49 protein-coding genes (1 of these 49 running past the window's edge) are annotated in these 57671 nt (G+C 70.8%); 18 read left to right on the top strand and 31 right to left on the bottom strand.

What is annotated here, in order from left to right; all coding sequences use genetic code 11:
- The 15 genes from QSK31_RS07175 to QSK31_RS07105 all read right to left on the bottom strand — a co-directional run.
- Nucleotides 1–130, bottom strand: partial view of a polysaccharide deacetylase family protein gene (locus QSK31_RS07175; protein WP_285682128.1) — the start only. Its footprint begins 572 nt before the window's first position; the window shows 130 of its 702 coding nt (coding positions 1–130); it begins with the start codon at nt 128–130; the stop codon falls past the left edge of the window.
- Nucleotides 120–1682: a murein biosynthesis integral membrane protein MurJ gene (gene murJ / locus QSK31_RS07170; protein ID WP_285682126.1), complete on the bottom strand. Its 1563-nt coding sequence runs from the start codon at nt 1680–1682 to the stop codon at nt 120–122. The genes QSK31_RS07175 and murJ overlap by 11 nt, the downstream gene beginning before the upstream one ends.
- Entirely contained in the window at nt 1679–3103 is a 1425-nt protein-coding gene (locus QSK31_RS07165; RefSeq protein ID WP_285682124.1) for an O-antigen ligase family protein, read from the bottom strand. The genes murJ and QSK31_RS07165 overlap by 4 nt, the downstream gene beginning before the upstream one ends.
- 2 nt (nt 3104–3105) lie before the next feature.
- On the bottom strand, nt 3106–4398 hold the full coding sequence (locus QSK31_RS07160; RefSeq protein ID WP_285682122.1) for a sugar transferase: 1293 nt from the start codon (nt 4396–4398) through the stop codon (nt 3106–3108).
- Nucleotides 4399–4618: 220 nt separating this feature from the next.
- Nucleotides 4619–5182 (bottom strand): GNAT family N-acetyltransferase, encoded by a 564-nt coding sequence (locus QSK31_RS07155; protein WP_285682120.1) that lies wholly within the window; start codon nt 5180–5182, stop codon nt 4619–4621.
- A gap of 10 nt (nt 5183–5192) precedes the next feature.
- The gene (locus QSK31_RS07150) at nt 5193–6614 is read right to left on the bottom strand and encodes a serine/threonine-protein kinase (protein WP_285682119.1); all 1422 of its coding nucleotides are present in this window, start codon (nt 6612–6614) and stop codon (nt 5193–5195) included.
- A 54-nt stretch (nt 6615–6668) separates the two neighbouring features.
- The gene (locus tag QSK31_RS07145) at nt 6669–7706 is read right to left on the bottom strand and encodes a hypothetical protein (protein ID WP_285682118.1); all 1038 of its coding nucleotides are present in this window, start codon (nt 7704–7706) and stop codon (nt 6669–6671) included.
- Between the two features lie 221 nt (nt 7707–7927).
- The gene (locus QSK31_RS07140; RefSeq protein WP_285682116.1) at nt 7928–8245 is read right to left on the bottom strand and encodes a DUF3349 domain-containing protein; all 318 of its coding nucleotides are present in this window, start codon (nt 8243–8245) and stop codon (nt 7928–7930) included.
- 13 nt (nt 8246–8258) lie between these two features.
- Entirely contained in the window at nt 8259–8570 is a 312-nt protein-coding gene (locus QSK31_RS07135) for a hypothetical protein (RefSeq protein WP_285682115.1), read from the bottom strand.
- A gap of 2 nt (nt 8571–8572) precedes the next feature.
- On the bottom strand, nt 8573–9790 hold the full coding sequence (locus QSK31_RS07130) for an inorganic phosphate transporter (protein WP_285682113.1): 1218 nt from the start codon (nt 9788–9790) through the stop codon (nt 8573–8575).
- Between the two features lie 21 nt (nt 9791–9811).
- Nucleotides 9812–10429, bottom strand: coding sequence for a hypothetical protein (locus QSK31_RS07125; RefSeq protein WP_285682112.1), 618 nt, complete (start codon nt 10427–10429; stop codon nt 9812–9814).
- Nucleotides 10426–11256 (bottom strand): carbohydrate ABC transporter permease, encoded by an 831-nt coding sequence (locus tag QSK31_RS07120; RefSeq protein ID WP_285682110.1) that lies wholly within the window; start codon nt 11254–11256, stop codon nt 10426–10428. The genes QSK31_RS07125 and QSK31_RS07120 overlap by 4 nt, the downstream gene beginning before the upstream one ends.
- Nucleotides 11256–12218, bottom strand: a complete 963-nt coding sequence (locus tag QSK31_RS07115; RefSeq protein ID WP_285682109.1) for a carbohydrate ABC transporter permease — start codon at nt 12216–12218, stop codon at nt 11256–11258. The genes QSK31_RS07120 and QSK31_RS07115 overlap by 1 nt, the downstream gene beginning before the upstream one ends.
- Nucleotides 12219–12221: 3 nt before the next feature.
- Nucleotides 12222–13505 (bottom strand): ABC transporter substrate-binding protein, encoded by a 1284-nt coding sequence (locus tag QSK31_RS07110; RefSeq protein ID WP_285682107.1) that lies wholly within the window; start codon nt 13503–13505, stop codon nt 12222–12224.
- A gap of 30 nt (nt 13506–13535) precedes the next feature.
- A complete protein-coding gene (locus QSK31_RS07105; protein WP_285682105.1) occupies nt 13536–14516 on the bottom strand; it encodes a LacI family DNA-binding transcriptional regulator in 981 nt (326 codons plus the stop codon).
- Nucleotides 14517–14749: 233 nt separating this feature from the next.
- Here QSK31_RS07105 and QSK31_RS07100 point away from each other — a divergent pair, with 233 nt between their 5' ends.
- The 5 genes from QSK31_RS07100 to QSK31_RS07080 are packed head-to-tail and all read left to right on the top strand — an operon-like array spanning nt 14750 to nt 21439.
- Nucleotides 14750–16168 carry a Gfo/Idh/MocA family protein gene (locus tag QSK31_RS07100; RefSeq protein ID WP_285682103.1) on the top strand — a complete coding sequence of 473 codons (1419 nt, stop codon included), beginning with the start codon at nt 14750–14752 and terminating at the stop codon, nt 16166–16168.
- Nucleotides 16169–16171: 3 nt separating this feature from the next.
- A complete protein-coding gene (uxaC, locus tag QSK31_RS07095; protein WP_285682101.1) occupies nt 16172–17596 on the top strand; it encodes a glucuronate isomerase in 1425 nt (474 codons plus the stop codon).
- The gene (locus tag QSK31_RS07090) at nt 17593–18873 is read left to right on the top strand and encodes an enolase C-terminal domain-like protein (protein ID WP_285682100.1); all 1281 of its coding nucleotides are present in this window, start codon (nt 17593–17595) and stop codon (nt 18871–18873) included. The genes uxaC and QSK31_RS07090 overlap by 4 nt, the downstream gene beginning before the upstream one ends.
- The gene (locus QSK31_RS07085; RefSeq protein WP_285682098.1) at nt 18864–20291 is read left to right on the top strand and encodes a mannitol dehydrogenase family protein; all 1428 of its coding nucleotides are present in this window, start codon (nt 18864–18866) and stop codon (nt 20289–20291) included. The genes QSK31_RS07090 and QSK31_RS07085 overlap by 10 nt, the downstream gene beginning before the upstream one ends.
- A complete protein-coding gene (locus QSK31_RS07080; RefSeq protein WP_285682097.1) occupies nt 20288–21439 on the top strand; it encodes a Gfo/Idh/MocA family protein in 1152 nt (383 codons plus the stop codon). Before QSK31_RS07085 ends, QSK31_RS07080 begins: the two co-directional genes overlap by 4 nt.
- A 33-nt stretch (nt 21440–21472) precedes the next feature.
- Here the strand turns inward: QSK31_RS07080 and QSK31_RS07075 are convergent, their stop codons facing one another.
- Entirely contained in the window at nt 21473–21877 is a 405-nt protein-coding gene (locus tag QSK31_RS07075) for a DUF805 domain-containing protein (RefSeq protein WP_285682095.1), read from the bottom strand.
- Nucleotides 21878–21978: 101 nt separating this feature from the next.
- On the opposite strand from QSK31_RS07075, the gene QSK31_RS07070 reads away from it, so the two are divergent.
- Nucleotides 21979–22740: a DUF6807 domain-containing protein gene (locus QSK31_RS07070; protein WP_285682094.1), complete on the top strand. Its 762-nt coding sequence runs from the start codon at nt 21979–21981 to the stop codon at nt 22738–22740.
- A 54-nt stretch (nt 22741–22794) separates the two neighbouring features.
- Here the strand turns inward: QSK31_RS07070 and QSK31_RS07065 are convergent, their stop codons facing one another.
- The 5 genes from QSK31_RS07065 to QSK31_RS07045 form a co-directional block, all read right to left on the bottom strand.
- Complete coding sequence (locus tag QSK31_RS07065; protein WP_285682092.1) at nt 22795–23937, bottom strand: radical SAM protein; 1143 nt, start codon at nt 23935–23937, stop codon at nt 22795–22797.
- Nucleotides 23938–23980: 43 nt separating this feature from the next.
- A complete protein-coding gene (locus QSK31_RS07060) occupies nt 23981–27037 on the bottom strand; it encodes a bifunctional [glutamine synthetase] adenylyltransferase/[glutamine synthetase]-adenylyl-L-tyrosine phosphorylase (RefSeq protein WP_285682090.1) in 3057 nt (1018 codons plus the stop codon).
- 1 nt (nt 27038) lies between these two features.
- The gene (locus tag QSK31_RS07055; protein ID WP_285682089.1) at nt 27039–27830 is read right to left on the bottom strand and encodes a type 1 glutamine amidotransferase; all 792 of its coding nucleotides are present in this window, start codon (nt 27828–27830) and stop codon (nt 27039–27041) included.
- Between the two features lie 267 nt (nt 27831–28097).
- Nucleotides 28098–28523 (bottom strand): DUF350 domain-containing protein, encoded by a 426-nt coding sequence (locus tag QSK31_RS07050; protein WP_285682088.1) that lies wholly within the window; start codon nt 28521–28523, stop codon nt 28098–28100.
- Nucleotides 28524–28602: 79 nt separating this feature from the next.
- On the bottom strand, nt 28603–29955 hold the full coding sequence (locus QSK31_RS07045) for a glutamine synthetase family protein (protein WP_285682087.1): 1353 nt from the start codon (nt 29953–29955) through the stop codon (nt 28603–28605).
- 156 nt (nt 29956–30111) lie between these two features.
- On the opposite strand from QSK31_RS07045, the gene QSK31_RS07040 reads away from it, so the two are divergent.
- The 3 genes from QSK31_RS07040 to QSK31_RS07030 all read left to right on the top strand — a co-directional run bounded on the left by QSK31_RS07040 (nt 30112) and on the right by QSK31_RS07030 (nt 33276).
- A complete protein-coding gene (locus tag QSK31_RS07040; protein ID WP_285682085.1) occupies nt 30112–31839 on the top strand; it encodes an NAD+ synthase in 1728 nt (575 codons plus the stop codon).
- Nucleotides 31840–31940: 101 nt separating this feature from the next.
- Nucleotides 31941–32774, top strand: a complete 834-nt coding sequence (gene panB, locus QSK31_RS07035; protein WP_285682084.1) for a 3-methyl-2-oxobutanoate hydroxymethyltransferase — start codon at nt 31941–31943, stop codon at nt 32772–32774.
- Between the two features lie 106 nt (nt 32775–32880).
- On the top strand, nt 32881–33276 hold the full coding sequence (locus QSK31_RS07030) for a VOC family protein (protein ID WP_285682081.1): 396 nt from the start codon (nt 32881–32883) through the stop codon (nt 33274–33276).
- A gap of 11 nt (nt 33277–33287) precedes the next feature.
- Here QSK31_RS07030 and QSK31_RS07025 read toward each other — a convergent pair whose 3' ends face one another.
- From QSK31_RS07025 to QSK31_RS07015, 3 genes are all read right to left on the bottom strand, one after another.
- Nucleotides 33288–34901 (bottom strand): RNB domain-containing ribonuclease, encoded by a 1614-nt coding sequence (locus QSK31_RS07025; protein ID WP_285682080.1) that lies wholly within the window; start codon nt 34899–34901, stop codon nt 33288–33290.
- A gap of 333 nt (nt 34902–35234) precedes the next feature.
- Nucleotides 35235–36560: a hypothetical protein gene (locus QSK31_RS07020; RefSeq protein ID WP_285682079.1), complete on the bottom strand. Its 1326-nt coding sequence runs from the start codon at nt 36558–36560 to the stop codon at nt 35235–35237.
- A gap of 728 nt (nt 36561–37288) precedes the next feature.
- The gene (locus QSK31_RS07015; protein WP_285682078.1) at nt 37289–38302 is read right to left on the bottom strand and encodes an aspartate-semialdehyde dehydrogenase; all 1014 of its coding nucleotides are present in this window, start codon (nt 38300–38302) and stop codon (nt 37289–37291) included.
- 102 nt (nt 38303–38404) lie between these two features.
- Here QSK31_RS07015 and QSK31_RS07010 point away from each other — a divergent pair, with 102 nt between their 5' ends.
- Complete coding sequence (locus QSK31_RS07010; protein WP_285682077.1) at nt 38405–39202, top strand: class I SAM-dependent methyltransferase; 798 nt, start codon at nt 38405–38407, stop codon at nt 39200–39202.
- Between the two features lie 51 nt (nt 39203–39253).
- Here QSK31_RS07010 and QSK31_RS07005 read toward each other — a convergent pair whose 3' ends face one another.
- The 5 genes from QSK31_RS07005 to QSK31_RS48775 form a co-directional block, all read right to left on the bottom strand.
- Nucleotides 39254–39847 (bottom strand): M15 family metallopeptidase, encoded by a 594-nt coding sequence (locus tag QSK31_RS07005; RefSeq protein WP_285682076.1) that lies wholly within the window; start codon nt 39845–39847, stop codon nt 39254–39256.
- Between the two features lie 49 nt (nt 39848–39896).
- Complete coding sequence (locus QSK31_RS07000; RefSeq protein WP_285682075.1) at nt 39897–40805, bottom strand: serine/threonine dehydratase; 909 nt, start codon at nt 40803–40805, stop codon at nt 39897–39899.
- Between the two features lie 71 nt (nt 40806–40876).
- Entirely contained in the window at nt 40877–41944 is a 1068-nt protein-coding gene (locus tag QSK31_RS06995) for a type I glyceraldehyde-3-phosphate dehydrogenase (RefSeq protein ID WP_285682073.1), read from the bottom strand.
- A gap of 243 nt (nt 41945–42187) precedes the next feature.
- Nucleotides 42188–42655 (bottom strand): aminoacyl-tRNA deacylase, encoded by a 468-nt coding sequence (locus tag QSK31_RS06990; protein ID WP_285682072.1) that lies wholly within the window; start codon nt 42653–42655, stop codon nt 42188–42190.
- Between the two features lie 278 nt (nt 42656–42933).
- Nucleotides 42934–44358: an EGFR-like transmembrane domain-containing protein gene (locus QSK31_RS48775; protein WP_352244380.1), complete on the bottom strand. Its 1425-nt coding sequence runs from the start codon at nt 44356–44358 to the stop codon at nt 42934–42936.
- A gap of 278 nt (nt 44359–44636) precedes the next feature.
- Between QSK31_RS48775 and QSK31_RS06980 the strand changes: the two genes are divergently transcribed.
- The 8 genes from QSK31_RS06980 (at nt 44637) to QSK31_RS06945 (ending at nt 56185) form a co-directional block, all read left to right on the top strand.
- A complete protein-coding gene (locus QSK31_RS06980) occupies nt 44637–45977 on the top strand; it encodes a ferredoxin reductase family protein (RefSeq protein WP_285682071.1) in 1341 nt (446 codons plus the stop codon).
- Between the two features lie 129 nt (nt 45978–46106).
- Complete coding sequence (locus QSK31_RS06975) at nt 46107–47612, top strand: GMC family oxidoreductase (RefSeq protein WP_285682070.1); 1506 nt, start codon at nt 46107–46109, stop codon at nt 47610–47612.
- Nucleotides 47605–48678, top strand: coding sequence for a quaternary amine ABC transporter ATP-binding protein (locus QSK31_RS06970; RefSeq protein WP_502872915.1), 1074 nt, complete (start codon nt 47605–47607; stop codon nt 48676–48678). Before QSK31_RS06975 ends, QSK31_RS06970 begins: the two co-directional genes overlap by 8 nt.
- Nucleotides 48679–48683: 5 nt before the next feature.
- A complete protein-coding gene (locus QSK31_RS06965; protein WP_285682680.1) occupies nt 48684–50615 on the top strand; it encodes an ABC transporter permease in 1932 nt (643 codons plus the stop codon).
- Entirely contained in the window at nt 50612–51571 is a 960-nt protein-coding gene (locus QSK31_RS06960) for an ABC transporter substrate-binding protein (RefSeq protein WP_285682067.1), read from the top strand. The genes QSK31_RS06965 and QSK31_RS06960 overlap by 4 nt, the downstream gene beginning before the upstream one ends.
- Nucleotides 51520–53928: a GcvT family protein gene (locus QSK31_RS06955; protein WP_285682065.1), complete on the top strand. Its 2409-nt coding sequence runs from the start codon at nt 51520–51522 to the stop codon at nt 53926–53928. The genes QSK31_RS06960 and QSK31_RS06955 overlap by 52 nt, the downstream gene beginning before the upstream one ends.
- 11 nt (nt 53929–53939) lie before the next feature.
- Entirely contained in the window at nt 53940–55073 is a 1134-nt protein-coding gene (gene solA / locus QSK31_RS06950; RefSeq protein ID WP_285682064.1) for an N-methyl-L-tryptophan oxidase, read from the top strand.
- Nucleotides 55074–55078: 5 nt separating this feature from the next.
- Nucleotides 55079–56185, top strand: a complete 1107-nt coding sequence (locus QSK31_RS06945; RefSeq protein WP_285682062.1) for an aromatic ring-hydroxylating oxygenase subunit alpha — start codon at nt 55079–55081, stop codon at nt 56183–56185.
- A 9-nt stretch (nt 56186–56194) separates the two neighbouring features.
- Here the strand turns inward: QSK31_RS06945 and QSK31_RS06940 are convergent, their stop codons facing one another.
- Both QSK31_RS06940 and QSK31_RS06935 read right to left on the bottom strand, forming a co-directional pair.
- A complete protein-coding gene (locus tag QSK31_RS06940) occupies nt 56195–56515 on the bottom strand; it encodes a hypothetical protein (protein ID WP_285682061.1) in 321 nt (106 codons plus the stop codon).
- A partial coding sequence (locus QSK31_RS06935) for a hypothetical protein (protein WP_285682059.1) occupies nt 56512–57671 on the bottom strand: 1160 nt, incomplete at its 5' end. The genes QSK31_RS06940 and QSK31_RS06935, both read right to left, overlap by 4 nt.

Below are 57671 nucleotides of genomic sequence, written 5' to 3'. Positions count from 1 at the left end.
GCCGCCGCAGCCAGCGCAACTGCCGCTCGAACCGGCGTGGATCCACGGTGACCTGGTAGGGGTCTTCGGTGTACGGCTCGACCGAGTGGTACATCAGCACGAGCGGCATCGGGTTCAGATCAGCGTCCACGTCGGATCCTCCTGAAGAGCTGGGTGGCCTCGTCGACCCCGGCCAGCCGGGCCAGCCCGGCGAACACGGTCAGCACCACCACGCCACCGGCCACGACCTTGATCGGCGCGGCCTGGCCGGACAGCGCGCCGTCGATGAGCCGGCCGGCCACTCCCGCCCCGCCCGCGGCGACCGCGAGGCGCAGCAGGGTAGGCACCATCACCCGTGGTGACGGGGCGAACGAGCGCAGGCCGAGCAGGAGCAGGACCGCGGCGGTGCTGATGCCGAGTCCGTTGGCGGCGGCGATGCCGTACGCGCCGAACGACCGCACCCCGATCGCGGCCACCACGCCGGTCACCACCAGCCCGGCGCCCATCGCCACGGCCGGGTACCAGGTGCGGTCCTCGCCCGCGTAGAACGGCCGGGACAGCGCGGTGACCAGCACGTGGCCGAGCAGGCCGAGGGCGTACACCCGCATGATCCCGGCGGTGGCCGCGGTGTCGGCGGCGGTGAACTCGCCGTGATCGAGCAGCACGTGCACGATGTCCGGGGCGAACACCACCAGGTAGGCGGTGGCCACGAAGATCAGGGCGCTGACCGTACGCAGATCGGCCTCGAGCCGCCGGCGAGCCTCCCCCGCCTCCCCCGCGGCCATCTTGCGGGCCAGCGTCGGGAAGGTGACCGTGCAGATCAGCAGCGCCACCAGCATCGGGATCTGGGCGACCTTCTGCGCGTAGTTCAGGTGCGAGATGGTGCCCTCGGCCAGCGTCGAGCCGAGGAACCGTTCGACGAACACCTGCGCCTGCCGCAGCAGCGTGTAGAGCGTGATCGGCACGAACGCGGCCAGCGCCACGGTGGCCGCGCCGGAACGCCACTCCCGGGGGATCCCGACGTGCCGCAGGAAGCTCGGCAGCTGCACCAGCACCATCAGGACGCTGCCGATCGCGACCCCGGCGGCGGCACTGACGATGCCCAGTGACCCGTGCAGCGTCCACATCAAGGTCAAGATCCCGATGTTGTACGCCAGGTGGATCGCGGCCGGGGCGCCGAAGATGTGGCTGGCCCGCAGCGCCGCGCTGAGGTACCCGGTGAGCCCGAAGGTGAGCACGGTGATCGAGGTCAGCCGGGTGCACGTGACGGCCAGCGCCGGGTCGGCCAGACCGGGCGCGATCAGGTGCACCAGCCAGGGCGCGCCGAGGAACGTGGCGCCGGAGAGCACGACCAGCACGGCCACGATCCGTGGCATGGTCGCGCCCACCACGCGCCGGGTGAACGCGCGGGGGTCGCCGCCGTCCGCCTCGGCCACCGCCCGGCTGAACAGCGGGATCATCAGCAGCGACATGCCGCCCTCGACGACCACGGCGAACGCGGTCTCCGGCACCGTCCAGGCGACCAGGAAGGCGTCGGTGCCGCCGTCCGCGCCGAAGAACCGGGCCAGGAGCAGGTCACGGACGAAGCCGAGCAGCGAGCCGGACAACGTCACGACCAGCGTGATCATGGTCGCCCGGACCAGGGTCTTCTGAATCGGGGTCTTCCGGATCGGGGTCTTCCGGATCGGCGTGCCGGCGGTCATGCGGTCTCCCCGTCAGGTGGGCGCGGGACGATGACGCCGCGGCGCACCACGATCCCGAGCAGGGTGGCCATCAGCACGGTGCTGGGTCCGGCGCCGATGTCGCCGTACATCCAGTCGATCAGCGTCCAGACCATCAGGGCCGGCGCGGCGAGGTCGAGGAAGCGCTCCTCGGTCGCCGGCAGCGTGCGCGGCCGGGTGCGGCGGACCGCGCCGGCGGCCATCGTGACGAGCAGGCCGCCGAAGGCGAGGATGCCGACGGCGCCCTGTTCGCTGAGCACCATGAGGTACTGGTTGTGCGGCGACATCAGCGCCTGCCGGGTCACGCCGGACGTGGGGTCGCCGACGTCGCTGCCGGCCGACAGTTCCACGCTGGAGTAACTGTCCCGGTAGGCGACGAAGTCCTTCATGCCGACGCCGACCACCGGGTGGTCGGCCCAGATCCCGCGGGCGGCGGCCCACAGCGCGTACCGGTCGCGGACCGACTGGTCGGGTGAGCTGCTCACCGAGGTGATGCTGAGCAGGCGCTGGTCGAGCCGGCCGGACGACGGGTCGGCGCTGGTGCCGCCGGCCGACCACAGCAGAATGGCGACCCCGAGGGCCGCCATCGCGCAGAGGAACGCCGCGAGACGCCAGTGTGCCACGAAGAGCAGCACCAGGACCGCGACGACGGTGGCGATCCAGGCGCCGCGGCTGAGCGTGAAACCCAGTGCCAGCACCAGAAAACCGCTGACCGCGAACAGGCCGGCGCGGGGACGGCTGTGCGTCGCCAGCGCGAGGGCCAGGGTGATCACGAGGCCGTAGCCGAGGAGCGCGGCGAGCGCCATGATCTGCTCGGCGCCGAACGTGCCGACCGCGCGGACGAAGTCGCCGCCGTACGAGGCGCCGGTGCCGGTCAGATACTGGTAGACGCCGAACGCGCCCTCGAACACCGTGACCGCGATGATCGCCCCGGCCACCAGCAGCACGTCGAGGCGGTCGCGCAGGGACATCGCGACCGCCACCGGCACCAGGACGAAGATCTCGGCGTACCGGATGAAGCCGACCGCGGAGACGAGGACGTCCGAGGCGATCACGGTGGCCAGCGCGAACGAGGACAGCGCCGCGGCGAACGGCAGCCAGCCCCGGCGGCTGATCGTCCGGTCGCCGCCGATCAGCCGGATCGTCAGCACCGCGACCAGCAGGCCGGCGACCAGGTCGGCGACGGTGATCCGGCCGTCGCCGGTGAGGTTGGAGATGTTCGCGGGCAGGCAGACCACGACGATGCCGGCGACGATCAGGATGCTCGGGCGATTCCGCACCGCCGTGGCCGCGGCGAACAGGACGGCGAGGGGGCTCAACGCGAGCTGCGCGAGGGGATTGTCGCCGCGCGGCCGCTTCCCCGAGCGAGGAGGCGCGGCGAGAAGGTCGTCGAGAGTGGTCATGATCAGACCCTGTGGATGCTGAGCATCGAGCCGACCGTACGCATAATGATCTTGATGTCGAGGCCCACCGACCAGTGCTCGATGTAGTGGTTGTCGAACCGGACCCGCTCCTCGATCGAGGTGTCGCCGCGCAGCCCGTGGATCTGCGCCCAGCCGGTGATGCCGGTCGGCACGCGATGCCGGTCGGCGTACCCGGTGTAGGTGCGCCGGAACTGGTCGACGAAGAACTGCCGCTCCGGCCGCGGGCCGACCAGCGACATGTCGCCGCGCAGCACGTTGACCAGCTGGGGCAGTTCGTCCAGCGAGCTGAACCGCAGCACCTTGCCCACCGGGCCGAGCCGCATGTCGTGGTTGATGTTCCACTTGACCTGCGACTCCAGGTCGGACGCCGGGGTCAGCGAGCGGAACTTGAAGATCGTGAAGAGCTTGCCGTCGCGGCCGACCCGTTCCTGGCGGAACAGCACGCCGTGCTTCCCGGACTCCCAGAGGGTGGCCAGCGCGCAGAGCAGGAAGACCGGCGCCAGCAGCACCAGGCCGGCCAGCGCGCCGACCACGTCGATCAGCCGCTTGATCGCCCAGCTCCGCATCTGGGCCGGCTCCGGGCGCAGCCGGGCGAGCGGGATGCCGCGGACGTACTCGGTCCGTCCACACCCGACGGCCAGCTCGAACAGCCGGGGCACGACGTGCACGGTCACCCCGTAGCGGCGGCAGCGGCGCAACGTCTGCACCAGGTCGGCGTCGGGGATCGCCGGGAACGCGACGATCAGGTGCAGCGGCTTGTACCGGGCGACCGCGCGTTCCAGGTCGGCGGCCGGGGCGAGCACCGGCAGGGTGGGCTGGGTCAGGGCCGGCGGGCCGACGAAGCCGACCGGGGAGATGCCGTACGCGCGGTCGTCCCGCAGCGCGTCGGCCACCCGGACGGCGAAGTCGCCGCTGCCGACGACGATCGCGGCGCGGCCCGGCCGGCGCCGGCGACGCAGGCGGATCAGGCGGTAGCCGAGGACGCGGGCGGCCACCACGGCGGCGAACAGGGCCGGGCCCCAGACCAGCGGGCCGGGCGAGAGGTTCAGCAGCGCGCCGGCGGCGACCAGGACGACGGCGGAGGTCAGGATGCGGGGCAGATCGTCGAGGACGGAGTGGGTCATCCGGGAGCGGTACAGGCCGGCCACCGCGAGGGCGAGGACCATCGCGTACGGCGCGACGGCGCCGGTCACGAAGGCGATCGCGGCGGCGGCGAGGCCGTCGAGCAGGATCAGGAAAGCGGCTTCACCAGCCCCGGCCGCGGCGGCTCTCACCGGCACGACCGGGACGGGTAAGGGGATCGAGGGGCATTCGGTCAACGCCGGGGCGCGGTCGGCGGTCTTGCGACCCCACCGGACCACGGAAGCGAATTGATACACGGTTTCCCCCGTTCGCGATGGCTTCGCCAATGAGGTTCGCAGCCGTACGGGGGGCTTCCACAGTCACAAATGTCAGGTGAAAAGTGAGCGCGTTTCGCGTTCACTGTGACATCTGTCAGATCGCATTCCGCCATTCGTCCAGGGTCAGCGCATATTCGACGTCGCCCAGTTCGTCACCCGGAATCTTGTCCGGCCAATCCGCGTGAAAGGTACGCAGGTAGCGGAGACCCGCCTTCTCCATCACCCGGCGGGACGCGGTGTGCACGGCCATCGTCTCGGCGAAGACCCGCTTCACGCCCAGGTCGGTGAAGGCCTTCGCGATCAACGCGCGGGTGCCCTCGGTGGCGTACCCCTTGCCCCAGACGTCGCGCCGGAACCGGTAGCCGATCTCGGCGCCGTCCGAGGCCGCACGCCTGCGCCCCGGCCGCAGATGGAACCAGCCGACGAACGCTCCGGTGGCCCGCTCCTCGACCGCCCAGTAGCCGAAGCCGCCCGGCCGCGAGTACCAGGACAGCATGTACGGCAGGACGTCGTCCTCGATCTCCCGCTCGCCGGTGGCGCGGCCGCCGTTGAGGTGGAACATCACCTCCGGGTCGCTGTCCAGGTCGACCAGCGCGGCAACGTCGCCGGCCTCGAACTCGCGCAGGCGGAGCCGCTCGGTCTCCAGGAGTACGCCCATGCGCATGACTCTAGGAGATCCCGAACACGGAGGCCTTGACCTCGCCCCGGCCCGAGTTGGCGATGCAGTGCACGAGCGTGTCGGTGGTGCCGGTGAACTGCATCGGCCAGGCGCTGACCTCCCAGCCCTTGACCTGGCTCCGGTCCTTCGCCCGGGCCTCCATGGCGGCGCGGGTGCAGGCCTTCCCGACCACGGGACTGGTCTTGATCAAGTCGGTCTGGTTGCCGTCCAGCGCGCCGGGCGGCGGGTCGATCGCAAGGAACGTCTCCCAGTAGTGCTCCTGGGTGCACTGCGCCCGCCTCGGCATCTCGGCCCGGCCACTCAGCCCCACCAGGCCTCCCCAGCACATCTCCTCGGACGGGCACCAGCCCTGGTCGCACTTGACGAAGTGGGCGGGCACCCGCGGTCCGGCAGCGGCCGCCGGGCCGGTGGCCGGGCTGTCACCGGGATCTTTCAGCTGCCAGACGGCGACCCCGGCGATCAGGACGGCGATCACTGCCACGCTCACCGCGACGATCAGCGGCCAGGGTCGCTTCTTCGGCGCTGCGGTGAAGGAGCCGGGCCAGGGCGTGTGCGCGCTCGGCGAAGGCGCGGCCGGGACGACCGCTTGTTTCTGTGCGCCGGCCGCGGACGATCGGGCCGCCTCGGCCATGGTCGACGCGGACGGCCAGCGCTGCCCCGGATCGACCGCCAGCGCCCGGCCGACCACGGCCGCCACGGCCGGGGGCACGTCGCCGGGGAGCGGCGGGGGCGGCGCCTGGACCCGTTGCAGGGCCACGGCGTACGCGTTGTCGCCCATGAACGGGCGGCGGCCGGCCAGCATCTCGTACGCCGCGACACCCAGCGCGTACAGGTCCGAGAGCGGCGTGGCCGGCTGGCCCATCACCTGCTCGGGCGAGAGGTAGGTCGGCGTGCCGAGCACCGCGCCGGACACCGTCAGCCCGGTGCTGTCCCCGGCCCGGGAGATGCCGAAGTCGGTGAGCACCACGTCGCCGTTGCGCCGGACCAGCAGGTTGGCCGGCTTCACGTCCCGGTGCACGATGCCCGCGTCGTGCACGGCCTGGAGCGCCTCGGCGGCCTGGGCGACCATCCGCATCGCCTCCGGCGGCGCGATCCGGCCGGCCCGGGTCACCGCCTGCGCCAGCGACTCGCCGTCGATGAACTCCATGACCAGGAAGGTCACGCCGGCGTCCTGGCCGTAGTCGTGGATGTTGGCCACACCGGGGTGGCGGACCCCGGCCATCGCCTGCGCCTCGGCCACGAACCGGCGGGCGAAGCCGGCCTGGGCGGCCACCTCGGGCAGCATCGCCTTCACCGCGACCGTCCGGCCCAGCACCTCGTCGGTCGCCCGCCAGACCTCGCCCATGCCACCGGCGCCGACGTGGCCGTCGAGCCGGTAACGCCCACTCAGTCGCATTCCGGGCTGCAGCACCTGATCCCCCTGAAGAGCCGACGCGACATCATGCCACGCGGCTCCTCGACGGAACTAGCGAGTGGTTTCCGCCGCCAGACCCGCCCGGACCAGGTAGGAGATCCGCTCGTAGCGGTTCAGCGCCACCGCGGCGAGGGCGAACGCCAGCAGCGGGGTCAGCGCCAGGATCGTCCACTGGACGCCCGCCAGGTAGATCGGCGAGTTGAACTGCTGGCTGGAGAACATGTAGCCGGCGAAGCCCTCGGACACCAGGACCGCCATCGCGACCACCGGCATGGCCAGCGCGACCATCCGGCGGCGCACCGGCCCGCCCTGCATCCACCAGGCCATGAGGAGCAGCACCGCGGCCGGGAGGTAGAGCAGCACCGCCCAGCGGAAGATGAACTGGCCGTCCATGTTCACGCCGTACTCGAAACCGCCGATGAAGGAGCCCTGGTCGACGCGCCCGTCGAGGATGTAGCCCGCGACCAGCATCGCCACGGCGGTGGCGAACAGCGCCAGGCCCCGCGGCCTCCGTGCCGGTCCGCCCGGCACCAGCGCCACCGACGCCGCGGCGACCACCAGAACGCCGATCACCAGCCACGCCGACAACAGCATCTGGCTGGGCGACGACTCGTACCGGGAACCGACCGTGACGACCTCGAGGGCGGCGGCGGCCGGCGCGGCGACGGCGGTGACCCGGCGCAGGCCGATCAGCGCGGCGACCGTGACGACCAGCCAGGCCGCGGGGTGCAGGAACCAGAACGGCGTCCCGATCGCCTCGTCCAGGCCGGGCCCGCCGGGCAGGACGATCAGCATGACACGACGCACGAAGCCGCCCAGCAGGGCGATCGCGCCGAAGATCTGGATCGCGCGCAGCGCCCGCCGCCAGTCGTCGTCCCGCAGCGAGCCGCGCAGGCTCGGCCGGTCGCGCAGGCGCACCCGGATCGCCCCGCCCAGCAGGTCGGCCCGCTCGCGCAGGCCCGGGCGGCGGCTGCCCGGCTCGGCGCCGGCCATCAGCACTCCCACCATCTCCTCCTCGTACTCCCGGCGGTACGCGACCGGATATGCGGCCAGCAGGCGGCGGTAACGTCCCTCGAGTTCCGGATGCATGGCAGGCATCATATACCGATCATCGGTATATGCCAGACCCGCACCTCGAGTTCCCCTGCGCTCCGCCCTGGACGACGTCGAGGAGTGCGGCCTGATCGTGCCTGATCGTGCCGATCGGCGCCCGGGTGATCGCCGAGGCCCGCCGTGAGGCGGCGGAACGGCGCTGGGCGGCGACCTCCCCGTGCGGGGAGGTCGCCGCCCAGCCGGACCTCGCGTGGTCGTCAGTCGAGCGGCGGGTCGGCCAAGGGCCAGCCGCCGGCGGCGAGGTGGCCGGAGACCCGGGCCACGTCCTCGGGGCTGGCCGGCTTGAGCACCGACTCGCTGATCATCTGTTCGATGTCGTCGGTGGTCACCGGCGCGTCGTTGAGGATCGCGTTGTCCGCCAGGTCCTGGGCGATCGTGCGGACCTCGTCCTCGGTCAGTTTGCGCTGGAGCAGGCCGAGCAGCACGACGTAGTCCTGACGTGGGACACCGGTCGGGTAGCCCTGCCGGAGCCAGTCGACGGCCCGGACGACGAAGCTGGAACGGGGTTCGGTCACCGGAGGCTCCTGATCACTTGTCGATGAGGGTCGGGTATATGTGCTCGAAGCTGAGCGCCTTGCCGAAGCCGGACGCCACGATGAAGACGATGCCGAGCACCACCAGGGCCAGCACGATCACGAACAACAGCCAGCCCAGCACGGTGCCGGCCGGGTTCGCCGCGGGTCCGGCGGTGCCGCTGTCGTGCACCTCGGCGTCGCCGCCCGCGCCCCAGGCCAGCGACCTGATACCGAGCGCGAACAGCAGGGGCAGGCCGGCGCCGAGCACCAGCCCGGCGGCCAGCACCTTCCAGGCGCCGTCGAGGGCCAGTCCGACGTTGTGCATGCTCAGACTCCTTCGGGGACGCGCTCGCGGGTGGCCGCCTGGTCGGCGTCCCACTCGTCGTTGACGTTGTTGTGGTCGACCGGGGTGCGGCGCGACCGCAGGAACATGAAGCCGGCGAGCGCGAGCAGCACGACGAAGACCACCAGGGCGCCGGCCAGGCCGCCGATCAGGTGCCCGAGCCACCACATGACGGCGCCGACGATCGCCGCGGCGGGCAGGGTGATCAGCCAGGCCGCGATCATCCGGCCGGCCACCTTCCAGCGGACCTGCGCGCCGGGCTTGCCGACGCCGCTGCCCAGGATGGAGCCGGTCGCGACGTGCGTGGTGGACAGCGCGAAGCCGAGGTGGCTGGAGGCCAGGATGACCGCGGCCGAGGACGCCTCGGCCGCCATGCCCTGCGGCGGCGCGATCTCGACGAGGCCCTTGCCGAGGGTGCGGATGATCCGCCAGCCGCCCAGGTAGGTGCCGGCCGCGATGGCCAGCGCACACGCCGCCTTGACCCAGAACGGCACCGCTGAGGTGTCGGTCCAGTCGCCCGAGGCGATCAGGGCCAGCGTGATGACGCCCATCGTCTTCTGCGCGTCGTTGGTGCCGTGGGCCAGCGAGACCAGCGAGGCGCTGCCGATCTGGCCCCAGCGGAAGCCGTTGTCGGTGAAGCGCGCGGCCACCCCGGTGACGACCCGGTAGACCAGCCAGGTGCCGACCGCCGCGACGACGCAGGCGATCACCGGCGACATCACCGCCGGTAGCAGAACCTTGCCGACCACGCCGTCGAGCTTGGAGCCGTCGCCGTTCCAGTTGACGCCGGACCAGCCGAGGCCGGCGATGGAGGCGCCGATCAGGCCGCCGAAGAGCGCGTGCGACGAACTGGACGGCAGGCCGAGCAGCCAGGTCAGCAGGTTCCAGACGATGCCGCCGACCAGGCCGGCGAGCACGATCAGGAGCAGGTCGAATCCACCGTTGCCCAGGAGTTCGGCCTTCGGGGCGCCGCTCTTGTCCTGGATCTTGACGACCGCGTTGGTCACGGTGAGCGCCACCTCGACGGAGAGGAAGGCGCCGATGAGGTTGAGGATGCCGGACAATGCCGCTGCCGTCTTCGGCCGCAGCGCCTTGGTGGCGATGGAGGTTGCCATCGCGTTCGCCGTGTCATGGAACCCGTTGGTGAAGTCGAAACCGAGAGCGGTGACGACTACCAGGGCCAGGATGATGGACTCGGTCACTCCCGCATCGTCACGCCGCTGTCAGCCGGGCGGAAGTGGGGAGAGACCTCCATACTGAATGTTCGGCCCGGCGTCACTTACCGGTCGCTTACCGAATCGCCGTGCAATGACATGCAGGGCGAAGAGCGAATGGCCCAGCAGCACCGGGATCAGCACCGGGTGGATGAGCACGGCGAGGGTGCCGGCCACGGCGAGAACGCTTGCGGTCACTGCGGGGCAGACAGGGTGGGAGGCGGCGGTACGCAGCGCGTCGCGTACCGCCGGAAGAAGCCGGAGCCGGGCCGCCGAGACCAGCACCTGCCCGCCCGGCCCGGCGGCCGCCAGGCCGGCGAGCGACACCACGACCAGCATCGGCGTGCCGCCGGGCACCTGCCCGGACCGCAGTGCGAGCACGTCCGCGAGCAGCAGCCCGCCGGCCAGGACCACGGCGAGGCCGGGCAGCAGGGAGGCCCGGAAGTCCGCGGCCACCGTCCGCGGAGCCGGCCACGAGCCGGTCCGCAGATAGTGGTCGACGGCCCGGCTCGCGGTCAGCAGAGCCGCGCCCGCGGTGACGATCGGCAGCGCCGCCAGGACGACGAGAAAGCCCGCGATCGCCAGATCGGCCGCCGTCCGGAATGCGTCCTGCCAGTGGCCTTTCATCCTTTGAGTCCGCTCGTGTTGATGCCTTCGACGAGCATTCGCTGAAATGCCACGAAGAACAGGAACACCGGAATCAAGGACAGCAGCGACATCGCGAACATCGGTCCCACCGCGCTTTCCGACGTCGAGTCGATGAACAGGGTCAGCGCCACCGGAACGGTGTAGTCGCTCAGGTCGGACAGGAAGACGAGCTGCCGGAAGAAGTCGTTCCAGGTCCAGATGAACGAGAAGATCGCCGTGGTCACCAGCGCCGGGCGGCTCAGGGGCAGGATCACATGCCGGAAGATCGCGTACGGGCCGGCGCCGTCGATCGTGGCGGCCTCGTCGAGCTCCCGCGGGATGCCGCGCATGAACTGCACCATCAGGAAGACGAAGAACGCCTCGGTGGCCAGGAACTGCGGCACGATCAGCGGCAGGTACGGGAAGTCGCCGCCGACCCAGTCCAGCGACTTGAACAGGATGTACTGCGGGATGATCAGCACGTGCCCGGGCAGCAGCAGGGTGCCGATCATGATCGCGAACCACATCCCGCGCAGGCGGAACCTCAACCGGCCCAGGGCGTACGCGGCCAGCAGGCAGGACACCACGTTGCCGAGCACGGTGGCCACCGACACCAGGACGCTGTTCAGGAAGAACCGCCCGAAGCTCAGCTGGAAGTTGTTCCAGCCCGCCGAGAAGTTGCCCGGCGTGAACTTCTCCGGGATCAGCCCGATGTTGTTGACGATCTCCTCGGGCGACTTGAACGACGTGCCGACCATCCAGGCGAGCGGGTAGAGCACCACCGCCAGGATTCCGATCAGCAGGAGTACGCGGAGCAGCCGGCGCATCAGCCGTTCCCCTCGTCGTTGTAGTGCACCCAGAACCGTCCGGTGCGGAACAGCACGGCCGTGATCAGGCCGATGGCGATCAGGAACACCCAGGCCATCGCGGACGCGTAGCCCATGTCCAGCTTGACGAACCCGTTGATGTAGAGGTTCAGCGTGTACATCAGGGTGGAGTCGACCGGGCCGCCCTCGCCGTTGCTGAGCACGAAGGCGGCGGTGAAGCCCTGGAAGCCGTTGATGGTCTCCAGCACCAGGTTGAAGAAGATCACCGGGGAGAGCATCGGGACGGTGATGTGCCAGAACTGGCGTGCCGGACCGGCGCCGTCCACCGACGCGGCCTCGTACAGCTCGGCCGGCACCTGTTTGAGCCCGGCCAGGAAGATCACCATCGGTGCGCCGAACTGCCAGATCGCCAGCAGCATCAAGGTTTCCAGGGCGTAGCGCGGGTCGCTGACCCACGGCTGTCCCTCGACGCCGAAGAAGCCGAGCAGCGAGTTGAACGCCCCGTCCCGGTTGAACATGCTCACCCAGACGATGGCCAGCGCCACGCTGCCGCCGAGAAGCGACGGCAGGTAGAACAGCCCGCGGAACAGGCCGACGGCGCGGAAAGCGCGGTTCAGCAGCAGCGCCACGCCGAGCGCGGCGAGCAGCTTGAGCGGCACCGCGACCAGCGCGAAGGTGACCGTCACGGAGACCGCGTGCCAGTACGACGGGTCGTCGGTGAACATCCGCCGGTAGTTGTCCCAGCCGACCCACTCCACCTCGGACAGCGGCGAGAGCACGTCGTAGTCGGTGAAGCTCAGATACAGCGAGAGCAGCATCGGCACCGCGGTGATCAACATCAGGCCGAGCAGCCACGGGCTGAGGAAGACGTACCCCGCGAGGTTCTGCCGGCTCCGGCCCCGGGCCCGCCGAGGGGTGGCGGGCCCGGGCCGGAGCCTGGGTTCCGGTGGAGCGGTGATCACCGGTCAGCCCTTGCCGATCGCGCTGGTCGCGGCGGTGACGAAGGCCTTGGCGGCGGTGGCCGGGTCCTGCCTGCCGTACACCACCTGCTCCGCCGACTTGATCAGCTCGTTCTTGACCACGCTGTGCCCGGCAGGCGGGACCGACGGCGCGGCGCCGAAGGTCTTGCCGATCTCGTCCTGCACCGCGATGGACTGCTTCATCGCCGGGTTGTCGGTGGTGTCCGCGACCTGCTCACGGATGTCCAGGTTGGACGGCAGGCCACGCTCGGTGCCCAGGATCCTGCCGGCCTCCGGGTCGTTGGCCAGGAAGTTCAGCACGTCCACCGCGGTGTCCCGGTGCTCGCTGCCGCGGAAGACCGAGAAGAACATCGAGGCGCGCGGCCACTGCGATCCGGTCTTGCCCGGGTACGCCGTGACGCCCAGCTCACCCTTGACGTTCTTCTTCAGTTCCGGCATCTGGTTGACCCACACCCAGCTGGTGGCCGCCTTGCCGGTCGCCACGAGCTGCTTGGTGATGTCGGTGACGTTGCCCTCGTGGATCACGTCCGGTGTGGGCGTCGCCCCGGCCGCGCGGGCGCCCTGCCACAGCGTGAACCACTCGGTCACGTCCGCCTCGGTGAAGCCCAGCTCCTTGCCGTGGTAGAGATCCTTGTCCTTCTGCCGCAGCCAGACCCAGAACGCCTTGAAGTCCGCGCTCGGGTCCTGGGTGCCGGGAACCTTGGCGGTCTTGGACACGGTGGTCGCCCAGGCGATGTAGTCCTCCCAGGACATGCCCATCGTCGGCGCGGGCAGCTCGAACTTGTCGAGCAGCGTCTTGTCGTACACCAGGCCCTGGGTGTTCTCGCCGAACGCCATGCCGGCCAGCTTCCCGTCGACCACGCCGTACTTCCACAGCGGCTCGGGGAACTTGCTGGTGTCCAGGCGCTTGTCCGACTGGTACGGCGTCAGGTCCAGGGTGACCTTGCGTTCGGCGTACTCGGAGAGGTAGTTGTCGTCGATCTGGAAGATGTCCGGCGGGTCGCCGCCCGCGGTGAGCGTGGCCAGTTTGTCGAAGTAACCCTGGTTGGCCTGCCAGGTCTTCTTGAACGTGACGTCGGGGTGCTTCGAGGTGTAGAGGTTCAGCGCCTTCTCGGTCATGTCGGCGCGGGTCTGGCCGCCCCACCAGAAGAAGGACAGCTCGACCTTCTCGCCGGCGCCGGCGGAGTCGCCGTCGCCTCCGCAGGCGGTGGCGCCGAGGAGCAGCGGAAGGGTCAGGACGGCGGTAAGGAGTTTTCGGGCACGCGGCATCGCAATCTCGCTCCTGGGTGAGGAAAGCTGTTACGCGGAAACCGGTCCGGTCGAGTCCCGGATGATCAGTTCGGTGTGCAGGGAGACCTGTGCGGTGGTGCGGCGGTCGTCGCCATGCGCGAGGAGCATGTCGACGGCGGCCCGACCGGCGGCGGCCGTGGGGTTGGCCACCGTGGTCAGCTTGGGGCGGGTCAACCGGCTGAGCGCGATGTCGTCGATGCCGGCCACGCTCACGTCCTCGGGCACCCGCAGGCCCAGGGCGTTCAGTCCCTCCATCAGGCCGATGGCCATCAGGTCGTTGTAGGCGAGCACGGCGGTCACCCCGGCGCGCTGGACCAGCTCGGCGACTGCCTGGCCGCCCTCCACGGTCGGCGGGTTCGGCCCGAGGACGGTGAGCTCGAAACGGCCGGACCGCTCGGAGTGCTGGGCGGCGCGCCGGATCTCCCGGCTGGTCCACGATCCGCGCGGGCCGGTGACCAGCGCGATCCGGCGGTGCCCGAGACCGGCCAGGTGGCCCAGCGCGACCTGGGCGCCGTGCGCGACGTCCATCACGACAGCGGGCAGGCCGACGATGCGCCGGTTCACCACCACCAGCGGCACCTCGCGGCTGAGCTGCTCGATCAGGCTGTTGCTCATCCGCGGGCTGCACAGCAGCACCCCGTCGACCTGCTTGGCCATCGCCCGGACCAGGTCCTCCTCGACCAGCGCGTCCTCGTTGGTGTCGGCCACGAAGATGTGGTGGTCGTGCCGGCGGGCCTGGCTCTCGGCGGCCTTGATCAGCGGCGGGAAGAACGGGTTCGCGATGTCCGCGACGATCAGGCCGATGTTGTAGGTGCGCCCGGTGATCAGCGCCCGGGCCGCCCGGTTGGGCCGGTAGCCGAGCTGCTCCGCGCAGGCCTGCACCCGGCTCCGGGTCTCCGCGTTGACCAGATGCGGCGCGGAGAAGGTGCGCGACACCGTGGAGATGTGCACGCCCGACGCTTGCGCAACGTCACGAATCGTGGCCGGCACGCCCCCACCTCCTTCGGACTTCATCGATGTCTGGGAGGCAATTAATGCAAGGGGTTGCAGCGCTGTCAATGCATTCGGACTGCCAAGATGTTTCGAAACCATTTCGACGATTCAGGCTAAAACCCCATTATTGCGTACGTAAGCTGAGCACCCGTTGACTCATTTATGTCGATGGGCCTAGCGTCCGCTGCAAAGGTTTGTTGGCCGAACGGGGGCAGAACGGGGGCACCTGCATGTCGCGACGCTACGCAGTCGTCGGGACCGGAGCGCGGGCCGAGATGTTCATCCGCGCCCTCACCCGGGACCACGCCGGCACCAGCGAGCTGGTCGGTCTGTGCGACCGCAACCCCCTCCGCATCGCCGCGCACGACCGCTGGCTGTCCGAGGCCGGTCATCCCGGCGTGCCCGGCTATCCCGCCGAGCGGCTCGCCGACATGCTGGCCGAGCAGCGGGTCGACACGCTCGTGGTGACGAGCATGGACCGGGAGCACGCCAGGCACATCGTGACCGCCCTCGAGGCCGGCTGCGACGTGCTCACCGAGAAGCCGATGACCACCGACGCCGCCGGCGCCCGGGCCGTGCTCGACGCGCAGCGGCGCACCGGGAAGCGGGTGGCGGTCACCTTCAACTACCGATTCAACCCGGTGCACGAGAAGGTCCGCACTCTGCTCGCCTCCGGCGCCGTCGGGGAGATCGGATCGGTGCACTTCGAGTGGCTGCTCGACGTACGCCACGGCGCCGACTACTTCCGCCGCTGGCACCGCGACCGGGCCAACTCCGGTGGCCTGCTGGTGCACAAGTCCGGCCACCACTTCGACCTGGTCAACTGGTGGCTGGGCGCGCGGCCGGAGTCGGTGTTCGCGTCCGGCCGGCTGTTCTTCTACGGCGACGAGGCCGGCGCCCGGCACGGCTACGCGCGTGACTACCAGCGCGCGCACGGCAGCCCCGCGGCCGCGGACGACCCGTTCGCGATCCGGCTCGACGACAACGACCGGCTGCGCGCGCTGTATCTCGACGCCGAACCGGCCGACGGCTACCTGCGCGACCGCAACGTCTTCTCCCCCGGCGTGACCATCCAGGACGACATGGCGGTGCTGGTCCGCTACGACACCGGCGCCACGATGACCTACCACCTCACCGCGTACGCGCCGTGGGAGGGCTACCGGTTGATGGTCAACGGCAGCAAGGGCCGGCTGGAGCTCGAGGTGGTGGAGAGCGACCACGTCAGTCCCGCCGAGGCGAGCGCACTCAAGGGCGCCGCGGTGCACGGCGAGGCGGCCGCCGCCGAACAAGGCTGGGTCCGCCTCACCCTGCACCCCCACTGGTCCCCGCCCCAGCTGGTGCCGCTCCCCGGCCGCGCGCCCCGCCCCGGCGATGCGCATATGTGCTCAGAGCAAAGCGAGCCTGAGAGAAACGCATCAGGTGATGCGCATATGTGCTCAGAGCAAAGCGGTGACGAGAGGGAGGGTCACGGCGGCGCGGACAAGCGGATGCTCGACGTACTCCTGGGTGCGGCCGTTGATCCTCTGGATCGGTCGGCGACCGCGCGCGACGGGGCGCTGGCCCTGCTCACCGGTCTGGCGGCGAACCGCTCGATGGACACCGGCGGACCGGTCCGGGTGTCCGAACTGCTCGACCTGGAGACGGAGTGACGCGTGCCGGACGAACTGATCTTCGCGAGCGCCGACCGGGAGCGTGACATCGCCCGGGAGCTGCACGCGGTCGCGGCTCAGCTGCCGCTGATCTGCCCGCACGGGCACGTCGACCCGGCGCTGCTGGCCGAGGACCAGCCATTCGGAGACCCGGCGCAACTGCTGGTGGTGCCCGACCACTACGTCACCCGGATGCTGCTCAGCCAGGGCATCCCGCCGGGGCGGCTCGGTGTGCCGGTGCGGGACGGCGCCGCCGAGCCGGTGGAAACCGACGGCCGGGCGATCTGGCGGCTGCTCGCCGAGCACTGGCACCTGTTCCGCGGCACGCCCTCCCGGCTCTGGATGGAGCGCACGTTCACCGGTGTCTTCGACGTGCACACGCCGCTGCGGGCGGAGACGGCCGACGAGATCTACGACGCGATCGCCGCCCGGCTGGCCGAGCCGGCGTTCCGGCCGCGGGCGCTGTTCCAGCGGTTCGGCATCGAGACCCTCGCGACCACCGAGTCGCCGCTGGACGACCTGGCCACACACGCCGAACTGGCCGCCGACGGGTGGGGCGGGCCGGGCGGCCGGGTGATCACCACATTCCGGCCGGACAACGTGGTGGACATGGAGTTCGACGGCTGGGCCGGCAACGTCGCCCGGCTCGGTGAGGTGGCCGGCACCGACACGGCGAGCTTCGGCGGCTACCTGGACGCGCTGCGGCTGCGGCGGGAGGCGTTCGTCGCGGCCGGCGCGACCAGCTCGGACCACGGGCACCCGACCGCGCTGACCGCGTCGCTGCCCGAGGCCGAGGCGGCGGAACTGTTCCAGCGCGGGCTCAGCGGCCGGGCGTCGGCCCGGGACGCGGAACTCTTCCGGGCGCACATGATCCTCGAGTTCGCCCGGATGTCGATCGACGACGGGCTGGTCATGCAGCTGCACCCGGGCGCGGCCCGCAACCACAACCGGTGGTTGCACGGCACCCACGGGCGGGACAAGGGCGGCGACATCCCGCAGGCCACCGACTACGTGCACGGGCTGGCGCCGCTGCTGGACGCGTACGGCAACGACCCCCGGCTGCGCGTGGTGGTCTACACGCTGGACGAGGACACGTTCACCCGGGAGCTCGCACCGCTGGCCGGTGGCTACGCCGCGCTCTACCTCGGCGCGCCCTGGTGGTTCCTGGACACCCCGGACGGGCTCCGCCGGTTCCGCGAGGCGGTCACCGACTCCGCCGGGTTCTACAACACCGCCGGGTTCGTCGACGACACCCGCGCGTTCTGCTCCATCCCGGTACGCCACGACATCGCGCGCCGGGTCGACGCCGCGTACCTCGCCACCCTGGTCGCGCAGGGCCGGCTACCGCTGGACGAGGCCGCCGAGATCATCGCCGACCTCGCCTACCACCTGCCGAAACGCATCTTCCGCCTGGAGACGAAAGCATGACGCGCATCGAATCCGTCACCGTGCACGACGTCCGCTTCCCGACCGCGGCCGCCGGAGACGGCTCCGACGCGATCAACCGGGGCGACTACTCGGCGGCGTACGTGGAACTGCACACCGACGGCCCGCACACCGGCGCCGGTTTCACCTTCACCAACGGGCGGGGCAACGAGGTCGTGTGCGCGGCGATCCACGCGCTCGCGTACCACATCGCCGGTTTTGATCTGGACTCTCTGAACGGCCTGGACTTCGGCCGGTCGCTGACCGCGGACCCGCAGCTGCGCTGGCTCGGCCCGGAGAAGGGCGTCATCCACCTGGCCACCGCGGCGCTGGTCAACGCGGTGTGGGACCTGCGCGCCAAGGAGGCCGGCAAGCCGTTGTGGCGGCTGCTCGCCGAGATGCCGACGGCGGAGCTGGTCGCCGAGATCGACTTCCGGCACATCGCGGACGCGCTGACGCCCGAGGAGGCGGCCGCGATCCTGGACAAGGGCCGGATCGGGATGGCCGAACGGCTGGCCGGGCTGGAACGCGACGGGCTTCCGTCGTACACCACCAGCGTGGGCTGGCTGGGCTACCCCGACGACAAGGTGCGGGCCCTCGCCCGCGCCGCCTACGACGAGGGCTGGCGGGCGATGAAGATGAAGGTCGGCGGCGACATCGAGGACGACATACGCCGGGCCCGCCTGATCCGCGCCGAGATCGGCCCGGACGCCCTGCTCATGATGGACGCCAACCAGGTCTGGAACGTGGACGAGGCGATCGCCAACATGGAGCGGCTGGCCGAGGCCGACCCGTACTGGATCGAGGAGCCCACCCACCCCGACGACGTGCTCGGGCACGCGCGGATCCAGCGCGCGGTGGCGCCGATCCGGGTCGCCACCGGCGAGATGGCCGCCAACCGGGTCATCTTCAAACAGCTGCTGCAGGCCGGCGCGATCGGCGTCATGCAGGTCGACGCCTGCCGGGTCGGCGGCGTCCCCGAGGTGCTGGCCGAGCTGCTGCTGGCCGCCAAGTTCGGCGTGCCGGTCTGCCCGCACGCCGGCGGGGTGGGCCTGTGCGAGCTGGTGCAGCACCTGTTCGCCTTCGACTACCTGCGCGTCTCCACGGCCCTGGACGGGCGCATGGTCGAGTACGTCGATCACCTGCACGAGCACTTCACCGATCCGGTACGCACCCGCGACGGCAGGTACGTGCTGCCGAGCGAGCCCGGCTACAGCGCCACGATGCGCGCCGAGTCGATCGCCGAGTTCACGTTCCCGGACGGTCCCGCATGGCGCTGATCAGCTCGGGCACGCTGGCCCGGGTTCCGGCCGCGGCTCGCCCGCTGGTCACGCCCGGCACCGTCCGGACTGGAATCGTCCACCTTGGACTCGGCGCGTTCCACCGGGCACACCAGGCCGTCTACACCGAGGCCGCGGTGGCGGGCGGGGGCGGCGACTGGGGCATCGCCGCGGTGGCGCCCCGCTCGACCGACGTCGTCGACGCCCTGCGCGCGCAGGACCTGCTCTTCAGCGTCACCTCGCTGGCCAGCACCGGCAACGCCACCCGGGTGATCGGGGCGTTCTCCGAGGTGCTGCACGCGGCCTCCGGTCCCGAGGCGGTGATTTCCAAGATCGCAGATCCGGGTGTACGGGTGCTGACGCTGACCGTCACCGAGAAGGCGTACCTGCTGGACCCGGTGACCGGAAGGCTGCTCGCGACGGCGCTGCCCGGCACTGTTCCCGACCTCCTGCTGCGGGGACTGGAAGCGCGGCGGCGCGCCGACGCCGGCCCGCTCGCGGTCGTCAGCTGCGACAACCTGCCGTCGAACGGGCGCCGCACCCGCTCCCTGGTCGAACAGCTCTGCCCCGACGGGCCGCTGGCCGACTGGATCGCCGCGAGCGTCACGTTCCCGGGCACCATGGTCGACCGGATCGTCCCGGCGAGCACACCCGGGACGCTGGCCGCCGCGGAGGCCGCGCTGGGTGTACGGGACCTGGCGGCGGTCGGGGCCGAGCCCTACCAGCAGTGGGTGATCGAGGACGACTTCCCCGGCGGGCGGCCCGCGTGGGAGAAGGCCGGCGCGATCCTCACCGACGACGCCGGACCGTGGGAACGGCTGAAACTGCGGGCGCTCAACGGCGTGCACTCCGGAATCGCGTACCTGGGGGCGCTGGCCGGGCGGGACACCGTGGCGTCGGCGCTCGAGATGCCCGGCATGCGCGAGGTGATGTGCCGGTTCATCGCCGACGACGTGGCCGGGAGCCTCGCGCCGCCGCCCGGGGTGACCGTGGTGGCCTACGGCGACTCGGTGCTGGAACGCTTCGCCGACCCGGCGATCGCCCACCGGACCGTGCAGGTGGCCAAGGACGGCTCACAGAAACTGCCGCAGCGCGTGCTGCACACGATCGCCGACCGGCGGGCCGCGGGCGCGTCGCCACGCTGGGCGGTGCTCGTGGTGGCCGCCTGGATGCGCTACGCGCAAGGGGTCGCGGACGACGGCTCGGCGCTGCCGCTCGACGACCCGCTGGCCGAGGAGATCCGTACGGCGCTGTCCGGCGCCCGCACCCCGTCCGACGTGGTCGCCGCCCTGCTCGGCCTCGAAGCGGTGTTCCCGCGCGAACTGGCCGCCGACGAGGTCGTCCGGACGCTCTGCGTCGACTGGCTGGAAGCCCTCACCCGGCACGGTGCCGCCGACACGCTCGCGGGCGCCGCATGACGGTGCGGGTCGGGCTGATCGGCGCCGGTGGCCACGGGAAGTGGCACCGGCGGCGGCTGGCCGAGCTCGCCGCCGACGGGATGGTGGAGCTGACCGGGATGGCCGACCCGGCCCCGATCGAGGAGATGGTGCTGCCTTCAGCCGAGTCAGGGGCGGTGGCGGGGCCGCGGATGGCGGGCGTACCCGTCTTCACTGATCATCGCGAGCTGCTCACCTCCGTACCCATCGATGTCGTGGTGATCTGCACCCCGCCGCACACCCACCTGCCGATCGCGCTGGACGCCCTCGAAACCGGCTGCGACCTGCTCCTGGAGAAACCCCCGGTGGTCTCCCCCGCCGAGCACGAGGTGCTGACCGCCGCGCTCGCCTCGACCGGGCGGGCCTGCCAGATCGGCTTCCAGGCGCTCGGGTCGGCTGCCCTGGCCAGACTCACCGAAGCGGTCGCCGGCGGCGCGCTCGGCGAGATCCACCACGTGGCCACGGTCGCGTCCTGGCAACGGGCCGACGTGTACTACCGGCGCGCCGCCTGGGCCGGACGGCAGGGACTGGGCGACGGCGCACTGGTGAACCCGCTGGCCCACGCGCTGATGCAGAGCCTGGCGGTGGCCGGCGACGACCCGGTCACGCTCACCGCGGAGCGGTACCGCACCCGGCCGATCGCGACCGACGACACCGCGTTCGCCCGGGTCGAGCTGCGCGGCGGGACGACCCTGACGGCCGCGGTGACGCTGGCCGGCGAGGACTTCATCGCCGGCGAGGTCATCGTCACCGGCGACGCCGGCCGGGCGGTGCTCGAATACCCCACCGACCGGCTGCTGCTGCCCGGCTCGCCCTTCGCCGACGTACCCGGCCGGGTCGACCTGCTCACCAACCTGATCGAGCACCGCCGCGACGGCACGCCGCTGCTGGCGCCGCTGGCGTGCACACTGGGCTTCACCAGACTGGCGGCGGCCCTGACCGCGGGGCCGGTGCCGCGCCTCGTGGACGACTCCCGCATCACCGACCACGGGACCGGCGACGACCGGGTCCGGGTCATCACCGGCATCAACTCCGTCCTGCGGCGGGTCGCGGACACCGGCCTGCTGCCGTCCGAACTCGACGTTCCCTGGGCCCACCCGGAAAGTGCTGTACAGATGACGCTCGCCTGACACGCCCGGCGAAGCGGCGAGGCCGCCCCGGCTCTAGATCTGGCGCGGGTCGGGCCCGTACTGGTTGGGGCCCGGGTTGCCGGCCTGGAGGGTCAGCACGAGCAGGATGATCCCGCCCACGAACGGGATGAGGCTGAGCAGGTAGAACCAGCCGGTGTTGCCGGCGTCGTGCAGGCGGCGGACCGTGACCGCCAGGGAGGGCAGGAAGACCGCGAGCACGTAGAGGACGATCAGGACGCCGGGGATGACGCCCTCGCCGCCGGTGGCGGAGTCGAGACCGAAGCCGACCGCGAGCACGATGGCGTACAGCAGCACGTTGAGGAGCGTGAACCACCAGTACTCGGCGCGGCGGGCGCGGCCCTCGAAGGTGGCGTACTTGCGGAAGCAGCCGAGCCAGTAGCCCAGCGGACCCACGCTGGGCGCGGACGCGACGGTCACAATGTCCTCCTTGGACAGACAGGTTGCCGGACGGCTCATCTTAGGGATGGATCGAATCAGGTCAACAGCCCGTGGCCGATTGAGGCCATTAGAGTGGCAGCATGTTCTCCGACGGTGTGCCGGTGACTACCTATGTCCAGGCCCCTGAGCTGGACATCCGGCTCGGCCCACGGCCGTACCTGCACCCGGTGCGGACACTCGGCGGGGTGGTTGTCACCGATGCGCTCTGTGTCGACCACCCGTGGCACATGGGTGTGTCGCTCGCGATGGCCGACGTGAACGGCTGGAACCTCTGGGGTGGCCGCACCTACGTACGCGACGAGGGTTATGTCTGGCGTGACGATCACGGCCGGATCACCCACGACGACGACGGCCTGCTGCGCTGGCGGGACGGCACGGGCGCGGTGCTGCTCACCGAGCGGCGCACGATGCGTGCGACGGCGGCCCGGCACGGGTGGATGCTGCGCGTCGGGTACACGCTGACCGCGCCGGACTTCGACGTCGTGCTGGGCAGCCCTGCGACGAACGGCCGGCCCGGCGGCGCGGGCTACGGCGGCTTCTTCTGGCGGGCCGGACCCGGCGAGGCGGTCGCCTTCACCCCGGGCGGCGGCGAGCCCAACGGCAGCGCCGACGAGTGGGTGGCGCTGACCGTCGCCGGCGCGTACACGCTGGTCTTCGACGGCCTGACCGGCGCGGACCGCTGGTTCGTCCGCACCGGCGAGTACGCGGGCGTCTGCGCCGCCCTGGCCTTCGACAAGCCGTTGACGATCCCGGCCGGCGAGACCCTGACCCGGCAGCTGAACGTCCTGGTGGCCGACGGCGTCCTGACCGTGGCCGACGCCGCCCGCCGCTGGTCCGGCTAGGTCGTGTTTCAAACCTGGACCACGCCTCGTGCCTGGCCGGGTTTGAAACACGACCTAAACGCGGACAGACAGGTCCAGCGTCCCGTTGAGGTAGCGGCTGGCGTGGCCGGCCTGGTCGATGCGCCTGCGGAAATGGCGCATCACCCCGCTGCGGGCGGCGAACCGGGACACCGGCAGCACGTCCTTGCCGGTGCCGTCACCACGCTGGACGGCCAGTTCGCCGCGGGCGCTGATCAGCAGGGTCGAGTTGGGTGCCCGGTGGGTGCTGGTGACGCGGATGTCGATCGGCAGGGCGGCCGCCGCGGTGTCGTCGACCACGCGTACCAGGGTCTGCACTGCGTCGTCGCCGGTCAGCAGCCCCCGCGGCCGGTGCGCCGCCTTGCCCGCGGCCACCACGACGTGCAGGGTCCAGGTCCGCACGCCGGCCGCCACCAGATCGTCGCGCAGGGCCAGGAGCTGGGCGTACGAGCCGTTCTGCGCGGTCACCACGGTCTGCGCGCTGCACGACAGGGACTCCGCGCGGGCCAGGTGGAGGGCCTCCCACGCCGACCGGTGCGAGCTCGCGCCCAGCGGCAGGTAACGCCGGTTGATCGGGCGGAGCCGGTCGTTGACGTCACGGTCCGAGCTGTCCAAGGAGATGCGTACGTGGACGCCGCACTCCCGCAGCACCGGCGTCAACCGGCCCAGGTCGCCCATTCCGGAGGTGTCCAGCACGACGGCCTTGTCCCGGGTCAGCGCCCGGATGAGACGTTCCGCGTTGTCCGGCCGGGACAGCGGCTCGCCGCCGGTGACCACGCCGACCATCGCGGGGGTGGCCCGGGCGACCCGGATCACCTCGTCCGGCCACGACGGGTCGTCCCGGTCGCGGTATCCGGTCATCAGGTCGTCGGCGTGGCAGTAGGTGCAGCGCAGCGGGCAGTCCGCGGTGGCGAAGCAGTTGACGACCAGCGGCAGCGACACGGCCGGCAGCCCCTCGGGGAAGGAACCGAACTGGGACCGGCCGTAGAAGGCCCGCTGGGGAAGGTCCGACTCGCAGATCCCGGCGGCCGCCATCTCCGGCGTGCCGCCCTTGCGGAGGGCGTCGACGTGAGCGTGGTCGAGCGCGTAGAAGTGGTCACGCTCGGAGACATAGGCGATCGCGCCGAATGTCTCCCTCCGTAACCGGACGCCGCGCGCCAGCCGAACCGAAGTGATCATCATCTCGATGAAGGTAACGCTCTGCGATCCGCAGGTGTAACGCTCAGGCGTCCAGCACTCGTTCCATGGCGGCGCGGGAGCGGCGGGCCACCCGCAGGTACGAGTCGACGAACTCGCCCGGGTCGGTGCCGCCGAGCAGCAGGACCACGCCGGCCAGCTCGACGCCGTGCCGGGGCAACTGGTCGGTGGGACGGCCGCGGACCAGGGTCAAAGCGTTACGCACCCGGGCCGCCAGCGTCCACCCCGCACTCATGGCGGCCGCGTCCGGCTTCGCGATCAGGCCCGCACCGGCCTCGGCGGTCAGAGCCTCCAGGGTCCGGGTGAGGCGCAGCTCCGGCAGCGCGTACGCGTGGCGAAGTTGAAGAAGCTGGACCGCCCACTCCACATCGGCAAGACCGCCGCGGCCGAGTTTGGTGTGCGTGTTGGGGTCGGCGCCGCGGGGCAGCCGCTCGGTCTCCACCCGGGCCTTGATCCGCCGGATCTCCACCACCTGCTCGCGGCTCAGCCCGCCGCGCGGGTAGCGCATGCCGTCGGCCAGCGCCTCGAACCGCAGCCCGAGCTCCTGGTCGCCGCAGACCCAGCGGGCCCGCAGCAGCGCCTGCGACTCCCACACCTTCGACCATCGGGCGTAGTACTGCTGGTAGGCGTTCAGGCTGCGCACCAGCGGACCCTGCCGGCCCTCCGGGCGCAGGTCGGCGTCGATGCCCAGCGCCGGGTCGGGGGCGGGCGCGTTGAGCAGGCGGCGCATCTCCTCGGCGATCGCGTGCGCGGCCGTGGCCGCCTCACCCTCGGGCCTGCCCTCCGGCGGTTCGTACACGAACAGCACGTCGGCGTCGGACGGGTAGCTCATCTCGTAACCGCCGAGCCGGCCCATCCCGATCACCGCGAACCGCAGGCCGTCCGGCCCGGGGTGGCTGCGCTGGGCGACCTTGAGCGCGGCGGTCAGGGTGGCGTCGGTGATGTCGGAGAGCGCGATGCCGACCGCGTCCACGTCGAGCGCGCCGGCCGGGGCGAGCTCACCGGCCCGGCTGAGGATGTCGGCGCAGGCCACCCGGAAGAGTTCTCGGCGGCGGGACGCGCGGACCGCGGCGATCGCCTTCTCCGGGTCGCTGGTGTGCCGGTCGGCCGCTGCGGCGAACCCGTCCAGCAGTTTCTCCCGCGACCGGGGCTGCAGCTCGCTGTCCTCGGCGAGCAGGCGCAACGCCTCCGGGTCGCGGATCAGCAGGTCGGTCGCGTACCGGGACAGGCTCAGCACCCGGGCCAGCCGCATCGCGACCGGGCCGCCGTCGCGGAGCAGGCGCAGGTACCACGGCGTGCTGCCCAGCTTGTCCGACACGTGGCGGTAGTTGAGCAGGCCGCGGTCGGGCTCGGGGGCGTCGGCGAACTCCTGCAGCAGCATCGGGAGCAGGGTGCGCTGGATGGCCGCGGTGCGGGTGACGCCGCCGGTCAGCGCCTGGAGGTGGCGCAGGGCGCCGGTCGGGTCGGCGAAGCCGAGCACCACGAGGCGTTTGCCGGCCGACTCCGTGGTCATCCGCAGCGCCTCGGCGGGCACCCGGGCGACCGCCTCCAGCAGCGGCTGGTAGAGCAGTTTCACGTGCAGGCGGCGGACCTGCGCGGCGTGACCGACCCAGTCGGAGCGGAAGGCCTCGACCGCGTCCTGGCCGGGCATCGCGACATAACCCAGGGCGGCGGCCAGCCAGCGCTCACCGGCCGGGTCGTCCGGGACGGTGTGCGTACGCCGGAGATTCTGCAGTTGAAGCCGGTGCTCGACGCCGCGCAGGAAGCGGTAGCCCCGCAGCAGCGTCTCGCCGTCGTCCCGGCCCACGTAGCCGCCGGCGACCAGCGCCCGCAACGCCGGGATCGTGCCCGGTTCGCGCAGCGTCTCGTCCACCCGGCCGTGCACGAGCTGCAGCAGCTGGACGGCGAACTCGATGTCCCGCAGCCCGCCCGGACCACGCTTGATCTCCCGGTCGACCTTGTCCTTCGGCACGTTCTCGATGATCTTGCGGCGCATGTCGCGGACGTCGACGACCGCCTCCGGCCGCTCCGCCGCATGCCACACCAGCGGCGCCAGATCGTCGATCCACTCCTGCGCCAGCTCCAGGTCGCCGGCCGCCGGGCGCGCCTTGAGCAGCGCCTGGAACTCCCAGGTGCGCGCCCACCGGTGGTAGTAGGCCTGGTGCGAGGCGAGCGTCCGGACCAGCGGGCCGCGGCTGCCCTCGGGGCGCAGCGCGGCGTCCACCGGCCAGGCCACCTGACCGCAGATCTCGATCAGCTTCGCCGCGATCGTCGTCCCGGCGCTCAGGTCCTCGTCGCCGCGGGCCACGAAGATGACATCCACGTCGGACACGTAGTTCAGCTCGTACCCACCGCATTTGCCCATCGCGACGACCGCCAGCGCGGGCTCGGTCGGCACGCCGGCCGCCGCCATCCGGTACGCCGCCGCCAGCGTCTCGTCGGCCAGCCGGGACAGCGCGCCCATCGTCGGTTCCAGCCCGCGCCCGCCGGTGAGATCGGCGGCGGCGATGCGCAGGAGACTGATCCGGTACGCCCGGCGCAACTGCGCCACGGTAGGCGGCCCGTCGCCCATCGACTCGCCGTCCGCAGCCCCGCCGCCGCCCCTGACCGGAAAAGAGCCGTCCCCGATTTCGAGGTGACCTTCCGCCTTGGGCGGCAGTCCCGTCTTGCCGGTGGCCAGCACCCGCCACTCCCCCGGGTTGGCCACCAGATGGTCGCCCAGCGCCGACGACGCCCCGAGCACCGCCAGCAGCCGCCGGCGCAGACCCTGGTCGGCGTGCAGCGCCTCGACGACGTCCCGCGCGGCCGGATGATCAGCGAGGTCGTCACCCTTACCGGCGCGGGCGCCCTTGGGGAGGCGGGCGTCGCGCACCGCCGTCTCGACCATCCGGTGCAGCTGGCGCAGCGCCAGGTTGGGGTCGGCCGCCCGGGACATCGCGTGCAGCAGCTCGCCGGCCTCCGTGTCGACCGGTTCCTGCGCCTCCTGGTCCCACAGCCGCAGGCCACCCGGGCCGAGCAGGTCGGCCGCCCGGGCGCCGTTGTCCGCGAAGCCGTACCGGGCCAACCGGCTGGGTCGGGTCATCTCAGTGACCGAGTAACGGGAGCGTGCGGCCGCCCGGACCCGGGCTCGGCGGTACGTCCGCGTCGGGCAGCGTGCCGAGGGCGAGCGACGCGAACCGGGCGGCGAACGGCTGCCAGACCTCCTCCACGTCGGCGAGCGCGGCGGCACAGGCGCTCACGACGGCGCCCGGGTCGTACCCGATCTCCTCCAGCATGGCGGCGTCGGACTCCGCCCACCGGCTGATCATGTCGAGGTCGCACTCGATGTGGAACTGCAGCCCCCAGGCCCGGTCGCCGAGCCGGAACGCCTGATGCGGGTAGCGGGTCGACGCGGCCAGCAGGACGGCGTTCAGCGGCAGCTCGGTGATCTCGTCGCGGTGCCACTGGAGCACGTCGGGCAGCAGCGGAACAAACTTGAACAGCGGGTCGGTGTCGGCCGCATCCCGCCGGCCGACCAGCCCCGGCCCGACCTCCGGCCCCGACGTCGACCGCTCCACCAGCCCACCGTGCGCCACCGCGAGGAGCTGACCCCCCAGACAAACCCCGAGCGTGGGTACGCGTCCGCGCACCGCCTTCCGCAGGAGCCCCTCCAGCCTCGGGAACCAGGGCGCGCCGGGCGTCCCGTCCGAGGATGCGAACGCGTCCTGATCGCCGCCCAGCACGACCAGCGCGACGTGGTCGTCCAGCGTCTCGGGCAGTTCGTCACCGGCGTGCGGCCGCAGCACGGTCAACGGCAGCTCGGCCTCGGTCAGCCACTCACCCAGACGGCCGAGGGGATCGGACGGATCGTTCTCGATGACCAGCGCTGTGCCCACGAGGAGAGGCTATCCCGTCGAAAAGGCCGGAAACACCGACAGGGGGTTGTCGGCCGGCCGGACGAGGGTGGTCCTCGAACAGAACATCGAGAGGGGAACACCCACGCGTATCAACGGGAACGCCTGGTTCCAGATCGGCACCGCGGACCGGGCCGGGGCCGCCGTCGCATCGTCGGCCCGCGTCTCGGCCATCAGCTTGCGCAGCGCGGTGCCGGCGTCGGCCGCGAAGGGCGTCCCCCCATCCTGCGCAGGGCCGGCGCCATGCGGCTAAGCGATGCAGGCGGCGACGATGAGGGCGGCGCCGAAGTGCGAGGCCGCGCTGACCGTCGCGCCCGGGTGCCGCTCGGGCGTGCAGATGACGTCGCCCAGCTTTCCGGGGGTCAGCCAGTCCAGCACCATGAACGCGAAGCCCATGATGGCGATCCCGATCAGGCCGAAGATCAGCGTCGAGGCGACGCCCTGGGCGAAGTCCTGGTAACTGGTCAGGACCGCGGTGAAGACGATCACGGCGATGCCGAGCTGGTTGGCCGACAGCAGCAGCGCCGCGTTCGGGTTCTTGTCCCGCCAGATCAGGTCCTTGAGCTTGCCCGGCGTGAGCAGGTCGACCATGACGAAACCGACCGCCATGAGGCCGACCCCGATGAGTCCGAAGACGACACTGCGTCCGGCGCCGTTGAGCAGATCTTCCAGCACGACTTCCCCCTCGCGAATCTGATTCGACAGGCACCGTATCGGACCTGCGCGAATACGTGATCCACCCAGGGCGGAAAAGTTACAGCGCGCCGAGGTACCGCTGGCGCTCGTAGGGGGTGACCTCGCGGCGGAACTGCTCCCATTCGGCCCGTTTGTTCCGCAGGAAGAAGTCGAAGACGTGCTCGCCGAGGACCTCCGCGACCAGCTCGGACTTCTCCATCACGTCGATCGCCTCGGACAGGTTCTCCGGCAGCGCCTCGTAGCCCATCGCCTTGCGCTCGGCGGGTGACAGCGACCAGACGTCGTCCTCGGCGCCGGGCGGAAGCTCGTACCCCTCCTCGATGCCCTTGAGACCGGCGCCCAGGAGCACCGCGAAGGCGAGGTAGGGGTTGGTGGCCGAGTCGAGCGAGCGGACCTCGACGCGGGCCGAGTTGGACTTGCCGAACGCGGGCACGCGGACCAGCGCGGAGCGGTTGAGGTGGCCCCAGCTGACGAAGGCCGGCGACTCGGTGATCCGGTCGGGCAGCTGCAGCGGGAAGAGCCGCTTGTAGGAGTTCACCCACTGGTTGGTGACCGCGGTGTACTCCCGGGCGTGCACCAGCAGGCCGGCGATGAACGCCCGGGCCGTCTTGGAGAGCTTGGCCGGGTCGTCGCCGTCGTGGAACGCGTTGCGCTCGCCCTCGAAGAGCGACAGGTGCGTGTGCATGCCGCTGCCGGGCTGGTCGGTGTACGGCTTCGGCATGAACGTGGCGCGGACCCCCTGGGACAGCGCCACCTCCTTGACCACGTGCCGGAACGTCATGATGTTGTCCGCCGTGGTGAGCGCGTCCGCGTACCGCAGGTCGATCTCCTGCTGGCCGGGCGCGACCTCGTGGTGGCTGAACTCGACCGAGATGCCGATCCGCTCCAGCGCGAGCACGGCCTGGCGGCGGAAGTCGCGGGCCACCGAGTGGGTGGTGTGGTCGAAGTAGCCGCCGGTGTCCACCGGGATCGGCACGCTGCCGTCGGCCGGTCCGTCCTGGACCAGGAAGAACTCGACCTCGGGGTGGGTGTAGAAGGTGAAGCCCTTCTCCGCCGCCTTGGCCAGCGAGCGGCGCAGCACGTGGCGCGGGTCGGCCCAGGCGGCGTTGCCGTCGGGCAGCAGGATGTCGCAGAACATCCGCGCGCTCTCGCCGCTGGCGCCGCCCTCGAACGGGAAGACCTGGAACGTGGTCGGGTCGGGCATGGCGACCATGTCGGACTCGTACACCCGGGCGAAGCCCTCGATGGCCGAGCCGTCGATGCCCATGCCTTCCTCGAAGGCCGACTCCAGCTCGGCGGGGGCGACCGACACGCTCTTCAGGGTGCCGAGCACGTCCGTGAACCAAAGCCGGACAAAACGGATGTCGCGCTCCTCGAGCGTACGAAGCACGAACTCCTGCTGTCGGTCCACGTCCACCCCTTCGTGTCGAGCGCCGGCCGCCAGTGTTGCCGGGCCCCGTTACGTGGAGATTACGCTGACCACCAGGTGGTCCGGGGCCAGGGCCGCATTCATTCCGGTTAGGGGCGGCGGCGGGGTGGTCGGACGGGGGTGGGGAACAATAAATACATGCCTACCTTGCGGATCGCCCTGGCACAGGTCAATTCCACCGTCGGTGACCTGCCCGGCAACGCGGCGTCAGTACGCCGGTGGTCCAGGGCCGCCGCGGACGCCGGTGCGCAGCTGGTCGCCTTCCCCGAGATGATGCTGACCGGCTACCCCATCGAGGACCTGGTGTTCCGCGACTCCTTCGTGAGCGCGTCCCAGCGCGGCCTGGTCCAGCTCGCCGCCGACCTGGCCGCCGACGGGCTGGGCGACCTCGCGGTGCTGGTGGGGTACGTGGACACCGACGAGACGGGCCGCCGGGACGCCGCCGCGCTGCTGATCGGCGGTGTCGTCACGGCCACCTACTACAAGCACCACCTGCCCAACTACGGCGTCTTCGACGAGGACCGCTACTTCGAGCCCGGTGAGACGCTGACCGTGGTCCGGTTCGGCGGCGTCGACATCGGCCTCAGCGTCTGCGAGGACATCTGGCAGGCCGGCGGGCCGTTCGCCGCCGCCAGGCGGGCCGGGGTCGGGCTCGTGGTCAACATCAATGCTTCCCCGTACGAGCTGAACAAGGACGACGTCCGCCTGCCCCTGGTCCGCCGCCGCGCCGCCGAGGCCGACGCGACCGTGGCGTACGTGAATCTGATCGGCGGCCAGGACGAACTGGTCTTCGACGGCGACTCGATGATCGTCACGGCCGGCGGCGACCTGCTCACCCGCGGCGGGCAGTTCACCTCCGAGCTGATCGTCCACGACCTCGACCTCCCCCTGGGCGCGGACAACCCGGGCGAGCAGCCCGCCACCGACGACGGCATGGCGATCCACCGGGTCGACGTACCCGTCGCACCTCGCCCTCTGACAGACGGCCCGGCGGCCGGAGGCATCGCCGAGCGGGTCACCGACGAGGCCGAGATCTGGTCCGCGCTGACCCTGGGCCTGCACGACTACGTGGAGAAGAACGGCTTCCGCTCGGTGGTCCTCGGCCTCTCCGGCGGCATCGACTCGGCCGTGGTCGCGGCGATCGCGGTGGACGCCCTCGGCGCCGACCGGGTGACATGCGTCTCGATGCCGAGCGGGCACTCGTCCGTCCACTCCAAGGACGACGCCGCCGACCTGGCCAAGCGCACCGGCCTCGACTACCGGATCGAGCCGATCCAGCCGATGGTCGACGCGTTCCTGGCGAACATGTCGCTCTCCGGCCTGGCGGTGGAAAACCTGCAGGCACGCGTACGCGGGGTCATCCTGATGGCGCTGTCGAACCAGGAGGGCCACCTCGTCCTCACCACCGGTAACAAGAGTGAGCTGGCGGTCGGCTACTCCACGCTGTACGGCGACTCGGTGGGCGGCTTCAACCCGCTCAAGGACGTGCCGAAGACGATGGTCTGGAAACTGGCGCGGTGGCGCAACGCGGACGCCGCCCGGCGCGGCGAGGAGCCGCCGATCCCGGAGAGCTCGATCACCAAGGCGCCCAGCGCCGAGCTGCGGCCCGGCCAGGTGGACACCGACTCGCTGCCGGACTACTCGGTGCTGGACCCGATCCTGCTCGCGTACATCGACGGCGACCAGGGCCGCGACCAGCTCATCGAGGCCGGCCACGACGCCGCGATCGTGGACCGGACGCTGCGCATGGTCGACCTCGCCGAGTACAAGCGCCGCCAGTCCGCGCCCGGCACCAAGATCTCGATCAAGGCGTTCGGCCGCGACCGCCGCCTGCCCATTACCAACCGGTTTCGGGAAGGTGTGTGAGACATTGCACTGACCCCTGACCGCAGGCCGGGGTCCGGTGCGACGATCGATCCATTGCCCGGGGACCGCATGAGGCGGCCTCGAGGGAAGGAGTGATCCCGATGTCTGACGTACCCACGTTGTACGGCGACCCGCCCACCCGGCGCGTCCGCACCCGCGATCTGATCAACGCGAAGTCCCGTGGCGACCGCTGGCCGATGCTCACCTCCTACGACCAGTACACCGCCGCCATCTTCGACCAGGCCGGCATCCCGGTACTGCTGGTCGGTGACTCCGCCGCCAACAACGTCTTCGGGTACGAGACGACCGTCCCGGTCACCGTCGAGGACCTCCTTCCCCTGGTCCGCGCCGTGGTGCGCGCCACCAGCACCGCCCTGATCGTCGGCGACCTGCCGTTCGGCTCGTACGAGGAGGGCCCGACCCAGGCGCTGCGCACCGCCGTCCGGTTCATGAAGGAGGGCGGCTGCCACGCGGTGAAGCTGGAAGGCGGCCGCCGCGTCGCCAAGCAGATCGAGGCGATCACCAACGCCGGCATCCCCGTGATGGCCCACATCGGCTTCACCCCGCAGAGCGAGCACGCCATCGGCGGCTACCGCGTCCAGGGCCGCGAGCGGGACGGCGCCGACGTGCTGGCCGACGCGCACGCCGTGGCCGAGGCCGGCGCCTTCGCCGTGGTGCTCGAGATGGTGCCCGGCGAGGTGGCCAAGACGGTCACCAAGGAGCTGTCCATTCCCACCGTGGGCATCGGCGCCGGTCCCGACACCGACGCGCAGGTGCTCGTCTGGCAGGACATGGCGGGCCTGCGGTCGGGCAAGGCCCCGCGTTTCGTCAAGCGCTACGCCGACCTCGCGGGCGCGCTCAACGACGCCACCAGGGCGTTCGCCGACGAGGTCCGCGGCGGCGTCTTCCCCGCCGCCGAGCACACCTTCGAGTAGGGAAGGTCCTGTCCGGTCGGTCGGCCGGGGCTGCGGCGCGGGCCGACCGACCGGACAGGACCTTGGCCCGGCTCGCGGCGTGATCATGGATGGCATGATTCCGGCCATGTTGTCCGTTCCGCCGCGAGTCAGCCTGGCCACCCTGGGCGTCGTCGACGTCGCCCGCGCCACCGAGTTCTACGAGACGCTCGGCTGGCGTCTCCTCCCTGCGTCCGTGCCCGGCATGGTCAGCTACTTCCAGACCGACGGTGGTCTGCTCTCGCTGATCAAGACCGATGACATCAGTACGGACGCGGGCATCGCCCCGCGCGCCGTCACGGACTTCCGCGGCGTCATGCTCGCGATCCACGTCGACTCGCCCGGCGCGGTCGACGAGGCCCTACGAGCCGCGGTCCAGGCCGGGGCGACGCTGGTGAAGGCCGGATCGCCCACCACCCCCGGTGGCTACCGCGGCTACTTCACCGACCCGGACGGCCACCTGTGGTCGATCGCCGTCCCCTAGCGAGATATTCGTCAGGCGCGCTCGAACTCGACCTTCCGCGTCGCCGGGTCGGCTGCCGCCAGGCGTACCCGGATCCTCTCGCCCAGCGGCAACTCCCCCGCACAGCGCGCGACCACCGCCGGGTCGTCGAGGGCGACCGTGCCACCCGGCCCGTTCTTCGGGCGGTCGTCCACATCCACCACACCGGCCTCGAACGTCTCACCCACACGGCCCGCCAGCAGCACCGCCTCGGCCAGCGCGATCGCCCCACGCCCCGCCGCCGACGCCACCCGGTCGGTCTCGGCCATCGCCTTCGGCAGCCGGGGCAGCGCGTCCCGCACCCAGGCGGGCACCTCCCGGCCGTCGTGCAGGGCCAGGCAGGCTTCGGTGGCATAGCGGTCGGCCAGGCGGCGCAGCGGGGCGGTGACATGCGCGTACGGCGCGCCGACCCCGCCGTGCCCACGCAGCTCCGGCACCGAGCCGTCGAAGGCGGTGTAGCCCGCGCCGCGCAACAACTCGGCCGCCTGATCGAGGAACGCAGCGCCGCGCGGCTCCCCCGGGTCGACCTTGCCGACGACCGCGCCCACCGACGCACCCTCCGGCCAGACGACGCCCAGCGAATGCGCGGCCGCCCGCAACCGCTCCACCGCCTCCGGCCGAGGCCCCGGCATCGTCCGCAACAGCCCGATCCCACCCGTCAGCATCAGCCCCGCGGCGGCCATGCCGGTGAGCAGCGAGATCTGCGCGTTGTGCTCCTCCACCGCCGGCGGCGCCCGCAACACCAGCCGCCAGCCGTCCCCGTCCGGCTCGACCTCCTGCTCCGGCAGCGGCAGGTTCACGGCCCCGCGCTCGGCGGCCCGCTCCGCCAGCAGACGTCCCAGCTCCGGCAGCAGCGCATAGGGCGCGCCGGCCGTACCCGCGTCCACCTCGGCCTGCACCCCCGCGTAGTCGAGCTTGGCCCGGCTCCGCACCAGCGCCCGCCTCAGTGAGACCGACTCGATCGCGCCGTCCGCGTCCAGATCGATCGCCCACACGACCGCCGCGCGCACCACATCGGGCAGCAGGCTCACCGCGCCCTCACTGAGCACCGGCGGATGTAGCGGAACCTTGCCGTCCGGCAGATAGACGGTCTGCCCCCGCACCCAGGTCTCCGCCTCGAGAGCACCACCCGGCCGCACGAAGGAGGCGACGTCGGCGATCGCATAACGCACCCGGTAGCCGCGGCCTCGCCGCTCCAGACACATCGCCTGGTCGAGATCCTTCGACGTCGGCGGGTCGATGGTCACGAACGGCACATCGGTCAGATCGACGCGGCCGGACCAGACCGCGGCGCCGGTCGCGCCGGTCGCGGCTTGTCCGGTCGCGGCTTGTCCGGTCGCGGCTTGTCCGGTCGCGGCTTGTCCGGTCGCGGCTTGTCCGATCGCGGCTTGTCCGATCGCGCCGGTCGCGGCTTTTCCGGCGGTGGTGTTCACGGCGTGCTGGGCGGCGTTGGGCTGGAGTGCGTTGGGCTGGGGCGCGGTGGGCTGAGTAGCGGCGGCTGCCTCGGCCTCGGCGAGGGCGTCGGCCGGGAACGCGTCCGGCAGCTTCAACTCCCGGCGCAGCACGGAGAAGTCGATGCGCGGCGCGAACACCCGTTTGATCGGCACGCGTCCTTCCTACCAGCATCGGCGCCCGACCGCCGCCGACAGCCGTAGCGGTGGCGCCCGCCCGAGCTGTGGACAGAGGCCAGAAGTTGTCGTACCCCTGCCCTACGTTTGCGCCCACCCAGTGAACGGGGTGGGGGTGGCGGCGGCGGGGGCAAAGATCGCAAAAGCGACAAGGCCGCGCCGGAAGGCGCGGCCTTGTCGGGTGATGCTTTGCGCGGTCGGGTGGTGCTTCGCGCGGTCGGGTGGTGCTTCGCGCGATCGGGTGGTGCTTCGCGCGATCGGGTGGTGCTTCGCGCGATCGGGTGGTGCTTCGTCGTGCCGTGGTGCGCTTGGTCAGGCGCGGCGGGCCGGGACGCGGGTGCGGCCGGTGCGCGCGTTGCCGGACGACGCCGTCCGCGAGACCGAGGCCGACGACGGCGCCTTGACCCGGGCCGCGTTGTTGGCCGAGGTTTTGGCCGTACGCGAGGTCCGGGCGTTACCGGCCTTGGCGGCGGTCGTGGTGCGGGCGCCGGAGGCCGCGTTGCCGGTTGACGCCCGCTTTGCCGCCGCCGACTTGGTGGCGGTGGCCTTGCGGGCGGTGCCGGTGGCCGCCTTTGGGGCCGGCGCCTTCTTGGCGGTGGCCTTGGTGGCGGTCTTCTTCGCGGCCGCAGCCTTGGTGGCGGTCGCCTTCTTGGCCGGCGCCTTCTTGGCGGTCACCTTCGTGGCCGTCGTCTTCTTCGCCGTCGTCTTCTGAGCCGTCGTCTTCTGAGCCGTCGTCCTCTTCGCCGTCGTCTTCTTCGCCGTGGCCGGGCGCGTGCTTGTGGCCTTCGTCGCCGGCGCCTTCTTCGCGGCCGCCTTCTTGGCCGCCGTTGACCGGGCGGCCGTCGACGAAGCCGCCGTCGAGCGAGCAGCAGCCGAGCGGGACGCCGTCGTCTTGGCAGCGGTCGACTTGGCGGCTGCCTTCTTGGCCGGCGCCTTCTTCGCGGTCGTCGACTTGGCAGCGGTCGACTTCGTCACGGCCTTCTTGGCCGCCGTGCGCTTGGCAGCGGGCTTCGCTGTCGTGGCACGGACCGTGGTCGCCCTCGAACCGGTGGAAGCAGCCGCACTGACCCGCTTGACGGTGGGCTCTTCCGTGGTGGCCTGCACGGCGGCGGGTGCGGCCGACGACGCGGCGTTGACCCGCTTGGTGGTGTTCCGCGGGGTGGCGGCCTTTCGCGTGGTGGTGCTCGCCGAGCGAGGCGTGGTGGGCCGGCTCGCGGCCGCCTTACGCGCGGCGGCCGGCGTCCGCGAAGAACCAGCAGCCGTACGCGAAGAACCGGCCGCCGCCCGCGAGGAACCAGTCGCCGTGCGGGAAGAACCGGCCGTCGTCCGAGCGGCGGACGGCTTGGCAGCCGGCTTCCGGGCCGTCGTCTTGGCCGCGGCCGTCGTGGCGATGGCGGTCTTGGTCGCCTTCGCCACGGCCGTCTTGGTCGCGGCAGCCTTCTGCGCAGCCGTCTTGGTGGTGGCGGCCACCTTGGCCGCGGTGGCCTTCGACGCGGTCGCCCGAGAGCCGGCGGCCTTCGACGCGGTCGTGCGAGTACCAGCGGCCTTCGACGCGGCCGTTCGAGAGCCGGCGGCCTTCGACGCGGTCGTGCGAGCGGCAGTACCGGCCGACTTGGCGACCGTCGTGGCCTTCTTCACCGCACCAGCCTTGGCGGCCGCCGGCTTGGCAGCACCGGCGCGAGCAGCCGCCGGCTTGGCAGCAGCACGACCAGTAGCCGGCTTGGCAGCAGCACGACCAGCCGCCGGCTTGGCAGCAGCACGCGAAGCAGCAGGCTTAGCAGCCGCGGGCTTGGCAGCGGCAGAACGGGCGGTGGCAGAGCGAGCCGTGGTGGAGCGACTTGCGGTGGTGCTGCTGCGGGATCCGGCGGTGCGCGTCGCACCCGCCGATCGGGTCGTGGCCTTTTTGGCAGCGGCCATGGGGACGTTCCTCCTAGCGAATGACTGCGGGCTTGTCTCCGCGTGGAGACTGCGAGATTCCGGCTTGGACACAGGAGGTCGGCGCCGGCTTAGCTTTCCTCCCCTGTCCAGCGAGCGTCCTCGGCTTCCCACGCCGCATTGCGTTTCTCGACCGTGTCGAGTGCCCGCGTGGCGTCGTCTGCGGAGGCGAACGGACCGAGCCTGTACTTGTTGGGGCACACGTCATCCCCGGACTCGACCCGCTTGTGCCGGAGGCACCAGAAGTAGCCACCCCCGCCAAGCCCACTGTCGTTCATGAAATCACTGTGCACCTCAAATCGACCATGCGCTACCGATTCGGGCAAAAAGTCCAGAATTTCCACATTGGATTGACTTGAAGACCCCCCGAACTGACGACAAAACCCGCCCGGACGTGAGGTCCGGACGGGTTCTGTGCAGGTCAGGAGCGACTACAGCAGCAGCTCAGCGATCTGCACCGCGTTGAGCGCGGCCCCCTTGCGCAGGTTGTCGTTGGAGAGGAAGAACGCCAGCCCGTTCTCCACGGTCTCGTCCGCGCGGATCCGTCCCACGTACGTCGGATCGCGCCCCGCGGCCTGCAACGGCGTCGGAATGTCGGACAGTTCCACCCCGGGGGCCTCCGCCAGCAGGGTGCGGGCGCGCGCCGGCGACAGTGGCCGGGCGAAGCGGGCGTTCACCTGGATCGAGTGGCCGGTGAAGACGGGCACCCGGACACAGGTGCCGGAGACGAGCAGCGACGGGATGCCGAGGATCTTCCGGCTCTCGTTGCGGAGCTTCTGCTCCTCGTCGGTCTCGTCGCGGCCGTCGTCGACGATCGACCCGGCGAGCGGCAGCACGTTGAACGCGATGGGCCGGGCGAAGCTGCGCGGGGCCGGGAACTCCACGGCCGATCCGTCGTGGGCGAGCTCGGCGGCCCGGTCGGCGACCTTCTGCACCTGCTCGGCGAGCTCGGCGACGCCGGCCAGCCCGGCGCCGGACACCGCCTGGTAGGTGGTGGCGACCATGGCGACCAACTCGGCCTCGTCGTGCAGCGGGCGCAGCACCGGCATCGCGGCCATGGTGGTGCAGTTCGGGTTGGCGATGATGCCCTTCGGGCGGTTGCGCGCGGCGTCGGGGTTCACCTCGGCCACGACCAGGGGTACGTCGGGGTCCATCCGCCACGCCGACGAGTTGTCCACGACCACCGCGCCGGCCTCGGCGACGCGTGGCGCGTACTCCAGGGAACTGCCCTTGCCCGCGGAGAACAGGACGAGGTCGAGGCCGCGGTAGTCGGCGACCGACGCGTCCTCGACCGTCACCTCGCCGCCGGCCCAGGGCAGGGTGCGGCCCGCCGACCGCGCGGAGGCGAAGAGACGAAGCTGTTCCACGGGGAATTCGCGCTCGGCCAGGATGCGGCGCATGACGCCACCGACCTGTCCCGTCGCGCCCACAATGCCGATCCTCATGAGCACCAAAGGTACGGCCTGACCTCGCGTCGCAAAGAAAGCGATTCCACTTGACGGGATTCTTGTCCCACATGCAAGGACAGCGGGGCTAGCGTCGGCGGTATGACGACGTACACGCACGGCCACCACGAGTCGGTTCTGCGGTCGCATCGCTGGCGGACCGCAGAGAATTCGGCGGCGTACCTGCTGCCCCGGCTGACTTCCGGAGTCTCGCTGCTCGACATCGGCGCCGGCCCGGGGACGATCACCGCGGACCTCGCCCGGCGGGTCGCACCCGGCCGGGTGACGGCCCTGGAGATCTCCGAGGACGCGCTGGCGATCACCCGCGCGGAGATCGAGAAGCAGGGCCTGGCGACCGTGGACCTGGCGGTCGGCGACGTGCACGCGCTGGACTTCCCGGACGACAGCTTCGACGTGGTGCACGCACACCAGGTGCTTCAGCACGTGGCCGACCCGGTGGCCGCGCTCCGGGAGATGCGCCGGGTGGCGCGCCCGGGCGGCCTGGTGGCGGTACGCGACAGCGACTACGCCGCGTTCACCTGGTTCCCCGAGTCACCCGGCCTGGACGAGTGGCTGGCGCTCTACCGGACGGTGGCCCGCGGCAACGGTGGCGAGCCGGACGCCGGGCGGCGGCTGCTGAGCTGGGCGTACGCGGCGGGCTTCACCGACGTGACGGCGACGTCGAGCACGTGGTGCTTCGCGACGCCGGAGGACCGGGCGTGGTGGGGCGGCATGTGGGCGGTGCGCGTCACCGACTCCGACATCGCCCGCAAGGCGGTTACCACCGGCGAGGCGACGACGACGGACCTCGACCGCATCTCGCGGGCGTGGCGGGACTGGGCGGCGGAGCCCGGCGGCTGGCTATCCATCCTCCATGGCGAAATCCTGGCAGAGGTCTAAGTCCTGTCTCGTGGATCACGCAAGTGCGAGGCGGGGTCCACGAGACAGGACTTAGGGCTTGTAGGCCCAGTGCCACGACTCGCGGGGCGTGTTCTCGTCGAAGCCGTACTCGCTGCCGTGCTTGCGCATCCAGGACAGCGCCTTGGCGTTCAGGTCGAGGTCGGTCGCCATCCCCCAGCCGTGCTCGCTGGTCCCGGGCTTGGCGGCCAGCCCGCCCTGCGAGTAGAGCCCCTTGCGCCGGGCCACGTCGACCTGCTCGTCGTACGAGCGGTACGAGTCGGTGATCCCGATGGTCACGCCGTCCTTCTTGGCGGCGGCGATCATCGTGTTCAGCGACTCGGCGGCGGGCGCCCACAGCTTGTGGCCGGTGTTGCCGACCTGGACGAGCTCGTTCGACGGGATCTTGCCGTTGCCGTACTTGGCCAGCTCTTCGGGGATGCCCTTGCTGTTGAGCTTGTAGTCCTTCTTGACCGCCGTGGTGTTCTGGGTCGCCACCGCGTCGTTCAGGTAGGACGCGAACTCCGAGCCCGGTGTGGCGTTCGTGGTCGACGTGGTTTTCCTGGCCGCGCCGGTCTGCTGGGTCTGCAGCGCGATGATGCGGCTCTGGATGTCCGAGATCCGCCCGGTCACTCCCTCGATTCCCACGTCCTGCTTCTTCGGCGCAACCCGGCCGCGCCTTAGGGGTGTCCTGTCGCTACGCGAGATCGCCCGGGTTCGTGTTGGCGCCGCAGAGCAGCACGACCACGCGTTCGCCGTCGGCCGGCCGGTAGGCGCCGCTGGTCAGCGCGGCGTAGGCGGCGGCCGTGCCGTGCTCCACCACGATCCGGTAGTCGTCCCACAGCCGCCGCCGGGCCTCCACGATCGCCGGGTCGTCCACCAGCAGCGACGCCATTCCGGTCAAGACCATGATCTGGTACGGGAGGAGCCCGATCCGCCGCGCGCCCAGCGAGTCCGCCGCCACCCCGCCGACCGGCACGTCCACCGGAGCGCCGGCGTCGAGGGCGCCCCTCAGGGTCGGGCAGTTCTCCGGTTCGACGCCAACCACGTTCACCGGCCGGTCGGCCAGCGCCGCGGCGACCCCGGCGGCGAGCCCGCCACCGCCGACCGCCACGAGCACGGTGTCGAACCCGAGGTCGTCGAGCAGTTCCAGCCCGAGCGTGCCGTTGCCGGCCACCATGCCCGGGTCGTCGTACGCGTGGAGGAACAGCGCCCCGGTCTGCTCGGCGTGCACCGCGGAAGCCGCGGCCGCCTCGGCGTACTCGGCGCCGACCTGGGTCACCCGGGCGCCCAGCTTGCCGAGCTTCGCCACCTTCACCGGCGGCGCGGTCTCCGGCACGAAGACCTCGGCGGGCACACCCAGCCGACCGGCGGCGTAGGCGGCGGCCAGCCCCGCGTTACCCCCGGAGGCGACGACGACGCCGGCCGGCGGGATCGGGCCGGCGGCGAGGATCTGGTTGAACATGCCACGCGTCTTGAACGAGCCGGCGTGCTGCGCGTACTCGAGCTTGAAGAAGGTTGAAGGCCCCGCCTCCAGCAGCGGAGTGCGCCGCACCCGCCCCTTGATCCGCTCCTCGGCCGCGCGAACGTCCTCAACACTGATCATCAGAGGAATGCTAGGCCCCATTCCGAATTCGCGGCCGGTCAAGGCGCCTCGCATGTGATGTGAAATAAGGCCTAGACGATGCTCCAGCGGTGAGAGCCGGACGTGAGTGTCGTCTCCGATCGGCGGTCGCCGACGAGCCGGGCCAGGTCGAGCAGCCGGTGCGAGAAGCCCCACTCGTTGTCGAACCAGCCGCGCACCCGCACCGCGCCGTCCGGCGTGACCTGGGTGCCGGACGGGTCGAGCAGGCAGGACGCCGGATTGTTCTTCACGTCGACCGAGACGGTCGGGTCCGGGTCGTACCCGAGAATCCCGCGCAGCGGACCGGCCGCGGCCTCCGCCATCGCGCGGTTGACCTCCTCGACCGACACCGGCTCGGCGGTCCGGCCGGCCAGTTCGGCGAGCGAACCCACCGGTGTCGGCACGCAGTAGTAGCTGAACATCATGTCGCCGATGCCCGGCAGGATCTCCCGCACCAGGTCACCGACCACGTAGTTGTGCGGGACGATGCTGTCGCCGGACGCCCGGCCCAGCCGCGGGTCGTTGCGGGACGTGCCGACCAGGCCGTCGTGCACCTTCTGCCAGCCCTGCAGCGCGAGCATCACCGACGTGCTCACCGAGTGCAGCCCGAACCGGTCGAGCAGCACCTTGGCCATGATGGTCAGCGCGTTCACCCCGCAGGACGCCGGCGAGACCACGTCGTGGCGGTCCGGATCGTAGGTGCGCTGGTTGGCACCGACCACCAGGAACGCGTCCGGGGCGTCGGCCGAGGCGCTGATCACCACCTTGCGGGCGCCGCCGTGGGTGATGTGCCGGCGGGCCGCGTCGCCGGAGCGGAACCGGCCGGTCGCCTCGATCACCACGTCGACCCCGGCCTCCGCCCACCGGATACGCTCCGGCTGCGCGTCGTTGAACACCCGGATCGACCGGTCGTTCACCACCAGTTGCTGACCACGCGCGGTCACCGTGCCCGGGAAATTTCCACGAATGCTGTCCCGGCGCAGACCGTAGGCAAGACGATCAGCCGCGGCCACATCGTTGATCGCCGCGATCGTCACCCCCGGATCGGGATGTGCGGAGACGATGCGGGTGAGGCATCGTCCGATACGCCCGAAGCCATTGATGCCGATCGCAACACTCACCGAGACTCCTCAGGGCCGCCCGGCCCGGATCCGTTGCATAAACCAGCTGTCACCTGCTCGACACTATGAGTGTGCAACTTGCACGTCAACGCATCCGGACAGAGGACGACATCACAGTCACGCAGATGATCGCGCGACGGCGACGTTCCCCCTGACCGGGACCATGAACAGCGGGGATCCCGCCGCGGGGTGACCCCCGTTTCCCAGATGGCCGTTGTTGAGCCATCTGCGGGAGCGCTCCCGTCACCGATCTTTTTCGGCCTCGGACACATCGGCGAAATCTCCGCCCAGCGCCGCCACGACGTCGTCCGCGGCGACCCTCAGCCCGACACCGCGCTCACCGGCGCCGAGGCTGATCGTCCGCCCGCGGGTGGTCTCGTCGGCGATCACCGGCCACGCCGTCGTCGCCCCGAACGGGGTGATCGTGCCGCGCTCGTAACCCGTGGCGGCCTTGGCGGTCTCGGCGTCCGGAAGGGACAGCCGCTTCACCCCGAGCAGGGCGCGCAGCTTGGGCCACGAGATCGACCGCCCGCCGGGCACCAGCACGAACAGGAAGTCGTCGTCGGCCCGCCGCACCACCAGGGTCTTCACCACGTCGCGGACCTCGACACCCTGGTTGCGGGCCGCCTCCTCCAGGCTGCCGGCCGGCCCGTGCCGCACCACTTCGTGCTCGACCCCGGCCTGCTCGACGGCTTCCAGCGCAGCGGACATGTCGATCACAGTAACGCGATGAGCGCTGCCGCTATGTGCTCAGAGCGGCAACGGCATGGGCCCGTCGCGACGGGGTGAGACCTCCGCGCGCTCAGAGCAAACCGCCGGGTGATGCGCATATGTGCTCAGAGCAAACCATCGGGCGATGCGCATATGTGCTCAGAGCAAAGCGCCGCGGTGCGTATGGGTAAGCAGAGCAAAGCGCCTGGTGGGTGGGTGTAAGCAGAGCAAAGCGGCCGGCGCCCCGAAGGACACCGGCCGCCGGAGGAGCGGATCGATCAGTTGTAGTAGTGCCGCTGCGGGCGCCGCCGCCGGGCGAAGCTGAAGATCACGAAGCCGATCAGGATCAGGGCGAGGCCGCCGCCCGCGATGGCGAGCGTGTTGGTGCCGGTCAGCGCCAGCTTGCTGCCGTCCTTGGTGTCCGCGGCCGCCACCGGCTTCGGGTCGGGATCGGGCTGGCCGGCCTCGTCGAGCACCGCGTCCTTCTTGTCGTCCTTGGCCGCCTCGGCCTTGTTGTCCTTGGCCTTGTCACCCTTGGCCGCCTCGGCCTTCGAGCCGGTGGCCGGCTTGACGGTCTTGGAGCCGCTGAGGTTCTGCGCCGCCTCCGGGTCGGGGTCGGCTTCGGCTTCGGTGCCCTTGTTCGAGTCCGGCTTGGCGGCGGGCTTGGCCGGCTTGGACGGCTTGTCGGCCGGCTTCGTCGGCGGCTTGGTCACCGTGCCGGAGTCGGTCTGCGGCTGACCCGGAGCGACCGGCGGGACCTGGCCGCCGCCCTGGTCCTCGTCGCCGCCCTGGTCACCGTCGCCACCCTGGTCGCCGCCGTTGTTGCCGTTGTCGCCACCCTGGTCGCCGTTGTCGCCACCTTGGTCACCGCCGTTGTCGCCGTTGTCGCCGTTGTCGCCGCCCTGGTCGCCACCGCCGTTGTCACCGTTGCCACCGCCGTTGTCGCCACCGTCGGCCGGGGGCTCCTCCTCGGCGGGCGGTTCGTCGGCGCCCTCGACCTTGACCCGGACCGAGTCGAACGCCGGGGTCTGCTTGGCGTTCTCCATCATCGGGATGCGGTGCGAGCCGTCGCCGGCCCACGAGGAGCACTGGAACTCGCCGGCGGCGGGCAGGCCGGGGACGTTGATGTTGACCACGTCCGGCGTCTTGCCGCCCTTGCGGTCCTCGGTCGCCACGAAGAAGGCGGGCGCCGGAGCGCCGTCCGGGGCCTGGTCGTCACGGTCCAGCACCCGGCAGGCGGTGTGGAAGTGACCGCGGGCGATGCCGCCCTGCAGGACCGAGCTCTCCACGTAGTAGCCGCCCTGGCCGGCCGCGAGGAAGCGATCGCGGATCAGGTTGCGCGTGCTCACCTTGAGGGTGAACGGCTCGCCGACCTTCACGGTCTTCGGCGCGCCCGTGATCAGCAGCGTCGCGGAGTTCGCCGCCACCGGCACCTCACCGAACTCGGTGGAGACGCACCGGTCGCCCTTCTGGAAGCCGTCGTGCGGCTCCAGCGTGCTGTCGTCACACGTGTTCGCCAGGACGTCCAGGCCGTTGATCTGGATCGCCTTGGTCTTCGGCGCCTCGTCGTCGGCGAAGGACAGCTGGGAGACCCCGATGATGCCGCCGAAGACGACGAGCGCACCGGCCGCGCCGATCAGGCGGCGGCGACGGCGGGCGGAGGGATCGGGCGGTGCGGCGCGGCGAGTGGCGGACCTACGCATAAGTGCAACCTCTGGTTCACAGATTCCCAGAGAAAATCTGGGCTGACGCAAGGAGGCTAGGAGTACGCAGGCCAGAAAGCCATTTGCCGGAAAAGAATTGAGCTCGTCTTGAGCCGCAATTAAGAAAGAAATATGGGAGGAATCTTGAACCCTCCATATCAGCCGTTCGGCCGATGTCGCGCGTCAAGGCGGCACGGAGTCGGTTTCAAGTCACTATGAACCGAGGTCCGGCATCTACGTGTACTAGATGGCAACCACCACGTGCACAGGAGACGACGATGACGGCCACCAGTCAAGCACCCGCCCGATCCGCCGTGCACCCTGCGACGGCCGCCCGTTTCGTGCTCTTCGCCGCGCTCGGCCTCAACCTGCTCTTCGTCTGGTATTCATTCTTCACGTCCGATACGCCGGAGAAGAACACCCTGATCACGATAGGGAAGTTCATCGGCCTGCACCTGGCGCTGGTGATGATCTTCCAGCTCGTGCTGATCTCCCGGCTGCCCTGGCTGGACCGCCGGCTCGGCATGGACCGGCTGACCACCATGCACCGCTGGGTCGGCTTCACGATCTTCTGGACGCTGCTCGCGCACATGACCTTCATCGTGCTCGGCTTCGCCCGGCTCGACGGCAACTCACCTCCCGTCCAGGTGATCAGCCTGGCCGGCTCGTTCCCGGTGCTGCTCGGCATGATCGCTTTTCTCATCATCGGTCTGGTCGCGGTCACGTCCGCGCGTTATGCCCGCCGCCGCCTTTCTTACGAAGCGTGGCACGCTATTCACTTTCTGCTTTATCTGGTCATCGTTCTGGCGCTCATTCATCAATTGTTCGAGGTCACCACGTTCACCGCCTCGTCGTGGTCCAGGCGGTACTGGTTCCTGCTCTGGACCCTCGCCCTGGCCGCGCTGGTGGCCGGCCGCGTGGTGATCCCGGTCTGGCGCAACGCCCGGCACCAGTTCCGGGTGGCGGCCGTGGTGCCCGAGTCGGACGACGTGGTCTCCGTGCACGTCACCGGCAAGCACCTGGACAAGCTGCCGGCCCGGGCCGGTCAGTTCATGCTGTGGCGCTTCCCCGGGCACAACCCCTGGTGGCAGGTCAACCCGTGGTCGCTGTCCGCGGCGCCGACCGGCACGTCGCTGCGCCTGACCGCCAAGGCGGTCGGGAAGACCTCCGCCGGGTTGCGTGACCTGGCGGTGGGCAGCCGGGTGTTCATCGAGGGGCCGTACGGCGCGCTGACCGGACTGCAGCGCACCCGGCCGGCCAGCCTGCTGATCGCCGGCGGCATCGGCATCACCCCGGTCCGGGCGCTGCTGGAGGACCTGTCCGGCCCGGTCACCGTGCTCTACCGGGTGCCGAGCATGCGCAACGCGGTGCTGTTCAGCGAGCTCGAGCAGCTGGCCCGGATGCGCGAGGCGACGCTGCACGTCCTGCCCGGCCGCACCGGCGAGGGCAACACGCCCTTCGCACCGGCGAACCTCCAGGCGCTGGTCCCCGACATCACCGGCCGCGACATCTACATCTGCGGTCCCGAGGCGATGACCGTGGCGGTCCTCAAAGCACTGAACGAGCTGGGCGTGCCGCGCAATCAGATCCACGCCGAACGGTTCCGCCTGGCCGGCTGACTCGAAGGCCGGCCGGGTAACCCGAACGTTGTAACAACTCCCGAGGATTTGTTGCACTGCGGTAAAAGTATCTGTGATTCATTGACCACAGTCCGTGCACCATCTTAAGTGATCTCCGTATCACGGAAGGTGGACGCACTGAGCACTCTCGAGTACGACGTCGTCGTCGTCGGCGGTGGCACGGCCGGAGCCGTCGTCGCCTCACGACTGTCCGCGGATCCGCAGGTCAGGGTGTGTCTGATCGAGGGTGGACCGTCGGATGTGGGCGACGACCGGGTGCTGCGGCTGCGGAACTGGATCAACCTGCTCGAGTCCGAGTTCGACTATGACTACGGCACGGTCCCCCAGCCGCGGGGCAACTCGCACATCCGGCACTCGCGGGCCAAGGTGCTCGGCGGCTGCTCGTCGCACAACACGATGATCAGCCTGCTGCCACCGCCGGAGGACTTCGCCGACTGGGTGGCCGCGGGCGCCGCCGGCTGGGCGTACCCGGAAATGCTGCCCTATTGGCACCGCCTGGCCGTGAACATCGTGCCGGTGGCGGAGCGCAACGCGCTCGCCGTGGACTTCGTCGAGGCGGCGCACAAGGCGCTGGACGTGCCGGTGATCGCCGACCTGAACGCGGCGCCGTTCCCGGACGGGACCGGCTTCTTCCCGGTCGGCTACCACCCGGCGACCGGCGTCCGCTCGTCGTCCTCGGTGGCCTACCTGCACCCGCACCTGGACCGTCCGAATCTGACCATCCTCACCGGCACCTGGGCGTCCCGGCTCGAGACCACCGGCGACAAGGTCACCGGCGTCCGCACCGACAAGGGCGTGATCCAGGGCCGGGAGTACGTGCTGAGCGCCGGCGCGATCGACACCCCGCGCCTGCTGCTGCTCTCCGGCATCGGCCCGGCGGACGACCTGCGACAGATCGGCATCACCGTCCGGCAGGACCTGCCCGGCGTCGGCGAGCACCTGCTGGACCACCCCGAGTCGCTGATCCTCTGGGAGGCGAGCCGCCCGGTGCCGGCGGAGTCCGCGATGGACGCCGACGTCGGCCTCTTCGTGCGCCGCGACACCGGCGACCCCCGCCCGGACCTGATGTTCCACCTCTACCAGATCCCGTTCACCGTGCACACCGAACGCCTCGGCTACGACGTCCCGGCGCACGGCTTCGGCATGACCCCGAACATCCCGCGCCCGCGCAGCACCGGCCGTTTGTCGCTGGTCGACGCGAACCCGGCCACCAAGCCCGCGCTTGACTTCCGCTACTTCACCGACCCGGACGGCTACGACGAGCGGACCATCGTCGACGGCCTCCGGATCGCCCGTGAGGTGGCCGCCACCGAGCCGTTCGCCTCGTGGATCAAGCGCGAGATCGCCCCCGGCCCGGATCTTCAGACCGATCAGGAGCTTTCCGCGTACGGACGGGCCGTGCACCACACGGTCTACCACCCCGCCGGGACGTGCCGGATGGGCGCCGCCGACGATCCGCTGGCCGTGGTGGACCCGCGGCTGCGACTGCGCGGCTTCTCCAACGTCCGGATCGCGGACGCCTCCGTGCTGCCCACCATGACCTCGGTGAACCCGGTGGTGACGGTGCTCATGATCGGCGAGAAGGCCGCCGACCTGATCGCCGAAGATCTCTGACCCGAAGGCTCTGACCCCTGAAGGACGTGCCGTGACTCCCACCATCAAGGTCGATCACCTGTGGAAGGTGTTCGGCCTCAAGCCCGAGCGGGTGCCCGGCACCGAGCTCGGCCGGCTGCCCCGCGCCGAGTTGCGCGCGCGGACCGGCTGCACCGCCGCCGTGCGCGACGTCAGCTTCGAGGTCGCGCCCGGCGAGGTCTTCGTCGTCATGGGTCTGTCCGGCAGCGGCAAGTCCACGCTGGTCCGCTGCCTGACCCGGCTGATCGAGCCGACCAGCGGCGAGGTGTCGATCGACGGCGAGAACGTGCGCACGATGGGCCCGAAACGGCTGCGCGAGCTGCGCCGGCACCAGGTGGCGATGGTGTTCCAGCACTTCGGCCTGCTGCCGCACCGGCAGGTGGTGGACAACGTGGCGTACGGGCTGGAGATCCAGGGCCTGACCAAGGCGAAACGGCGCGAGCGGGCCGCCGAGGTGCTCGACCTGGTCGGGCTGGGCGGGCACGAGCACCAGTACCCGGATCAGCTCTCCGGCGGCATGCAGCAGCGGGTCGGGCTGGCCCGCGCGCTCGCCACCGACCCGGCGGTGCTGCTGTTCGACGAGCCGTTCAGCGCGCTGGACCCGCTGATCCGCCGGGACATGCAGGCCGAGGTCCGCCGGTTGCACGCCGAGGTCGGCAAGACGCTGGTCTTCATCACCCACGACCTGGCCGAGGCGCTCAGCCTGGGCGACCGGATCGCGGTCATGCGCGACGGCGACGTGGTGCAGGTGGGCACGCCGGAGGAACTGGTCGGCAGCCCGGCCGACGACTACGTGGCCGACTTCGTCCGCGAGGTGCCGCGGGCCGACGTGCTGACGCTGCGCCGGATCGTCCGGGACGCGACGGACGGCGAGGAGACCGAGGACAAGCCGCTGCCCGCCGGGACGGTCATCCGCGACGCGGTGTCCCGGGTGCTCGGCGCGGGCCGCCCGATCGCCGTCGTGGACGGTGACGAGCGAATCGGCGTGGTCGACGCCGCTCAGCTGGTGCCGGCGCTGATCGGCCACCGTCCCCAGGTGCACGCGTGACCGTGATGGAAACCGACGAGCGACCGGAGACCGTGGTCGTGCCGGACGATCCGGCCGGCGTCGCCCGGGCGAGGCGACGGCCGGGACGGCGTACCCTCACCGCGGTTTTGGTCCTGGCTTTGGCCGTCGCCTATCTGGTCTACCGGACCGACGCGGCGGCCGACTCCGAGGACGCGTGGGCGTTCCGGTTCCTGACCGACGTGCGCAACTGGGTGGACACCAACCGGGACACCAGCCCGATCTTCCTGTACGGCCTGAACTACGTGCGGCTCGCCGTGGTGGTGCTGGTCGGCGCGATGCAGAGCGCCCTGTACGGCCTGGGCGCGCTCGGCCTGATCGCGGTCGTCGGCGCCATCGCGCTGGTGCTGGCCGGCTGGCGGACGGCGCTGCTCGCGGTCGGCGGCTTCGTCGGGCTGGGCCTGCTCGGCCTCTGGCAGGAGAGCGTCGACACGCTGGTGCTGACGCTGTCCGCGGTGGTGCTGGCGGTGCTGATCGGCGTACCCGCCGGGGTGCTCGCCGCCCGGGTGAAGTGGGTCGGCGCGACGCTGCGGCCGGTGCTGGACGTGATGCAGATCCTGCCCACGTTCGCCTACCTCGCCCCGATGACGCTGCTCTTCCTGATCGGCGAGCCGGCCGCGATCATCGCCACGCTGATCTACGCCGTGCCGGCCACCATCCGGATCACCCAGCTGGGCATCGCCGAGGTGTCGGCGACGACCGTCGAGGCGGCCACCGCGCTCGGCTCGACCCGCTGGCAGGTGCTGCGCAAGGTACGGCTGCCGATGGCCCGGCCCACGATCGTGCTGGCGGTCAACCAGACGATCATGATGGCCCTGTCCATGGTGGTGGTGACCGCGCTGATCGACGCGCCCGGTCTCGGCCTGAACATCATCTTCGCGCTCGAACGGGTGAACGTCGGCGCCGCGTTCGACGCCGGCCTCGCGATCGTCGTACTGGCCATCGTGCTGGACCGGGTGACCACCAAGGCGTCGCTGCGCCCGGCCGGTGACCGTGTCCGCCGGGTCTGGCTGATCGTGCTGGCCGCCGTCATCGTGGCCGCGGCGGTCATCCCGTTCAGCCGGGACTTCCCCGGCGACTGGCGGTTCTCCTTCGCCCAGCCGGTGAACGACGCCACCGGATGGGCCGAGGTGCACTGGTACGACGTCACCGAGGCCATCAAGAACACGATCACGGCCGTCCTGCTGAACCCGCTGGAGACGCTGCTGACCACGACGCCGTGGTGGCTGCTGGTCGCCGCGGTACTGGTCTTCGGGACGCTGGCCGGTGGCTGGCGCACGGCGGTGATCGCGGCGCTGGCCACGGCCGGGCTGTCCGGGCTGGGCCTGTGGCAGCACTCCATGCAGACGCTGGCCACCGTCCTCGTCGCGACCGTGATGACGATGCTGATCGGCGTACTCCTCGGGGTGTTCTCGGCCCGGCACGACCGCTTCGCCGGCGGCCTGCGACCCGTGCTCGACGCCGCGCAGACCATGCCGTCGTTCGTCTACCTGTTGCCCGCGGTCGCGTTCTTCGGCGCCTCGCGCTTCACCGCGATCGTCGCCGCGGTCATCTACGCGGTGCCGCCGGTGGTGCGACTCGTCGAACGCGGCATCCGCGACGTGCCCGCGACCGTGGTGGAGGCGGCCCGGTCGGCCGGTTCCACCCCGCGGCAGCTCCTCTGGAAAGTGCAGCTCCCGATGGCACGCGGCGGCCTGATGCTCGCCACCAACCAGGGCATCGTGATGGTGCTCGCGATGGTCGTGGTGGGCGGACTGGTCGGCGCGGGCGCATTGGGTTACGACGTGGTGGCCGGCTTCGCGCAGCGCGAGGACTTCGGCAAGGGTTTGGCCGCCGGCCTCGCGATCGTCCTGCTGGGCATCCTCCTCGACCGGCTCACGCAGGGTTTCTCCCAACGGAAGAAGGTTTTTCGGTCATGAAGATCAGGATCCTTGCCGCCGCCCTCACGGCGGCAAGTCTCGCCCTCGCCACCGGTTGCGGTGGCGCGAAGTCGGACGCGGGGGCGGCGCCCGACACCAAGGGCGAGAAGGGCACCGTGAAGATCGCGATCAACCCCTGGGTGGGGTACGAGGCGAACGCCGCGGTGATCGCTCACCTCCTCGAGAAGGAGCTGGGCTACAAGGTGGAGAAGAAGACCCTCAAGGAGGAGATCTCCTGGCAGGGCTTCGAGACCGGTGAGGTCGACGTCGTCGTGGAGAACTGGGGTCACGACGACCTGAAGAAGACCTACATCGAGGAGAAGAAGGTGGCGGTCGAGGTCGGCCCCACCGGCAACAGCGGCACCATCGGCTGGTACGTGCCGCAGTGGATGGCCGACCAGTACCCGGACATCACCGACGGCAAGAACCTCAACAAGTACGCGAACCTCTTCAAGACCTCGGAGTCCGGCGGCAAGGGTCAGCTGCTGGACGGTGACCCGTCGTTCGTCACCAACGACGCGGCGCTGGTCGCCAACCTGAAGCTCAACTACAAGGTGGTCTACTCCGGCAGCGAGGCCGCGATCATCAAGGCCGCGCAGCAGGCGACCGCGCAGAAGAAGCCGCTGCTGTTCTACTTCTACGAGCCGCAGTGGCTGTTCGCCAAGGAGAAGTACGCGCGGGTGAAGCTCCCGGCCTACACCGCGGGGTGCGACGCCGACCCGAAGAAGGTCGCCTGTGACTACCCGGACTACAAGCTGGACAAGATCGCCAGCAAGAAGTTCGCGGACACCGGCGGCGACGCGTACACCCTGGTCAAGAACTTCTCCTGGTCGAACGACGACCAGAACAAGGTTTCCGACTACATCACCAATCAGGGCATGACTCCGGAGAAGGCGGCGGAGAAATGGGTGACCGAGAACGAGGCGACCTGGAAGCCGTGGGTGCCCGCAAAGTAGTCATCATCGGGGCGGGGATCGTCGGTTGCGCGCTGGCCGACGAACTCACCCTGCGCGGTCTGACCGACGTGACCGTGCTCGAGCAGGGCCCGCTCTTCGCGACGGGTGGCTCCAGCTCACACGCGCCGGGCCTGGTCTTCCAGACCAACCCGTCGCGGACCATGTCCCGGCTCGCTCAATACACCGTGGACAAGTACGTCGAACTGGGCTGCTTCGACCAGGTCGGCAGCCTGGAGGTGGCGACCACGCCGGCCCGGCTCGCCGAGCTGCACCGGCGGCACGGCTTCGCACGATCGTGGGGCATCTCGTCCGGGTTGCTCGGCCCGGACGAGTGCCGCTCGCTGTATCCGCTGCTCGGGGACTCGGTCCTCGGCGGTCTGCACGTTCCGGGGGACGGCCTTGCTCGGGCCGTCCCCGCCGGGGAAGCACAGGCGCTGCGGGCCCAGTCTCGCGGCGCGGTGTTCCGCCCGTTCGAGAAGGTCGTCGAGATCGTCGTCGACGGCGGCCGCGTGACCGGCGTCCGGACTGCTTCGGGGTCCTACCCCGCGGACGTCGTCGTCTCCTGCGCCGGCTTCTGGGGGCCGTCGGTCGGCGCGCTCGCCGGCGTGCGGATCCCGCTGCTGCCGATGGCCCATCAGTACGCGCACACCGAGGCTGTCGGTTCGGCCCCTTCGGTGATCCTGCGCCACCAGGACCAGGATCTCTATTTCCGTTCCTACCCGGACGGACACCTCGGCGTCGGGTCGTACCTGCACCCGCCGATGCCCATCGACGTGACCGCCATCGAGGACTCGACGCTCGGCTTCACCCCGCCCGACTTCGAGGAGTCCTGGGCCGCCGCGCGGGATCTGCTGCCCGCACTGCGGGACTCGTCGGTCGCGTCCGGCTTCAACGGGGTGTTCTCGTTCACCGCGGACGGGTTCCCGCTGCTCGGCGAGTCGCCGGTGGTGCGCGGGTTCTGGTCGGCCGAGGCGGTGTGGGTGACGCACTCGGCCGGCGTGGGGCGCGCGGTCGCCGAATGGATCGTGGACGGACGGCCGTCGCTCGACCTGCACGAGTGCGACCTCAACCGGTTCCACGAGTCGCAGCTCTCCCCCGCCTACGTGCACGAGCGGTCGGTGCGCGCGTTCGTCGAGGTCTACGACATCATCCACCCGCTGGATCCGCCGTCGGTGCGCGATGTCCGGGTCAGCGCCTTCCACCCGCGGCAGGTCGAGCTGGGCGCGGTCTTCGGCGAGGGCGCCGGGTGGGAGAGACCACTCTGGTACGAGTCGAACGCCACCCCCGCGGGTGATACGTATGTGTGCTCAGAGCAAAGGGGCCTCGAGCGGGACTCCTGGTCGGCTCGGCACTGGTCGCCGATCGCGGCCACCGAGGCCCGGGTCACCCGGGAGCGGGTCGCGCTCTACGACATGACGCCGCTGATGCGCCTCGAGATCGTCGGGCCGGTGTCGTTCCTGCAAGGGCTCACCACGAACAACGTCGACAAGCCGGTCGGCACGGTCGTCTACACGCTGCTGCTGGACCAGGCCGGCGGGATCCTCTCCGACATCACGGTCGCGCGGCTGGCCGAGGATCGGTTCCAGGTCGGCGTGAACGGGATGCTCGACCTGCACTGGTTCCGGCGGCACGCGCCGGACGGCGTGCGGATCAGGGACATCACCGGCGGGACGTGCGGGCTCGGCGTGTGGGGGCCGCTGGCCCGGGAACTGGTCGCGCCGCTGACCGACATCGACGTGTCGCACCGGGCGTTCGGCTACTTCAAGGCGCGGCAGGGGCACATCGGGACGGTTCCGGTGACGATGCTGCGGGTGTCGTACGTCGGCGAGCTGGGCTGGGAGGTCTACGCGAGCGCGGACCAGGGGCTCAAGCTCTGGGACACGCTGTGGGCCGCCGGGCGGGACCTCGGGATCATCGCCGGCGGGCGGGCCGCGTTCAACAGCCTGCGCCTGGAGAAGGGCTACCGGCTCTGGGGCACCGACATGACCCCCGAGGACGACCCGTACCAGAGCGGTCTGGGCTTCGCCGTGCGGCTCGACGCCGGTGACTTCGTCGGCCTGTCCACGCTGCGCGACAAGGCGGAACCGGACCGGAAGCTGACCTGCCTCGTGCTCGAGGACGAGGGCTGCGTCCCGATGGGCAAAGAACCGATTCTTGTTTCCGGGACCACGGTTGGATTTGTAACGAGCGCCGCATACGGTCACACCATCGGGTCACCGATCGCCTACGGATGGTTGCCGGTATCGGCGGCTACGCCCGGGACGGTCGTACAAATCGGATATTTTGATCGTCTGCTCTCCGCCACCGTCGCCGAGGAGCCCCTGGTCGACCCGACGATGGAACGGATCCGGCGTTAGGGAGGTCGCGCGTGGCGGCTTATGACGTGATCGTGGTCGGGCTCGGCGGCATGGGGAGCGCGACCGCCTACCACCTGGCCGCCCGGGGGCACCGGGTGCTGGGGCTGGAGAAGTTCGGGCCGGCCCACGATCAGGGCGCCAGCCACGGCGGGTCGCGGATCACCCGGCAGTCGTACTTCGAGGGGCCGGACTACGTGCCGCTGCTGCTGCGGGCGTACGAGCTGTGGGACAAGCTGGCGCGGGACTCGGGGCGGGAGGTCATCCGGCGTACCGGCGGGGTGATGTGCGGGCTGCCGACCAGCCGGACCGTCTCGGGCAGCCTGGCCAGCGCCCGGCAGTGGGGCCTGCCGCACGAGATGCTGTCGGCGGCCGACCTGCGCAAACGCTTCCCCACCCTGAGCCCGCTGCCCGACGAGGTGGCGCTCTTCGAGGACAACGCCGGATTCGTACGGCCCGAGGAAACCGTCTCGGCGCACCTGTCGCTGGCCACCGCCGCGGGCGCCGACCTGCGCTTCGAAACACCGATGATCAGCTGGTCGTCGTCGGGATCGGGCGTCACCGTCGAGACCGCGGCCGGGTCCTTCACCGCCGGCCAGCTGGTCATCACCCCCGGGCCGTGGGCGCCGCAGCTGCTCACCGACCTGGGCGTGCCGTTCACCGTCGAGCGGCAGATCCAGCACTGGTTCCAGCCGCGCGGCGGGACCGGGCCGTTCGAGGACCACCCGATCTACATCTGGGAGTCGGCCGACGGCACCCAGGTGTACGGCTTCCCGGCCATCGACGGGCCGGACGGCGGCGCCAAGATCGCGTTCTTCCGGCGCGGCAACGAGACGACGCCCGAGAGTATCGACCGCGAGGTGCACCCGGCCGAGATCGAGGACATGGCCGCCGCTGCCGCCAGCCACCTGCCCGACCTGCCCGGCACCTTCCTGCGGGCGAAGACCTGCCTCTACAGCAACACGCCGGACGAGCACTTCGTCATCGCCCGGCACCCCGCCCACGAGGCGGTCACCGTCGCGTGCGGCTTCTCCGGACACGGCTTCAAGTTCGTACCGGTGGTCGGCGAGGTCGTCGCGGACCTGGCCACCACCGGCACGACCCGGCACCCGATCGACCTGTTCGACCCGCACCGCTTTCGGAGGTGACCCCCATGATCACGCCTTCGCTGGTACCCACCCTTCCCGGCCACTACTACACCGATCCCGGCCTCTTCGCTCTCGAGCAGGAGCGCGTCCTCGAACAGATGTGGTTCTGCGCGATCCGCTCCTCCGACATCGACACCCCCGGCAAGTTCCGGACCGCGCAGGTCGGCCGGGAGAGCATCCTGATCACCCGCTCGTCGTCCGGCGCCGCCCGCGCCTTCCTCAACGTCTGCCGGCATCGCGGCGCCCAGCTCTGCGCCGAGCCCGCCGGCGCCGTCAAGCGCACGTTCCGCTGCATGTACCACGCCTGGGCGTACGACCTGGACGGCAAGCTCGTCGCCGCCCCAAACCTGGTGAAGATGCCGGACATCGACCGCGTCGAGTACGGCCTGAGCCCCGTGCACGTCCGCGAGTGGCTCGGCTACGTCTGGGTGACGCTCGCCGGCGACCCGCCCTCGTTCGAGGACGACGTGATGGGCGCCTGCGTGGAACGCCTCGGCGACCTCGAGTCGATCGACCGTTACCGGCTGGACGAGCTGACCGTCGGCCGCCGCATCCGCTACGACGTGGCCGCCAACTGGAAGCTCATCATCGAGAACTTCATGGAGTGCTACCACTGCTCGACCATCCACCCCGAGCTGACGCACGTCCTGCCGGAGTTCGCCGGAGGGTACGCCGCGCAGTACTACGTCGGCCACGGCGCCGAGTTCGGCCCGTCCATCGAGGGCTTCACGGTCGACGGCCGCGCCGGCGTCACCTCGATCGACACCATCACCGAAGACCAGGACCGCCGCTACTACGCCATCACGATCAAGCCGCAGGTCTTCATCAACCTGGTCCCCGACCACGTCATCTTCCACCGCATGTACCCGCTGGCCGCCGACCGCACGATCGTCGAGTGCGACTGGCTCTTCCGGCCCGACGTGGTCTCCGCCGGCGCCGACCTGGACGCCTCGGTGGAGCTCTTCGACCGGGTCAACCGGCAGGACTTCGAGGCCTGCGAACGCTGCCAGCCCGGCATGGCCTCCCGCAGCTACCGCGCCGGCGGCGTGCTGGTGCCCAGCGAACACCACATCGGCGCCTTCCACGACTGGGTCAAGGAGAAGATCGCCTAGGACGTTGTCCTAGCCCAGGGTGTCCCAGTCGACAGCGACGTCGAACGCGTTCCCGTCGTAGACCCGCTCCAGGAACTCGCGGGCCTCCTCGTCGCTCAGGACGTCACGGCCCGCCGAGCGGAACACCAGTTGCTGAAGCGTGCCCTCGGGCAGGTCGGCGGCGAGGACCCGCTCGAACGCCTGGGCGTTGCGCCACCGCTCCTGGCGGTCCGCGCTCTCCCCTCGCAAGGCGTTCGTGGTGCCGCGGTCCTCGAACTCCTCGTCCCGGTAGAAACTCTCCAGGAAGGCTCGGACCCGGCTCAGGGCATCGGCGGTGGGCTCGTCGGTCATTCGAAGTAGGCCGTTTCGATCATGAAGTGGCGTTGCACGCTGTCGGACACCACAAGACGCAGGACCAGGGTGGACAGCGGGCGCGCGATGGGCACCACGAGGTTAGCCGGGTCGAGCTCGTAGCCGGCGCCGAGGCCGGGCGGCGACGGATGAGTGATCGCCTTCTGGGCCCCGTTGGGTTTGCTGCTGCCGTCCGGAGCGGTGAACCCCGCGTCGATGGCGGCCTGGTTGGCGGTCAACGCGGCCTTGATGATGGTCTCCATCATCTTGTTGTCGGTGAAGTGCGTGACCTCCTTGCTGACCATGTGCGGCAGCGACTTGGCCCACTTGTCGAGCGCGGCGAACACCTCGTCACGGCTGGTCTCGTCGATCGCCTGATACTGGCCGATCAACGCCTGCGCCTCGGCGATCCGCTCCTGCATCCTGGTGATCTTGGCGGCGCGCTGCGGGTTGGCGGCGAGCGCCTGAAGACCGGTCAGATCACGGGTCAGGTTGGTGACCAGTTCCTGCTGCTTGGTCACCTTCTCGGTCCGTACGGTCCGGAACATCTGCAGCGCGTCGAGCAGCCGCTGCTTGAGCATCGCATCGGTGACCGCCTCACCGTGCTTCGTGATCAGGTGAATGGTCTTCGGCTTGGCCGCGGTGAGGATCGTGTGCCCCTCATGGGCCGCCAACCCTCCCGGCGCATGGCTGAACGACGACCCGGACGCCGGCGGACCGGTCCTCGTGGTCGGCGGGCTGGCCACATACCGGTACTCCCAGGCATCCCCGGAGCGGCGTGCGCTCAACTCCTTGAAGATCGGGTGGGCGGCCTTCACCTTCTTGGTGTCGGCGTTGATCTGCCGGTCGGTGGCACCGCCGGCGCGGTACTTGTCGGTCAGGCCGTCCAGAGCCTTGAGCCCGGCGGCCAGCTGGGTCTTGTACTGCTCCGGAGTCTGCGGCGGAGCCTTCTTGCCGTCCTTGCTGTTCTTGCCTTTGGGCTTGATCTTGGCCCAGATTTTCTTGCCGAGTCCGACGATCTTTCCGACCACCCAGTCGACGGCCTTCATCACCGGCTTCGACAGCGCCTGGAAGAACGACTTCACCTTGGTGGCGATGCCGCCGATGCCGAGGATGGCGGCGAGCGCGCCGATGAGGACGGGGATGGATTTGGCGA

The sequence above is a fragment of the Actinoplanes sp. NBRC 103695 genome (genome assembly GCF_030269485.1).
In the GTDB taxonomy this organism is placed as follows: domain Bacteria; phylum Actinomycetota; class Actinomycetes; order Mycobacteriales; family Micromonosporaceae; genus Actinoplanes.
This window is presented reverse-complemented; position numbering and strand designations above follow the sequence as displayed.

Bases quoted from the DNA above. Each gene is read 5' to 3' on its own strand.
- murJ (WP_285682126.1), bottom strand. From the start codon at position 1,682: ATGACCGCCGGCACGCCGATCCGGAAGACCCCGATCCGGAAGACCCCG.
- QSK31_RS07165 (WP_285682124.1), bottom strand. From the start codon at position 3,103: ATGACCACTCTCGACGACCTTCTCGCCGCGCCTCCTCGCTCGGGGAAG.
- QSK31_RS07155 (WP_285682120.1), bottom strand. From the start codon at position 5,182: ATGGGCGTACTCCTGGAGACCGAGCGGCTCCGCCTGCGCGAGTTCGAG.
- QSK31_RS07145 (WP_285682118.1), bottom strand. From the start codon at position 7,706: ATGCATCCGGAACTCGAGGGACGTTACCGCCGCCTGCTGGCCGCATAT.
- QSK31_RS07135 (WP_285682115.1), bottom strand. From the start codon at position 8,570: ATGCACAACGTCGGACTGGCCCTCGACGGCGCCTGGAAGGTGCTGGCC.
- QSK31_RS07125 (WP_285682112.1), bottom strand. From the start codon at position 10,429: ATGAAAGGCCACTGGCAGGACGCATTCCGGACGGCGGCCGATCTGGCG.
- QSK31_RS07120 (WP_285682110.1), bottom strand. From the start codon at position 11,256: ATGCGCCGGCTGCTCCGCGTACTCCTGCTGATCGGAATCCTGGCGGTG.
- QSK31_RS07110 (WP_285682107.1), bottom strand. From the start codon at position 13,505: ATGCCGCGTGCCCGAAAACTCCTTACCGCCGTCCTGACCCTTCCGCTG.
- QSK31_RS07100 (WP_285682103.1), top strand. From the start codon at position 14,750: ATGTCGCGACGCTACGCAGTCGTCGGGACCGGAGCGCGGGCCGAGATG.
- QSK31_RS07090 (WP_285682100.1), top strand. From the start codon at position 17,593: ATGACGCGCATCGAATCCGTCACCGTGCACGACGTCCGCTTCCCGACC.
- QSK31_RS07085 (WP_285682098.1), top strand. From the start codon at position 18,864: ATGGCGCTGATCAGCTCGGGCACGCTGGCCCGGGTTCCGGCCGCGGCT.
- QSK31_RS07080 (WP_285682097.1), top strand. From the start codon at position 20,288: ATGACGGTGCGGGTCGGGCTGATCGGCGCCGGTGGCCACGGGAAGTGG.
- QSK31_RS07070 (WP_285682094.1), top strand. From the start codon at position 21,979: ATGTTCTCCGACGGTGTGCCGGTGACTACCTATGTCCAGGCCCCTGAG.
- QSK31_RS07065 (WP_285682092.1), bottom strand. From the start codon at position 23,937: ATGATCACTTCGGTTCGGCTGGCGCGCGGCGTCCGGTTACGGAGGGAG.
- QSK31_RS07060 (WP_285682090.1), bottom strand. From the start codon at position 27,037: ATGACCCGACCCAGCCGGTTGGCCCGGTACGGCTTCGCGGACAACGGC.
- QSK31_RS07040 (WP_285682085.1), top strand. From the start codon at position 30,112: ATGCCTACCTTGCGGATCGCCCTGGCACAGGTCAATTCCACCGTCGGT.
- panB (WP_285682084.1), top strand. From the start codon at position 31,941: ATGTCTGACGTACCCACGTTGTACGGCGACCCGCCCACCCGGCGCGTC.
- QSK31_RS07030 (WP_285682081.1), top strand. From the start codon at position 32,881: ATGTTGTCCGTTCCGCCGCGAGTCAGCCTGGCCACCCTGGGCGTCGTC.
- QSK31_RS07015 (WP_285682078.1), bottom strand. From the start codon at position 38,302: ATGAGGATCGGCATTGTGGGCGCGACGGGACAGGTCGGTGGCGTCATG.
- QSK31_RS07010 (WP_285682077.1), top strand. From the start codon at position 38,405: ATGACGACGTACACGCACGGCCACCACGAGTCGGTTCTGCGGTCGCAT.
- QSK31_RS07000 (WP_285682075.1), bottom strand. From the start codon at position 40,805: ATGATCAGTGTTGAGGACGTTCGCGCGGCCGAGGAGCGGATCAAGGGG.
- QSK31_RS06990 (WP_285682072.1), bottom strand. From the start codon at position 42,655: ATGTCCGCTGCGCTGGAAGCCGTCGAGCAGGCCGGGGTCGAGCACGAA.
- QSK31_RS48775 (WP_352244380.1), bottom strand. From the start codon at position 44,358: ATGCGTAGGTCCGCCACTCGCCGCGCCGCACCGCCCGATCCCTCCGCC.
- QSK31_RS06980 (WP_285682071.1), top strand. From the start codon at position 44,637: ATGACGGCCACCAGTCAAGCACCCGCCCGATCCGCCGTGCACCCTGCG.
- QSK31_RS06965 (WP_285682680.1), top strand. From the start codon at position 48,684: ATGGAAACCGACGAGCGACCGGAGACCGTGGTCGTGCCGGACGATCCG.
- QSK31_RS06960 (WP_285682067.1), top strand. From the start codon at position 50,612: ATGAAGATCAGGATCCTTGCCGCCGCCCTCACGGCGGCAAGTCTCGCC.
- QSK31_RS06955 (WP_285682065.1), top strand. From the start codon at position 51,520: ATGGGTGACCGAGAACGAGGCGACCTGGAAGCCGTGGGTGCCCGCAAA.
- QSK31_RS06945 (WP_285682062.1), top strand. From the start codon at position 55,079: ATGATCACGCCTTCGCTGGTACCCACCCTTCCCGGCCACTACTACACC.
- QSK31_RS06940 (WP_285682061.1), bottom strand. From the start codon at position 56,515: ATGACCGACGAGCCCACCGCCGATGCCCTGAGCCGGGTCCGAGCCTTC.